This is a genomic window from Terrabacter aerolatus, from assembly GCF_007991735.1.
In the GTDB taxonomy this organism is placed as follows: domain Bacteria; phylum Actinomycetota; class Actinomycetes; order Actinomycetales; family Dermatophilaceae; genus Terrabacter; species Terrabacter aerolatus.
On record NZ_BJYX01000008.1, the window covers coordinates 57,500 to 113,291 of the forward strand.

At 73.2% G+C, this 55,792-nt stretch carries 54 protein-coding genes and 2 riboswitches (1 of these 56 only partly in view); of the genes, 31 read left to right on the forward strand and 23 right to left on the reverse strand.

Annotation, left to right across the window (positions count from 1 at the left end; all coding sequences use genetic code 11):
• The 5 genes from TAE01_RS09405 to TAE01_RS09425 all read left to right on the forward strand — a co-directional run.
• Positions 1-270, forward strand: the end of a protein-coding gene (locus tag TAE01_RS09405) for a toxin-antitoxin system HicB family antitoxin (protein ID WP_147065761.1). The gene continues 291 nt to the left of window position 1, outside the view; only the last 270 of its 561 coding nucleotides appear in the window; its start codon lies beyond the left edge, outside the window; its stop codon occupies positions 268-270.
• A gap of 79 nt (positions 271-349) precedes the next feature.
• Positions 350-1,219: a DUF4097 family beta strand repeat-containing protein gene (locus tag TAE01_RS09410; RefSeq protein ID WP_186815129.1), complete on the forward strand. Its 870-nt coding sequence runs from the start codon at positions 350-352 to the stop codon at positions 1,217-1,219.
• Entirely contained in the window at positions 1,216-1,500 is a 285-nt protein-coding gene (locus TAE01_RS09415; RefSeq protein WP_147065765.1) for a hypothetical protein, read from the forward strand. The genes TAE01_RS09410 and TAE01_RS09415 overlap by 4 nt, the downstream gene beginning before the upstream one ends.
• Positions 1,501-1,618: 118 nt before the next feature.
• Entirely contained in the window at positions 1,619-2,242 is a 624-nt protein-coding gene (locus tag TAE01_RS09420; RefSeq protein ID WP_147065767.1) for an FMN-binding negative transcriptional regulator, read from the forward strand.
• 124 nt (positions 2,243-2,366) lie between these two features.
• Positions 2,367-2,660 (forward strand): hypothetical protein, encoded by a 294-nt coding sequence (locus TAE01_RS09425; RefSeq protein WP_147065770.1) that lies wholly within the window; start codon positions 2,367-2,369, stop codon positions 2,658-2,660.
• A 56-nt stretch (positions 2,661-2,716) separates the two neighbouring features.
• Here the strand turns inward: TAE01_RS09425 and TAE01_RS09430 are convergent, their stop codons facing one another.
• The 4 genes from TAE01_RS09430 to TAE01_RS09445 form a co-directional block, all read right to left on the reverse strand.
• Complete coding sequence (locus TAE01_RS09430) at positions 2,717-4,414, reverse strand: NAD(P)/FAD-dependent oxidoreductase (protein WP_147065772.1); 1,698 nt, start codon at positions 4,412-4,414, stop codon at positions 2,717-2,719.
• Between the two features lie 10 nt (positions 4,415-4,424).
• Positions 4,425-5,291: a phosphatase PAP2 family protein gene (locus TAE01_RS09435; protein ID WP_147065774.1), complete on the reverse strand. Its 867-nt coding sequence runs from the start codon at positions 5,289-5,291 to the stop codon at positions 4,425-4,427.
• A 331-nt stretch (positions 5,292-5,622) separates the two neighbouring features.
• Positions 5,623-6,783 carry a fatty acid desaturase family protein gene (locus TAE01_RS09440; RefSeq protein WP_147065776.1) on the reverse strand — a complete coding sequence of 387 codons (1,161 nt, stop codon included), beginning with the start codon at positions 6,781-6,783 and terminating at the stop codon, positions 5,623-5,625.
• Positions 6,784-6,825: 42 nt separating this feature from the next.
• Entirely contained in the window at positions 6,826-7,974 is a 1,149-nt protein-coding gene (locus TAE01_RS09445) for a ferredoxin reductase (RefSeq protein WP_147065778.1), read from the reverse strand.
• 86 nt (positions 7,975-8,060) lie between these two features.
• Between TAE01_RS09445 and TAE01_RS09450 the strand changes: the two genes are divergently transcribed.
• Complete coding sequence (locus TAE01_RS09450; RefSeq protein WP_147065779.1) at positions 8,061-9,296, forward strand: PucR family transcriptional regulator; 1,236 nt, start codon at positions 8,061-8,063, stop codon at positions 9,294-9,296.
• On the opposite strand, the gene TAE01_RS09455 is transcribed toward TAE01_RS09450, so the two are convergent.
• A complete protein-coding gene (locus tag TAE01_RS09455) occupies positions 9,215-9,793 on the reverse strand; it encodes a DUF4385 domain-containing protein (protein WP_246111240.1) in 579 nt (192 codons plus the stop codon). The genes TAE01_RS09450 and TAE01_RS09455 overlap by 82 nt on opposite strands.
• A 50-nt stretch (positions 9,794-9,843) precedes the next feature.
• Between TAE01_RS09455 and TAE01_RS09460 the strand changes: the two genes are divergently transcribed.
• The 4 genes from TAE01_RS09460 to TAE01_RS21235 all read left to right on the forward strand — a co-directional run bounded on the left by TAE01_RS09460 (position 9,844) and on the right by TAE01_RS21235 (position 13,037).
• Positions 9,844-10,431 carry a DNA-3-methyladenine glycosylase I gene (locus tag TAE01_RS09460; RefSeq protein WP_147065781.1) on the forward strand — a complete coding sequence of 196 codons (588 nt, stop codon included), beginning with the start codon at positions 9,844-9,846 and terminating at the stop codon, positions 10,429-10,431.
• A gap of 128 nt (positions 10,432-10,559) precedes the next feature.
• A complete protein-coding gene (locus TAE01_RS09465) occupies positions 10,560-12,062 on the forward strand; it encodes an arylsulfatase (protein ID WP_147065783.1) in 1,503 nt (500 codons plus the stop codon).
• Positions 12,046-12,942, forward strand: coding sequence for a formylglycine-generating enzyme family protein (locus TAE01_RS21065; RefSeq protein ID WP_503827259.1), 897 nt, complete (start codon positions 12,046-12,048; stop codon positions 12,940-12,942). Before TAE01_RS09465 ends, TAE01_RS21065 begins: the two co-directional genes overlap by 17 nt.
• Positions 12,891-13,037: a hypothetical protein gene (locus TAE01_RS21235; protein WP_503827260.1), complete on the forward strand. Its 147-nt coding sequence runs from the start codon at positions 12,891-12,893 to the stop codon at positions 13,035-13,037. The genes TAE01_RS21065 and TAE01_RS21235 overlap by 52 nt, the downstream gene beginning before the upstream one ends.
• A 69-nt stretch (positions 13,038-13,106) precedes the next feature.
• Here TAE01_RS21235 and TAE01_RS09475 read toward each other — a convergent pair whose 3' ends face one another.
• Both TAE01_RS09475 and TAE01_RS09480 read right to left on the reverse strand, forming a co-directional pair.
• Positions 13,107-14,663, reverse strand: coding sequence for a phytoene desaturase family protein (locus TAE01_RS09475; RefSeq protein WP_147065786.1), 1,557 nt, complete (start codon positions 14,661-14,663; stop codon positions 13,107-13,109).
• 65 nt (positions 14,664-14,728) lie between these two features.
• Positions 14,729-15,802: an SGNH/GDSL hydrolase family protein gene (locus TAE01_RS09480; RefSeq protein ID WP_147065788.1), complete on the reverse strand. Its 1,074-nt coding sequence runs from the start codon at positions 15,800-15,802 to the stop codon at positions 14,729-14,731.
• Positions 15,803-16,137: 335 nt separating this feature from the next.
• Here TAE01_RS09480 and TAE01_RS09485 point away from each other — a divergent pair, with 335 nt between their 5' ends.
• The 5 genes from TAE01_RS09485 (at position 16,138) to TAE01_RS09505 (ending at position 21,333) form a co-directional block, all read left to right on the forward strand.
• A complete protein-coding gene (locus TAE01_RS09485; RefSeq protein WP_147065791.1) occupies positions 16,138-16,596 on the forward strand; it encodes a DUF6325 family protein in 459 nt (152 codons plus the stop codon).
• Entirely contained in the window at positions 16,593-16,973 is a 381-nt protein-coding gene (locus tag TAE01_RS09490) for an SHOCT domain-containing protein (protein ID WP_246111241.1), read from the forward strand. The genes TAE01_RS09485 and TAE01_RS09490 overlap by 4 nt, the downstream gene beginning before the upstream one ends.
• A 70-nt stretch (positions 16,974-17,043) precedes the next feature.
• Positions 17,044-18,795 (forward strand): SulP family inorganic anion transporter, encoded by a 1,752-nt coding sequence (locus tag TAE01_RS09495; RefSeq protein WP_147065793.1) that lies wholly within the window; start codon positions 17,044-17,046, stop codon positions 18,793-18,795.
• A gap of 58 nt (positions 18,796-18,853) precedes the next feature.
• Complete coding sequence (locus tag TAE01_RS09500; protein WP_147065795.1) at positions 18,854-19,513, forward strand: PH domain-containing protein; 660 nt, start codon at positions 18,854-18,856, stop codon at positions 19,511-19,513.
• Between the two features lie 56 nt (positions 19,514-19,569).
• Entirely contained in the window at positions 19,570-21,333 is a 1,764-nt protein-coding gene (locus TAE01_RS09505; RefSeq protein ID WP_147065797.1) for an AMP-binding protein, read from the forward strand.
• Here TAE01_RS09505 and TAE01_RS09510 read toward each other — a convergent pair.
• A complete protein-coding gene (locus tag TAE01_RS09510) occupies positions 21,323-22,987 on the reverse strand; it encodes a metallophosphoesterase family protein (protein WP_246111242.1) in 1,665 nt (554 codons plus the stop codon). The two genes, TAE01_RS09505 and TAE01_RS09510, sit on opposite strands and share 11 nt — an antisense overlap.
• 109 nt (positions 22,988-23,096) lie before the next feature.
• Here TAE01_RS09510 and TAE01_RS09515 point away from each other — a divergent pair, with 109 nt between their 5' ends.
• Both TAE01_RS09515 and TAE01_RS09520 read left to right on the forward strand, forming a co-directional pair.
• The gene (locus TAE01_RS09515; protein ID WP_147065799.1) at positions 23,097-23,312 is read left to right on the forward strand and encodes a hypothetical protein; all 216 of its coding nucleotides are present in this window, start codon (positions 23,097-23,099) and stop codon (positions 23,310-23,312) included.
• Between the two features lie 9 nt (positions 23,313-23,321).
• Positions 23,322-24,005 (forward strand): histidine phosphatase family protein, encoded by a 684-nt coding sequence (locus TAE01_RS09520; RefSeq protein ID WP_147065801.1) that lies wholly within the window; start codon positions 23,322-23,324, stop codon positions 24,003-24,005.
• A gap of 37 nt (positions 24,006-24,042) precedes the next feature.
• On the opposite strand, the gene TAE01_RS09525 is transcribed toward TAE01_RS09520, so the two are convergent.
• The 7 genes from TAE01_RS09525 to TAE01_RS09555 all read right to left on the reverse strand — a co-directional run bounded on the left by TAE01_RS09525 (position 24,043) and on the right by TAE01_RS09555 (position 31,664).
• Entirely contained in the window at positions 24,043-24,687 is a 645-nt protein-coding gene (locus tag TAE01_RS09525; protein WP_147065803.1) for a proteasome activator, read from the reverse strand.
• A 91-nt stretch (positions 24,688-24,778) separates the two neighbouring features.
• Positions 24,779-27,640, reverse strand: coding sequence for an ABC transporter permease (locus TAE01_RS09530; protein ID WP_147065805.1), 2,862 nt, complete (start codon positions 27,638-27,640; stop codon positions 24,779-24,781).
• A 16-nt stretch (positions 27,641-27,656) separates the two neighbouring features.
• Complete coding sequence (locus TAE01_RS09535; protein WP_147065807.1) at positions 27,657-28,388, reverse strand: ABC transporter ATP-binding protein; 732 nt, start codon at positions 28,386-28,388, stop codon at positions 27,657-27,659.
• Positions 28,385-29,008, reverse strand: a complete 624-nt coding sequence (locus TAE01_RS09540) for a PadR family transcriptional regulator (protein ID WP_147065809.1) — start codon at positions 29,006-29,008, stop codon at positions 28,385-28,387. The genes TAE01_RS09535 and TAE01_RS09540 overlap by 4 nt, the downstream gene beginning before the upstream one ends.
• Positions 29,009-29,093: 85 nt before the next feature.
• Positions 29,094-29,705 carry a hypothetical protein gene (locus TAE01_RS09545; RefSeq protein WP_147065811.1) on the reverse strand — a complete coding sequence of 204 codons (612 nt, stop codon included), beginning with the start codon at positions 29,703-29,705 and terminating at the stop codon, positions 29,094-29,096.
• Between the two features lie 147 nt (positions 29,706-29,852).
• Positions 29,853-30,830, reverse strand: a complete 978-nt coding sequence (locus TAE01_RS09550) for an NAD(P)H-quinone oxidoreductase (protein ID WP_147065813.1) — start codon at positions 30,828-30,830, stop codon at positions 29,853-29,855.
• 60 nt (positions 30,831-30,890) lie between these two features.
• A complete protein-coding gene (locus TAE01_RS09555) occupies positions 30,891-31,664 on the reverse strand; it encodes an IclR family transcriptional regulator (RefSeq protein WP_147065816.1) in 774 nt (257 codons plus the stop codon).
• 101 nt (positions 31,665-31,765) lie between these two features.
• On the opposite strand from TAE01_RS09555, the gene hutH reads away from it, so the two are divergent.
• On the forward strand, positions 31,766-33,418 hold the full coding sequence (hutH, locus tag TAE01_RS09560; protein ID WP_246111243.1) for a histidine ammonia-lyase: 1,653 nt from the start codon (positions 31,766-31,768) through the stop codon (positions 33,416-33,418).
• 44 nt (positions 33,419-33,462) lie between these two features.
• Entirely contained in the window at positions 33,463-35,118 is a 1,656-nt protein-coding gene (gene hutU, locus TAE01_RS09565) for a urocanate hydratase (RefSeq protein WP_147065818.1), read from the forward strand.
• A 37-nt stretch (positions 35,119-35,155) separates the two neighbouring features.
• Here the strand turns inward: hutU and TAE01_RS09570 are convergent, their stop codons facing one another.
• A complete protein-coding gene (locus TAE01_RS09570; protein WP_147065820.1) occupies positions 35,156-35,536 on the reverse strand; it encodes a DUF2256 and DUF3253 domain-containing protein in 381 nt (126 codons plus the stop codon).
• Between the two features lie 34 nt (positions 35,537-35,570).
• Positions 35,571-36,113 carry an aminoacyl-tRNA deacylase gene (locus TAE01_RS09575; RefSeq protein WP_147065821.1) on the reverse strand — a complete coding sequence of 181 codons (543 nt, stop codon included), beginning with the start codon at positions 36,111-36,113 and terminating at the stop codon, positions 35,571-35,573.
• A 50-nt stretch (positions 36,114-36,163) separates the two neighbouring features.
• On the opposite strand from TAE01_RS09575, the gene TAE01_RS09580 reads away from it, so the two are divergent.
• The 3 genes from TAE01_RS09580 to hutI are packed head-to-tail and all read left to right on the forward strand — an operon-like array spanning position 36,164 to position 39,959.
• A complete protein-coding gene (locus TAE01_RS09580; RefSeq protein ID WP_147065823.1) occupies positions 36,164-37,435 on the forward strand; it encodes an allantoate amidohydrolase in 1,272 nt (423 codons plus the stop codon).
• Positions 37,432-38,766, forward strand: coding sequence for a formimidoylglutamate deiminase (locus TAE01_RS09585; RefSeq protein WP_147065825.1), 1,335 nt, complete (start codon positions 37,432-37,434; stop codon positions 38,764-38,766). The genes TAE01_RS09580 and TAE01_RS09585 overlap by 4 nt, the downstream gene beginning before the upstream one ends.
• Positions 38,763-39,959, forward strand: coding sequence for an imidazolonepropionase (gene hutI, locus TAE01_RS09590; protein ID WP_147065827.1), 1,197 nt, complete (start codon positions 38,763-38,765; stop codon positions 39,957-39,959). The genes TAE01_RS09585 and hutI overlap by 4 nt, the downstream gene beginning before the upstream one ends.
• Here hutI and TAE01_RS09595 read toward each other — a convergent pair.
• From TAE01_RS09595 to TAE01_RS09605, 3 genes are all read right to left on the reverse strand, one after another.
• Entirely contained in the window at positions 39,956-40,162 is a 207-nt protein-coding gene (locus TAE01_RS09595; RefSeq protein ID WP_147065829.1) for a DUF1918 domain-containing protein, read from the reverse strand. The two genes, hutI and TAE01_RS09595, sit on opposite strands and share 4 nt — an antisense overlap.
• A gap of 92 nt (positions 40,163-40,254) precedes the next feature.
• A complete protein-coding gene (locus tag TAE01_RS09600) occupies positions 40,255-41,652 on the reverse strand; it encodes an MBL fold metallo-hydrolase RNA specificity domain-containing protein (RefSeq protein ID WP_246111244.1) in 1,398 nt (465 codons plus the stop codon).
• 154 nt (positions 41,653-41,806) lie between these two features.
• On the reverse strand, positions 41,807-42,325 hold the full coding sequence (locus TAE01_RS09605) for a DUF1918 domain-containing protein (RefSeq protein ID WP_147065833.1): 519 nt from the start codon (positions 42,323-42,325) through the stop codon (positions 41,807-41,809).
• A 178-nt stretch (positions 42,326-42,503) separates the two neighbouring features.
• Here TAE01_RS09605 and TAE01_RS09610 point away from each other — a divergent pair, with 178 nt between their 5' ends.
• Positions 42,504-43,514 carry a zinc-dependent alcohol dehydrogenase family protein gene (locus tag TAE01_RS09610; protein WP_147065835.1) on the forward strand — a complete coding sequence of 337 codons (1,011 nt, stop codon included), beginning with the start codon at positions 42,504-42,506 and terminating at the stop codon, positions 43,512-43,514.
• A gap of 17 nt (positions 43,515-43,531) precedes the next feature.
• Here the strand turns inward: TAE01_RS09610 and ppdK are convergent, their stop codons facing one another.
• Both ppdK and TAE01_RS09620 read right to left on the reverse strand, forming a co-directional pair.
• A complete protein-coding gene (gene ppdK, locus TAE01_RS09615) occupies positions 43,532-46,255 on the reverse strand; it encodes a pyruvate, phosphate dikinase (RefSeq protein ID WP_147065837.1) in 2,724 nt (907 codons plus the stop codon).
• A 228-nt stretch (positions 46,256-46,483) separates the two neighbouring features.
• Entirely contained in the window at positions 46,484-46,948 is a 465-nt protein-coding gene (locus TAE01_RS09620; RefSeq protein WP_147065839.1) for a DUF4235 domain-containing protein, read from the reverse strand.
• Between the two features lie 74 nt (positions 46,949-47,022).
• A riboswitch (TPP riboswitch) is annotated at positions 47,023-47,139 on the forward strand.
• Between the two features lie 97 nt (positions 47,140-47,236).
• Between TAE01_RS09620 and TAE01_RS09625 the strand changes: the two genes are divergently transcribed.
• The 7 genes from TAE01_RS09625 (at position 47,237) to TAE01_RS09655 (ending at position 54,879) form a co-directional block, all read left to right on the forward strand.
• Positions 47,237-47,851 carry an ECF transporter S component gene (locus tag TAE01_RS09625; protein ID WP_147065841.1) on the forward strand — a complete coding sequence of 205 codons (615 nt, stop codon included), beginning with the start codon at positions 47,237-47,239 and terminating at the stop codon, positions 47,849-47,851.
• A 19-nt stretch (positions 47,852-47,870) separates the two neighbouring features.
• Positions 47,871-50,207, forward strand: coding sequence for an ATP-binding cassette domain-containing protein (locus TAE01_RS09630; RefSeq protein WP_147065843.1), 2,337 nt, complete (start codon positions 47,871-47,873; stop codon positions 50,205-50,207).
• A 55-nt stretch (positions 50,208-50,262) separates the two neighbouring features.
• Positions 50,263-50,796, forward strand: coding sequence for a hypothetical protein (locus tag TAE01_RS09635; RefSeq protein ID WP_147065845.1), 534 nt, complete (start codon positions 50,263-50,265; stop codon positions 50,794-50,796).
• A gap of 2 nt (positions 50,797-50,798) precedes the next feature.
• A complete protein-coding gene (locus tag TAE01_RS09640) occupies positions 50,799-51,395 on the forward strand; it encodes a histidine phosphatase family protein (RefSeq protein WP_147065847.1) in 597 nt (198 codons plus the stop codon).
• Positions 51,388-53,022, forward strand: a complete 1,635-nt coding sequence (gene mptB / locus TAE01_RS09645; protein ID WP_186815131.1) for a polyprenol phosphomannose-dependent alpha 1,6 mannosyltransferase MptB — start codon at positions 51,388-51,390, stop codon at positions 53,020-53,022. The genes TAE01_RS09640 and mptB overlap by 8 nt, the downstream gene beginning before the upstream one ends.
• A 45-nt stretch (positions 53,023-53,067) precedes the next feature.
• Positions 53,068-53,580 (forward strand): hypothetical protein, encoded by a 513-nt coding sequence (locus TAE01_RS09650; RefSeq protein ID WP_147065849.1) that lies wholly within the window; start codon positions 53,068-53,070, stop codon positions 53,578-53,580.
• 84 nt (positions 53,581-53,664) lie between these two features.
• Entirely contained in the window at positions 53,665-54,879 is a 1,215-nt protein-coding gene (locus TAE01_RS09655) for a pyridoxal phosphate-dependent aminotransferase (RefSeq protein WP_147065851.1), read from the forward strand.
• A gap of 15 nt (positions 54,880-54,894) precedes the next feature.
• Here TAE01_RS09655 and TAE01_RS09660 read toward each other — a convergent pair whose 3' ends face one another.
• Positions 54,895-55,179: a hypothetical protein gene (locus TAE01_RS09660; RefSeq protein ID WP_147065853.1), complete on the reverse strand. Its 285-nt coding sequence runs from the start codon at positions 55,177-55,179 to the stop codon at positions 54,895-54,897.
• Between the two features lie 15 nt (positions 55,180-55,194).
• Between TAE01_RS09660 and TAE01_RS09665 the strand changes: the two genes are divergently transcribed.
• The gene (locus tag TAE01_RS09665; protein ID WP_147065855.1) at positions 55,195-55,632 is read left to right on the forward strand and encodes a DUF732 domain-containing protein; all 438 of its coding nucleotides are present in this window, start codon (positions 55,195-55,197) and stop codon (positions 55,630-55,632) included.
• A 71-nt stretch (positions 55,633-55,703) separates the two neighbouring features.
• Positions 55,704-55,780, forward strand: a riboswitch (Fluoride riboswitch).
• The last annotated feature ends 12 nt before the right edge of the window (positions 55,781-55,792 follow it).

Consider the following 55,792-nt stretch of genomic DNA (forward strand, 5'->3'; position numbering starts at 1 on the left):
AGCGTGGTGTCACCGGACGACGAGGGGGCCGAGACCTCGCGCATCACGCTCCGGCTGCCCGAGGCCCTCAAGGTCCGCGCCGAGGAGCTCGCGACGGGCCGCGGCCAGTCGCTCAACACGTGGATCGTCAACGCGGTCCGCGCCGCCACCGGCTCGGGCGTCCCGCCGGTGCCCGGCTTCCCGCCGGCGCCTCCCGGACCGCAGTTCGGGCCCGGTGCCCCCGGCCGCAACCGCTCCTCCAACAAGCGGGTCCAGGGCTGGGTCCGCTGACCTTCCCGGCACACCTCCCAGCATGCGCACGAAGCACGACACACGGCATACGACCACCACCGAGCAAAGGGGACATCCCATGGGCACCACCCTCGAGACCCGCTTCGACACGACGGGTCCCATCAACCTCAAGGCCGAGCTCCTCGTCGGCGACCTGACCCTCACGGTCGGCGCCGGCACCACGACGACCGTCCGGCTGCACCCGCACGGCAAGTCCGGCGCCGAGATGGCCGAGAAGTTCACCGTCGAGGCGCGCGGCAACGACGTCGTCGTCATCGCCCCCAAGCTGCGCGACAGCTTCTTCTCCCTCGGCAGCAAGGGCTCGGTCGACGTCGAGGTCGAGCTCCCCGCAGCCAGCGCGGTCGACGCCAAGACGGGCGCCGGCGACGTCACCGCGGCCGGCCTGCTCGGCGACGTCCGGGCCGTCACCGGCGCCGGCGACCTCACCTTCCACGAGGTGGGCGCCGCGCAGCTGAAGTCCGGCTCCGGTGACCTCACGCTCCAGGCCGCGAGGGGCGACGTCGACGCCAAGACCGGCTCGGGAGACATCACCGTCGGCGCGGGGGGCGGCCGGCTCGACCTCGTCTCGGGCAGTGGCGACATCGAGCTGCGCCGCTCCGACGCGGCGGTCAAGGCCCGCACCGGTTCGGGTGACCTGCGCATCGGTGCCTCGACGGGCGACCTCGAGCTGACCACCGGCACGGGTGACGTCGACCTCGGCGCGGTCCATGGTGGCGACGTGCGCGCCCGCACCGGCACCGGCGACGTCACCATCGCGGTCGCCCACGGCGTCGCGGCCTACCTCGACCTCAACACCGTGACCGGCGACGTCGACATCGACCTCGACGGCACCTCCGGTCCCGGCGACGCCGAGGCCCAGGCCCGCCTGACGGTCCACTCGGGCAGCGGTGACATCCGGGTCAAGCGGGCGCAGGTGAGCCTCGCATGAGCGCCGAGAGCCTCAGCCTCACGCCTCAGGAGGCGATCGCCCGCGACCGCATCGTCGAGCGCGTGGCCGCAGCCCACCGCTCGGAGCGCGCCCCGCGGCACAGCACCCGCACCCGCCGGCACGTCCGCGCCGCGCTCCTGCTGCGCAGTCTCGCGCAGCGGCTCGACCCGGTGGCCGACCGTCCCGAGAAGGCCGCTCTGCACGCCGTGCCGGCGCCGCACGCGGGCAGCCCCCGCCCCTGGACGGCCGCACCCCGCCGGGCCCCGCACCGGCACAGCTGAACCCCGCCCCACCCTCCCCGCAACACACCGAGAACCCGTCAGCTCCTGCGGTTGCAACCGTCAGGTCCGGCCGGTGCTCGGTGTGTTGCGGTGTGAGGGGCCGTGGCACGATCGGGGGATGTACGTGCCGAGGGCCAACGCCATGGCCGATCCGGAGGTCGCGGTCTTCCTCGAGGCCCACGCCGCGGCGCACCTCGTGACGGTCGGGCCGGATGGGCGGCCGGACTCGACCCTGCTGCCGGTCATCGTCGACGGCGACCGGGTCGTCGGGCACCTCGCCCGGGCCAACGAGCACTGGACCCGCATCGAGCCGGGGTCGCCGGGACTCGTCGTCGTCAGCGGTCCCGACGCCTACGTCTCGCCGGGGTGGTACGCGTCCAAGGCGGAGCACGGACGGGTCGTGCCCACGTGGAACTACAGCGAGGTTCAGCTGCGTGGCTCGGTGACCGTCCACGACGACCCCGACTGGGTCCTCGACGTCGTCACCCGGCTCACCGTCCGGCACGAGGCCGACCGCGAACGACCTTGGGCCGTCAGCGATGCACCGCCGAAGTACGTCCGCGGCAGGCTCCGCGCCATCGTCGGCATCGAGGTCCTCGTCGAGTCGGTCGAGGGCAAGGCCAAGCTGAGCCAGAACCGGTCCGATGCCGACCGGGAGGGTGCGATCACGGGTCTGCGCTCGAGCGGCGACCCCGCCTCGGCCCTCGTCGCCGACGAGATGGACCGCGCGCTGCGGGCCTGAGCCCCGCTGCCGTGCAAGGCAGCTCGAGCAGGCACCACCAGGTCCTCGAACCCGCGACCCCACCCATGCCCCACGCATCCCTCAGGCACAGACGCTCCACAGGCGCCGGCCCGACGGTGGAGCCATGGACACGACACCTCGCCCCGGAACCGCTCCCTCGACCTTCCGCTCCACGTTGCGTCGTGGCCTCGGTGCCGCCGGTGCCGCCGTCGCCGTCGCGTTCGTCGGCACTGCCGCGCTGGGTGCCGGGCAGGCCCACGCTGCAGGCGTCGCCGGCGGTCTGACCCCCGTGCGCACGACACCCGAGCCGGCGCCGCACCCGCACCGCAACCACGCCGCGCACCCGGCCAACCTGCCGGCGGTCACGACGACGGCCTACCGCTACTCGTTCCGTGACGGCCAGCTCATCCGCCTCTGACCCCGTCGAGAGGCCACGTCCGGCCCTCCCACCCGACCCGTGACGGCCAGGGCGAGTCAGCGCGTGGGGTCGAGCCAGGCGTGCACGAGCGGGACGACCGAGGCGCCCTCACCGCTGGCCGCGGCGACGCGCTTCATCGATCCGGCGCGGATGTCGCCGGCCGCGAAGATGCCCGGCACCGTCGTCTCGAGGCTCTCGGGCGGCAGGCCCCCGTGCCACCGGTCGAGCGGCACGTCGCGACCGGTGAGGACGAAGCCCCGCGCGTCGCGGGCCACCTCGTCGGGCAGCCACTCGCAGTGCGGCTCCGCGCCGATGAGCAGGAAGAGCCCCCGGCACTCGCGCCGCTCCTCGGAGCCGTCGGTGGTGTCGCGCACCCTGACCCAGCCGAGGCGTCCGTCGTCGCCGGCGCCGCCCCCGACGACCTCCGAGCAGCCCTGCACCGTGATCCGCGGGTTGTACTCGATCTCGCCGACGAGGTAGCTCGACATCGTCTCGGCCAGCGTCTCGCGCCGCACGAGGATGGTCACCGAGCCGGCGAAGCGGGCGAGGTGGATCGCGGCCTGCCCCGCCGAGTTGCCGCCGCCGACGACCATGACGTCGGCGCCCTCCATCTCGCGGGCCGCGGTCATGGCGCTGCCGTAGTGGACGCCGAGTCCGACGAGCCGCTCGATGCCCGGCGCGTCGAGGCGGCGGTACTTCACGCCGGGCGACACGACGACCGCGCGGGCGAGCAGGTCACCGCCCTCGGTGCAGAGCCGGTGCGGCGCGGGCCGTCCGTCGGCACCGACCTCGCCCGGCACGAGGGACGTCACGGGCCAGCCCGAGAAGAACTGGGTGCCGAAGCGGACCGCCTGGTTGCGCGCCCGCTGGGCCAGACGCATACCGCTGATGCCGCGGGGGAAGCCGAGGTAGTTGCGGATCATCGACGACGTGCCGGCCTGCCCTCCGACGGCCTCCGCCTCGAGGACCACCGTCGAGAGCCCCTCGGACGACGCGTAGACCGCCGCCGCGAGCCCTGCCGGTCCGGCGCCCACGATGGCGACGTCGACGACGCGGTCGACGGCGATGTCGGCGGGCCTGCCGTAGATGGCGGAGGCGACGTCACGCACGCTCCGGGCGCTGCCGACGCGCTGGTTGAGGTCCATGAAGAGGGGGAACTCGGGCTCGCCGCCCTCGTCGCCGCCCTCGTCGGCGACCCGCTGCAGGACGTGGCGACCCTTCTCGCTGTCCGGCGGGTAGACGCGGTTGGGCAGGCCCATCCGGTCGAGGTAGTCGCGGATGCTCAGGGTCAGGGCGTCCTCGACGGGTGAGACGATGGCCACCGCGACCACCTCGGGCTCGGCCACCGTGGAGCCCCAGTCGGACAGCAGCTCGCAGATGGCGGTGTGGAACTCCTCGTCGCGGGCACCGCGCGGGGCGAGGAGGTAGGCGTCGTACTTGCCCTTGGCCATCCCACCGCGCAGCCGCTCGGCGTCCTCGCGGAAGCTCGAGACGTGCGCGGCGATGACCCGTCGGGCGGTGGGCACCGTCGCACGCCACCAGTGGAAGGCCTGGAGCACCTCGGCGTCGGGCAGTCGCGACTCGGTGACGAACATCGCGACCTGGCCACCCTCGGCGACGACGCGCTTCGCCGCCAGCTTGGCGTCGTGCGCCGACGTCGCCGTGGGCAGCTCGTAGTCTCGCGAGTAGCGCCCGAACTCGTCGAGCAGCTCCTCGCAGCGGGTCTCGGACACGAGGATGATCGCCGGCTTCACCCGGTCGATCCTAGGAGGCCGGGCCCTGCTGGGGTATGCCGTCGGGCGAGTCCGCGGACCCCGGCCGTTCGCGCAGGGTGAGCCACAGGCGGTGCGCGGTGATGACGGCCAGGGCCCAGGCGAGCCCGATGAGCCAGCCGGCGAGCACGTCGGTGAGCCAGTGGTGCCCGAGGAAGACCCGGGAGAGTCCCATGGTGACGACGAAGACCGTGCCGAGGGTGATCGCGAGGGTGCGCTGCCAGGCTGCCGTCGACTCGATGAGGACGAGGTAGACGACGATCGTCGTGAGGACCGTCGCGTTGAGCGTGTGGCCGCTGGGGAACGACGGCGACACCTCGAGGGGCGGCACGGCGAGGGACGCCGGCGGTCGGGCCCGGTCGACGACGTTCTTGCCGACGACCGTCATGGCGAGCGACCCGGCAGCGGCGATGAGGGTCAGCACGATCGGGGTCCACCGGCGCCGGCGCCACGTGATGACCGCGACGGCCACGAGCGCGAGGATCGGCATGCCGACCGGTCCACCGACGTCGGTGAAGGCCGTGACCGCGGAGTCGAGTCCGGGGGAGCGCAGCGAGATCGCGGCGTCGAGGACGGGCTGGTCGACGGCGGTCGGGCCGTTCCGTCCGACGACGCCCTCGTAGACGGTCTCGATGCCCTCGACGAGGGCGATCAGGACGACGAGGGCGACGACGGCGAAGACGACGAACGCCAGGTGGGCCGAGGACCACGACGCGACCCGGCGCGCGGCCGGTCGCGAGGCTCGGGCCAGTCCGGCGAAGACGCCGACGAGCCACCGCCCGAAGCGCGAGCGCCAGGCCGTGAGGTCCCGGTCGCCGATCGTGTCGTCCGGGGCCTGCGGGCGGGTGAGGTCTGGCATGACCCATCCTTACCCGCCGGGGACGTGCCCGGGGCCGCTCGGGTCGTGCGGGTCCGACCCCGCAACCGCGCACCCGCCCCCACGCCCGGCACACGGCATACGGGATCGGGTCGCCGCGGGGCAGCACAGAGCCCCCGCTCAGGTGGGCGAGCGGGGGCTCTGTTCGGTGCTGCCCGTCCCCGACGGGCCAGCCCGGGGCGCCCCTCCACGAACACCCGGGGCTGTTGCCAGGACGCCCGGAGGCGTCCCTTCACCTGTAAGACGGACGGCTCCTCGTTTCATGACACGGTTTTCGGCCGTGTCGGCGCGAGGTCCCGGGAGGGTGGTCGGCTCAGGCCGCGGCGTGCTCGCGCGCGGGCGCGGTCGGCAGGTCGGTGACCGTGGCACCGCGACCGCGCCGCAGGGCGCCGTTGGGCAGCGACAGGCGGAAGACCTTCTTCCACGCCGAGGCGACCTGCCGGGGCAGCGAGCCGGTCGTGTAGGTCAGGCCGTAGCGGCGGAAGAGGTCCTGCACCTGCGGGGCGATCTCCTGGTAGCGGTTGCTCGGCAGGTCGGGGAAGAGGTGGTGCTCGATCTGGAAGCTGAGGTTGCCGGTCATGAAGTGCATGGCCTTGCTGCCGCTGATGTTGGCCGAGCCGAGCATCTGGCGCAGGTACCACTCGCCGCGGGTCTCGCCGACGATCGAGCGGCGCTCGAAGGTCTCGACGCCCTCGGGGAAGTGGCCGCACATGATGACCGAGTGGGTCCAGAGGTTGCGGATGAGGTTGGCCGTGGCGTTGGCGCCGAGGGTGCTGAGGAACGACGGGCCCGACAGCAGCGGGTGGATGACGTAGTCCTTCGTCATCTGGTTGCGGATCTTCTTGAGCGTCACCGTGGCCCGCGCCCGGAAGTCGGGGTCCTGGCGGCGCTCCTTGGTGGCGAGGTTCTTGCCGAGCTCGAGGTCGTAGGCGGCGATGCCGTACTCGAAGAAGCAGGCGTTGACGAAGTTCCACAGCGGCTGCGCGGCGTAGAGCGGCACCCAGCGCTGGTCTTCGTCGACGCGCATGATGCCGTAGCCGAGGTCGTTGTCCTTGCCGATGACGTTGGTGTACGTGTGGTGCAGCTCGTTGTGCGAGTGCTTCCACTGCTCCGACGGGCTGGCGTTGTCCCACTCCCACGTCGTCGAGTGGATCTTCGGGTCGCGCATCCAGTCCCACTGGCCGTGCATGACGTTGTGGCCGATCTCCATGTTCTCGATGATCTTGGCGACGGCGAGGCCGGCCGTCCCGACGACCCACGCGGGCGGGAACATCGACACGAGCAGGACGGCGCGGCTGCCGAGCTCGAGCTTGCGCTGGGTCGCGATGACCTTGCGGATGTAGGCGGCGTCGGCGGCACCGCGGGTGTCGATGACGGACTGGCGGATCGCGTCGAGCTCGACGCCGATCTGCTCGATGTCCTCGGGCGTGAGGTGGCCGATGGGGTTGTGGGTCTTCTTCTGCAGGACGGTCATGGTGACTCCTCTGGTCAGGGGGTCGGGGGTCTGTGGGTCAGGTCAGTGGTCGATGACGCAGGCGCCGGCGGCTGCGGAGATGCAGGTCTGGACGGGCACGCCGCGGCCCTCGGTCTCGCCGGGGGTCGCCGTGGTCACCTCGCCCGTGCGCAGGTCGCGGACGGCGCCCTCGCGCAGCGGCAGCACGCAGCCGAAGCAGATGCCCATGCGGCACCCGGAGGGCATGAGGACGCCGGCCGCCTCCGCGGCGTCGAGGATGGGGGTCGCGCCGTCGGCGTCGACGGTCGTGCCCGAGCCGGTGAAGGCGACCGTGCCGCCCTCGCCGACGACGAGGGTGCTGGCGCGGAACTGCTCGGTGAGCAGCGCGAGCCCGCGGGAGTCGTGGTGGGCCTGGAGCGCGTCGAGCAGCCCGCCGGGACCGCAGGCGAGGGTGGCGCGCTCGTCGAGGTCGGGCACGAGCGTCTCGAGGTCGTCGACGTCGAGCACGCCGTGCTCGTCGTCGTAGCGGGCGACGAGCCGGATGAGTCCCGCGGCGTCGAGCGCGCGGAGGTTGTCGATGAAGATCGAGTGGGGCTCGCTGGGTGCCACGTGCACGACCACGATGTCGTATGCCGTCGCGCGGGGCAGGCGTACGACCCCTGAGTCCGCGACGGGGAAGAGGTTGCGCAGCATCCCGATCACGGGCGTGACGCCGGACCCGGCGGTGACGAAGAGGAACTTCCCGCCGCCGGTCGGCAGCACGAACTCACCCTGGGCCTGCTCGAGGTGCACGAGGGTGCCGGGCCGCGACCCGCGCACGAGGTGGGTGCTGACGAGGCCGTCCGGGACGGCCTTGACGGTGATCGAGATGTTGCCGTCGGCGCGCGGTCCGTGGGTGAGGGAGTAGGCCCGCCACTGGCGCACGCCGTCGACGTCGACGCCGATGCGGACGTACTGCCCGGGCACGTGCCCGGCCCAGTCGGCGCCGGGGCGGATGACGACGGTGGCGGCATCGGCGGTCTCGGGGTGCACCTCGACGATGCGACCGCGCAGGTCGGCGCCGGGCCGCAGCGGGTCGAAGAGGTCGAGGTAGTCGGCGGGCAGCAGCGGGGAGGTCGCGCGCTCGGCGAGCTGGAGCAGGCGTCCGCGCAGGGTGGGGCGGGGTGCTCGGGGAGAGGGGCTCGAGATCTTCGAGAGTCCGGTCAGGCTCATGTCTTCAGCATGACTGAGGACCGAGGGTAAGATCCTGACCGTACGGCGTGAAGTTCGGGGGAACTCTTGTTCGAAGGGAACAGTCGATGGCCAACGACACCGCGAGCGCCGCGGCCCTCGGCGCGGCCGACCTGCAGCTCGACGACGCGGTGCTCAGGGCCCTGCGCGAGCGGCTGCCGGCCATCGCCACGACGACGGTGGCCGCGGTCGTCGACGAGGTCCCCGACTACCGCGGTGCTCTCGGAGGTGCGGCAGGCGCCACGATCCAGCGCGCCGTCCAGATGGCCATCGCCGGCTTCCTCAAGCTCGCGGGCGGGGGCCGCGACGTCGACCCGAGCACCCCGCTCGGCCCGACCCGCGAGGGCGCGTACGCCCTGGGCCGCGGCGAGGCGCGAGGAGGCCGGTCCATGGACAGCCTGCTCGCGGCATACCGCGTCGGTGCCCGGGTGTCCTGGCGCCAGCTGGCCCTGGCCGCGGCGGACGCCGGCCTGCCCGCGACGACGATGGCCAGGTTCGCCGAGCTGCTCTTCGCCTACATCGACGAGCTGTCGGCGGCCAGCGTGGCGGGGCACACCGACGAGCTGACGACGAGTGGGCGGGTGCGCGAGCGCTACCGCGAACGGCTGGGCCAGCACCTGCTCGCCGGCGCGGGCAGCGACGTGCTGACGGCGGCCGCCGCCCGGGCCGAGTGGTCGCCGCCGGACTCGCTCACCGCCGTGCTGCTGCCCGCGGCCGAGGCGCGTCGTGCGCTCGCGGCGGTGGGCGCCGACACGCTCCGGGTCGGCGAGGACCTCGAGGGCATCGCCGACGCGGACCCCGACCACCCGCTGACGCTCCTGCTCGTCCCCGACGCCGACGGCCCCGGACGGGTGCACCTGCTGCGCGCGCTCACCGGCCGGCACGCGATCGTGGGGCCCGCCCGGCCATGGGCCCTGGCCCGCTCGTCGTACGACCGCGCTGCGCGCACCGCGACCCTGGCCCGGCCACCGCGCAGCGGAGCCGCCCTCGACACCGAGCGACACCTGGCCGACCTCGTGCTCACGGCCGACCCCGAGGCGCTCGCCGACCTCCGCGACCGGGTGCTCGCACCCCTGGCCGACCTGCCACCGGCCACGCGGGACCGGCTCGCCGAGACCCTCCTGTCCTGGCTGCTGCACCAGGGTCGACGCGACGCGGTCGCCGCCGAGCTGCACGTGCACGCCCAGACGGTGCGCTACCGGATGGGCCAGGTGCGCGAGCTCTACGGCGACCGGCTCACCGACCCGGCCGTCGTGCGCGAGCTCGTCATCGCCCTGTCGGCCACGCCCCCACGGAGCCCGTGAGTCAGCCGTGCGCGGACCGGTGGCGGGAGCGCCAGTCGGTGTAGGCCGCGACCTGCTCGACCGCGTCCCACGCCTCCTTGAAGATGCGCGCCGACTCGGCTTTGTCGGGGTCCCTCCGGTCCGCGGGGCAGCTCGCGCCGCCCGTGGGAGCCGCTGCGCCCGCGCTGGTCGTCGGGGACCGGGCCGTCGTACTTCCGGCCTCCGGCGTGGTTGGCGTAGCGGCGCGAGCGCGTGTAGCCCATCTGGAGGAACTTGCGCGCCATGTCGGCGCCGACGAGGTCCCCGGCGGCGACGTAGGCGTCGAACCTCTCCCGGAGGGCCGAGGCGCTCTCGCGCGCGACGTCGGGCGTCCGGAACCGCCAGAGCGGGAGCAGCTCGTCCTTGTAGGGCTGCACCCGCAGCACGCCCTGCTCGCCGCGTCCGACCCGGTAGAGCTCGGGCTGCGCGCGCAGGTCGAGCGACTCGAGGTCGAGGCCGGCGTAGGGGTCGGGCGTCACGTCCCCATCCTGTCGCGGACGGTGTCGTCCGGGTGTCCTAGGGTCGCGGCATGACGGTCGTCGGCACTGATGGGCTCGCCCGCCCCGCCTGGGCGTCGGTGGACCCGCTCCTCATGGACTACTACGACACCGAGTGGGGCATGCCGATCCGCGACGAGCGCGGGCTCTACGAGCGGATCTGCCTCGAGGGCTTCCAGGCCGGCCTGTCGTGGGCGACCATCCTGCGCAAGCGCCCCAACTTCCGGGCCGCCTTCGCCGGCTTCGACCCCGACGTCGTCGCGACCTTCACCGACGACGACGTCGAGCGGCTGCTCGGGGACGCCGGCATCATCCGGCACCGCGGCAAGATCCGGGCCACGATCACCAACGCCCGCGCCACGATCGCGCTCCGGGACGACGGCGGCCTCGTCGACCTCGTCTGGTCGTTCCAGCCGGCCGACACGCCGCGCCCGCACGACCACTCCCAGGTGCCGACGGTGTCCGACGAGAGCAAGGCCCTGTCCAAGGCGCTGCGCAAGAGAGGCTTCGCCTTCGTCGGCCCCACGACGATGTATGCGCTGATGGAGGCCGTCGGCATCGTCGACACGCACCTGCTGGGCAGCCACCGCCGGGGCAGCTCCGGCGTCTGGCCGACCTGACCGACCCGACCGTCCCGACCGACCCGACCGACCGGGTGGGACAACCACCCTCTCTGGGTGATCTGCGATCACGCAGGCGGCCGTAGGTTCGAGGCTCGGTCACATCGTCGAGCTCACGTGGAGGCACCATGGCCGACCGTCCGAACATCCTCGTCATCTGGGGTGACGACATCGGGATCAGCAACCTCAGCTGCTACTCCGACGGCCTCATGGGCTACCGCACCCCGAACATCGACCGGATCGCCGACGAGGGCGTCCGGTTCACCGACTACTACGGCGAGCAGTCCTGCACCGCGGGACGGGCGGCCTTCATCACCGGCCAGAACCCGTACCGAACCGGGTTGACGAAGGTGGGCTTCCCCGGCGCCGACATCGGCCTGCGTGCCGAGGACCCGACGATCGCCACGGCCCTGAAGAACCTCGGCTACGCCACCGGTCAGTTCGGCAAGAACCACCTCGGCGACCGCGACGAGTTCCTGCCGACGATGCACGGCTTCGACGAGTTCTTCGGCAACCTCTACCACCTCAACGCCGAGGAGGAGCCGGAGCTGCCCGACTACCCGACGGAGGAGGAGTTCCCGAACTTCCGCAAGAACTTCGGGCCCCGGGGCGTCCTGCACTGCTGGGCCGACGGCGACGGTACCCAGCGCGTCGAGGACACCGGGCCGCTCACGAAGGAGCGGATGAAGACGGTCGACGAGGAGATCCTGCCCGAGGCGCTGCGCTTCATGCGCGACGCGCAGGCAGCCGACACCCCGTTCTTCGTGTGGCTCAACACGACGCACATGCACTTCCGGACGCACGTCAAGGACGGCAGCCGGGGTCGCGCGGGCCGCTGGCAGTCGGAGTACCACGACGTCATGTGCGACCACGACGACCTCGTCGGCGAGGTCCTCGACTTCCTCGACGAGACGGGGTTGGCCGACAGCACGCTCGTCATGTACTCCACGGACAACGGCCCGCACATGAACAGCTGGCCCGACGCGGGGATGACGCCGTTCCGCAGCGAGAAGAACTCCAACTGGGAGGGCGCGTTCCGCGTCCCGGCGATGGTCCGGTGGCCCGGGCGCATCGAGCCCGGCACGGTGCTCAACGGGATCGTCAGCCACAACGACTGGTTCGTCACGTTGCTCGCCGCCGCGGGTGACACCGACGTGGCCGAGCGGCTCCGCGGAGGCGCCGACCTCGCCGGCTCGTCCTACCGGGTCCACCTCGACGGCCACGACCAGCTCGCGTACATCACCGGCGAGACGGACCAGAGCCCCCGCAAGCACTTCTTCTACGTGTCCGACGACGGCGACCTGACCGCGTTGCGGTTCGACAACTGGAAGGTCGTCTTCCTCGAGCAGCGCACGCCGGGGACGCTGGCGATCTGGCAGGACCAGTTCACCGAGCTGCGGTTCCCCAAGCTGTTCAACCTCAAGACCGACCCCTACGAGCGCGCCGACATCACGTCGAACACGTACTGGGACTGGATCCTCGACCACATCTGGCTGTTCGTGCCCGCCCAGCAGTACGTCGGGCAGATGCTGCAGACGCTGGTCGAGTTCCCGCCGCGGCAGGAGCCGGCGAGCTTCACCATCGACCAGGTCCTCGAGAAGCTGCAGGCTGCCGGTGCCGGCAACTCCTGAGACGGTCGCGCTGCCCGGAGGCACCTTCGCCATGGGCTCGGAAGCCCACTACCCGGAGGAGGCGCCGGTGCACCCGGTCCGGGTGGGCGCGTTCGAGATCTGGGCGACCCCGGTGACGAATGCCGCGTTCGCGACCTTCGTCGGGCTCACCGGCTACGTCACCGTGGCCGAACGTCCCCTGGACCCCGAGCAGTTCCCCGACGCCCCTGCGGAGAACCTCGTCCCCGGTTCGATGGTGTTCACGCCGACGCCGGGCCCGGTGGACCTGCGCCACCTGAGCCAGTGGTGGACGTGGACGCCGGGTGCGTCCTGGCGGGCGCCGTACGGTCCCGGGAGCTCCGTCAAGCGCATCCCGGACCACCCGGTCGTGCACGTGTGCCACGAGGACGCCCGGGCGTACGCCGACTGGGCCGGAGCCGACCTGCCGACCGAGGCCGAGTGGGAGTACGCCGCCCGGGGAGGTCTCGAGGGTGCGACGTTCACCTGGGGCGACGAGGCCCGTCCCGGGGGTCGCATCATGGCGAACACGTGGGACGGCCCGGACTTCCCGTGGAGGCACACGCGCGAGAGCGGCTTCCTGCGCACCTCGCCCGTCGGCAGCTTCCCCGCCAACGGCTTCGGCCTGCACGACATGGCCGGAAACGTCTGGGAGTGGACCGACGACTGGTGGACGAGTGCGCACCCGGAGGCGGCCGAGTCGCACTGCTGCGCACCGTCGACCCACGCGGCGGCTCGGTCGAGGGCAGCTACGACCCGAGGCAGCCGCAGTTCCGGATCGGGCGCAAGGTCATCAAGGGCGGGTCGCACCTGTGCGCCGACAGCTACTGCCTGCGCTACCGACCGGCTGCCCGACGTCCCCAGATGGTCGACACCGGCATGAGCCACGTCGGCTTCCGCTGCGTCCGGCGCCCGGACCGCGGCGACGGGCCCACCGGGGCGGTCGGACTCACCGTGCTGGCGACGCCGGGCCGGTGACGACGGGAGGGCCCGAACCGGTCGAGGGGCGTTCGGGGTTGCTGCCGTCGTGCCGGCCCGAGCCCGTCCTCAGCCGAGGATCGCCCGCGCGGCGTTGTGGCCGGGGATCGCGCTGACGCCGCCGCCGCGCCTCGCGCCGGCGCCGCCGAGCAGCACGTTGTCGTATGCCGTCTCGACGCCCCAGGTGCCCACCTCGGCGTCGCGCTCGGCCCACGGCCACTGCAGCGAGCGGTGGAAGATGTTGCCGCCCGGCAGGCCGACCGCCCGCTCGAGGTCGACCGGGCTCTTGACCTCGATGCACGGGTTGCCGTCGGCGTCGCGGGCGAGCACCGAGGCGATGGGCTCGCCGAGCACCGAGTCGAGCGAGCGCAGGGTCGCCGCGAGGGCCTCCTGCGTCGCCGCCTCGTTGTCGGCGCGGAAGAGCCTGGCCGGCAGGTGCAGGCCGAAGAGCGTCAGGGTCTGCGCGTCCGTGGCGGCGAGCTCGGCCCCGAGGATGGAGCGGTCCGACAGGGTGTGGCAGTAGATCTCGCACGGCGGGAGCTCGGGGATGCGCCCGCTGCGCGCGGCGGCATACGTCTGCTCGAGCTGGCCGTAGCCCTCGTTGATGTGGAAGGTGCCGGCGAAGGCGGCCGTGGGGTCGACGGCCGCATCGCGCAGGCGGGGGAGCCGGGTCAGCAGCATGTTGACCTTGAGCTGAGCGCCCTCGACCTCCTGCTCGGTGTCGGCGGGCTCGGCGCCAGCAGCGGCGAGGAGCCGGTTGAGCACGGCGGGCGCGCAGCCGGCGACGAGGGAGCCCCCCGCGGCACTGCCGCTGCCGGCGCTCCCGCCGGACCACGCGACCTCGCCCGTCGACGGGTCGACGGAGGTGACCTCGGCTCCGGTGAGGCAGGTTGCCCCGGCCGAGACCGCTGCTGCCGCAAGGGAGTCCGTGAGGGCGCCCATGCCGCCGACGGGCACGTCCCAGTCGCCGGTGCCGCCGCCGATGAGGTGGTAGAGGAAGCAGACGTTCTGGCGCAGGTCGCTCTCGCCGAGCGAGGCGAAGGTGCCGATGAGCGCGTCGGTCGCGATGATCCCGCGCAGCGTGTCGTCGCTCGTGACCGACTCGATGAGCTCTCCGACGGGGCGCGTGGTCAGCGCGTCGAAGAGGGCGGCATCCCCCGAGAGCGACCGCACGTCGTCGCGCGAGAGCAGCGGCTCGAGGACCGTCGGGAACACCCGCTCGGCCACCCCGGCCATGCGGGCGTAGAAGTCGGACCACCCGGCATACGCCTCGTCGCCACCGGTCAACGCGCGGAAGGCTGCTCGCGTCGCGGCCTCGTCCCCGTGGTCGACGAGCAGGCCACGGTCCGGGTCGGACGGTACGGGTGTGTAGGAGGAGAACCGGCGCCGGATGAGCCGCAGGTCGAGGTCGAGGTCGGTGAGAACCTGCCGGGGCAGCAGCGACACGAGGTAGGAGTAGCGCGACAGCCGTGCGTCGACGCCCTCGAACGCCCGGGCCGACACGGCGGCCCCGCCCACGTGGTCGGCGCGCTCGAGCACGAGGACCCGGCGCCCCGCGCGGGCGAGGTAGGCAGCGGCGGTCAGGCCGTTGTGGCCGGCCCCGATGATGATGTCGTCGTAGCGCACGGGGTCACCCTAGCGACGTGTGGCGAAGTGCCCACTCGACCGTCGAGTGGGCACTTCGCCACGTGTCAGCGGCGCGCGGCGTCCTGCCGGGCGTTGTAGAGCCGGTCGGCGGCGTCGATGCTCGCGCGGCTGCTCAGGTCGACCCCGGCGCGGGCCGCGGCGGCGCGGGCGGCCGGTGTCGTGAGGTCGGGAGCCACGAACCGCTCAGGGGTGATCATGCGGTCGAGCGCGGCATACCGTCTCGCGTCACGGGCCAGGCTGTCGGCGGACGCGACCGACCTCGCCTCGGCCTGCGCGGTGGAGAGCTTGAACGCGAGCCCGAACGCCGGCTTGGTCAGGACCGCGTAGCCGTCGCGGTGGCCGGCGACGTTGGGGTGGTAGCTCTCGCTGACCGGGTTCGACAGGCCGTTGAGCCACTCCACGCTGTCGCAGACGGCGTGCCCGACGAACTTCGACGTCGGGTTGACGAAGGTGAAGCCGGCATTGGACGCAGCCGTGGCGGTCTTGGAGTTGAGCAGGTCCGCGGTCGCGTTGAGCCGTGACTCCTCGGTGGGCGAGAACCACGTGAAGGCGTTGCAGTCCTGGCCGTTGAAGATGCGCGGGTAGCCGACGACGATGACCCGGGCGGTGGGGGCCTTGGCCCGGATCGAGGAGTAGAGCGTCGCGAGACGACCCGGGATGGTGTTGGTGATGGTGCTCTGCGCCGTGTCGATGGCGCCGTTGCAGTTGCTGAGCCAGCTCGGCTGGGCGCACGTGGTCAGGACGCTCGCGAAGCCGGCGTCGTTGCCGCCCACCGAGATCGTGACGTATGCCGTCGCGCTCGACAGCGCCGACAGCTGGGTGTTCGTCACGTCGGCCACCGTCGCCCCGGAGCACGCACGGAAGCTCAGCGTCAGGCCGAGCGCGGCGGCGTCGAGGGAGGGGTAGGCGTAGACGGAGCGCTGGCACGACGTGCCGTCGTTGAGGTAGGTCCGGGTGCCCGTGCCGGAGGAGTAGGAGTCACCGAGGGCGACGTAGGTGGTGCCCGCCGCGACGGCGGGAGCGCCGAGCGCGGACGCGGCACCGAGGCCGATGAGCGCGGACAGGCCGGCACCGATGGCGCGGCGGCGGGTGGATGGCACGAGGGACCTGCTCTTCACGACACACTCCTTTGTGGGTGGAAGGCTTGCTGACGCCGAGCACTGCAACCTGCAGGGGCGTCGGCCGCCGGCCACGGTGTGCCCCGCGTCACACGTCCCAGTACCGGACAGTAGGGGCAGCCCGGCCCACCCGCGAGCCGAACCGTGAGGAGCCGGTGCGGACCGCTTCCGGCGATCAGTTCGCGCACCGCGTGGCGGGTTGGCGAGGGGGCGCCGAGAGCAGCGCGACGAACGGCGACCTCACCCCGCCGGGGTGATGCCCGCCCCCGGCACGCGACGGAGCATGAGGTGAGCGGCGACGGTCACGACGTCGCCACGAACCCGGAGGGAGTCCCATGTCGACTGCGACGCCAGCGCCGATCGGGCCCGTGGACCTGGCCGTCATCGGCTTCCGAGGCGAGCTGCGGCAGGGTGGCATACGCGATGCCGTGGCCCGGGCCGTCGACCGAGGCGCCGTCCGGGTGCTCGACGTGCTGCTCGTCTGCAAGGACGACGACGGGAGCGTGCGGATGTACGACGCCGAGTCTCCCGAGGGCGCCGAGGAGCTGCTCGGCTTCCCGACCGTCCTGCCGGACCTCGTCGGCGAGGAGGACGCGCAGGCGATCGCCGAGGAGATGGACCCCGGCACGACGGTGCTCGTCATCGCCTGGGAGAACGCGTGGGCCTCCGAGATCGCGGCCGAGGTGCGTGAGCTCGACGGGCAGCTGCTCGTCATGGAGCGGCTGCCCCACGAGGACATCGAGACGGCCCTGGCCGCCATCACGTCGCAGGCTTCGAACGAGGAGGGGTCATGAGGGGACGCATGGGACGGCCCGGTCTGCTGGGGCTTGCCGCCCGCACGGCCGTCGTCGCCGGCACGGCCAACGCCGTGAGCGGCAGGATGCAGCAGGGCCAGCAGGCCAAGGCGCAGCAGGCCGCCGATGCAGAGGCCTACCGGCAGCAGCAGGAGGCCGCGGCCCAGGCCGCCGCCACGCAGGCAGCCGTCGCCCAGGCGATGGCCGCGCAGGCGCAGCAGGCGCCCCCACCTGCACCCGCAGCGCCCGCAGCGCCCGCTGCCCTCGGGGCGGACGAGATGATCGCCGCCCTCGAGCGGCTGGCGGCACTGCACGCCCAGGGGATCCTCACCGACGAGGAGCTCGCCCAGCAGAAGGCCCGGATCCTCGGCAGCTGAACCCTCGTGGGCGCCGCCATCGGAGGCATCCTCGGCAACGCGGTCGGCTGCACGGCCGGGAGGGGGAGACATGACCGACGACGTCCCGGACCCGCCGCAGGACCGCTCGGTCGGACACCCTCCCGGTGACCTGGTGCTGCCGTCGTGGCTGCGGGGCTACCGACGATCCTGGTGGCGTCCGGACGCCGTCGCCGGCCTCACGGTGTGGGCGGTCCTCATCCCCGAGGCGCTCGCCTACGCGACGATCGCCGGTGTCCCTCCCGTCGTCGGTCTCTACGCAGCGGTGCCGGCGCTCGTGCTCTACGCGCTCCTCGGCAGCTCGCGGCACCTCGTCGTCGGCCCGATGTCCGCGACCTCCGCGCTCTCCGGGGCGATCGCCATCGCCTACGGTGGCGGCACCCCCGAGGGCGCGCTCCGTGTCACCGCGACGCTCGCGATCGTCGTGGGAGCGGTCGGGCTCGTCGCCGGGCTGCTGCGCCTGGGCTTCCTCACGTCGTTCATCTCCGAGCCGGTGCTCAAGGGCTTCATCATCGGTCTGGCCCTGACGATCATCATCGGACAGGTGCCGAAGCTGCTCGAGGTCGACAAGCCCGAGGCGGGCTTCTTCCGCTCCGTGGCCGTGCTCGTCTCCGAGCTCGGTGACGCCCACTGGCTGAGCGCCGCGGTCGGGATCGTGGCGCTCGCCGTCGTCCTCGTGCTGCGGCGGGTGTCCCCTCGGGTGCCGGGGTCGCTCGTCGTCGTGCTCCTCGGGATCGTCGCCGTGCGACTGTTCTCCCTGGACGAGCGCGGTGTCGCCATCGTCGGCCCGATTCAGTCGGGTTTGCCCGCCGTCGGGCTGCCGGGGTCGAGCCCCGCGCAGTACGCCGAGCTCGTCGCACCGGCCCTCGGCGTGCTGCTCGTGGGCTTCGTCGAGGGGCTCGCTGCCGCCAAGGCGTACGCCACGACGTTCGGCTACGACATCGACACGAACCGCGAGCTCACCGCCGCCGGGGTGGCGAACCTCGGCTCCGGCCTCTTCGGCGGGCTCGTCGTCAACGGCAGCCTGAGCAAGACCGCGGTCAACGGGTCGGCGGGCGCCCAGAGCCAGGCCTCGAACGTCCTCGTCTCCGCCCTGACCGTCCTGACCCTCCTCTTCCTCACCGGCCTCTTCGAGTCGCTCCCCGAGCCCGTGCTCGCGGCCGTGGTCATCGCGGCCGTCATCGACCTGGTCGACATGTCGTCGCTGCGCCGGTTGTATGCCGTGTGGACCGCGCCGCTCGGCAGCATCTACCGCAGTGCGGCCCGAGCCGACTTCATCGCCGCCGTCGGCGCCCTGCTCGGCGTTCTCGTCCTCGACACCCTGCCCGGCCTCTTCGTCGGGGTGCTCCTCTCGCTCCTGCTGCTGCTCTACCGGACATCGCGACCGCACGTCGCTCGCCTCACGCGCCAGCCCGGCGCGACCGGCGAGTGGCTCGACGCCTCGCGCCACCCCGACCTCCAGCCTCCTGCCGACGTCGCCGTGGTGCGGGTCGAGTCCGGGCTGTTCTTCGTCAACGCCGACCACGTCCGCGACGAGATCCGGGCCGCCCTGACGCCGGGGACCCGGGCGGTCGTCATCGACGCGAGCTCGGTCCCGGCCATCGACGTCAGCGCCGCGGACATGCTCGCGCAGCTGCACGACGAGCTCGCGCGGCAGGGGAGGTCGCTCCACCTCGCCGCCGGGATCGGCCAGTTCCGCGACGTCGTCGGTGCGGCCGAGGGCGACCAGCTGCTCGGGAACGTCCACCCCTCCGTGGACGAGGCCGTGACGGCAGCGCGGCGCCCTGCATCGGGTGGCTCCTGACGCCTAGGCTGGGCGCGTACTCGTGGTCCGGCCGGACCGTGACGACAGGAGGACGACCGTGGGCTTCCCCGAGAACGTGCTGGCCAAGGGCGAGAAGGTCGAGCGCGACCTGCATCCGCACTGGCTCACCGTCGTGGTCCCGACCATCTTCGGGCTGCTGCTCACGGCCGCGTGCATCGCGGTCGCCGTCGTCACCCCCGACGACGAGACCGGCAACCGCATCCAGTGGATCGCCGTGGCGGTCCTCGTCCTCGTGGCCGTCCCGGCCGTCGTCGTGCCCTACCTGCGCTGGCGCACGACGCACTACGTCATCACCTCGCACCGCGTCATGGTGCGGCGCGGCGTCCTGACGAAGAACGGCAAGGACATCACGCTGTCGAAGATCACCGACGTGAGCTTCCAGCAGACCGTCCTCGACCGGATCATCCGCTCCGGCTCGCTGCACATCGAGTCGGCCGGCGACAGCCCCGACGAGAACCTCTCGAGCATCCCCCGCAGCAACGAGGTCCAGCAGCTCATCAACCGCCTCATCGACGAGGACGACCTGCGGCGACGCTCCCACGGCCGCGACGTCGCCGACGCGCCCGACCCCGGCCTGGGCTCGAGCGAGGACGGCTACGCCGACGACACGACGGCGATCCCGCGCCAGCGGCCCGAGCTGGCCGAGGAGCGGCGCCGCCCGCGCGACCTCGGCGACGGCAACGACCAGACGCTCTGACCCGCGACCTGCTCGGTCCCGCGTCCGGCCACGGTCCGGTGTGGCATCGTCGGATCATGACCTCACCTGTCGACGAAGCCGGTGTGACCGCACGGTACCGGGCTGCCCGTGACCAGCTCCTCGCCCTGCGTGGTGACCACGCCCGCGCGGTCCGCGAGTTCAGCTTCCCGGACGTCGGCGACCGCTGGAACTGGGGCGTCGACTGGTTCGATGCCGTCGCCCGCGGCAACGACCGCGCCTGCCTGACGATCGTCGAGCAGGACGAGTCGTCACGCTCCTGGTCCTGGGACGAGATGGCCCGGCGGTCCGACCAGATCGCGGCGCGCCTGTCGGCCCTCGGGGTGGGGCGGGGCGACTCGGTCGTCCTCATGCTCGGCAACCAGGTCGAGCTCTGGGAGTCGATGCTCGCGGTCATCAAGCTGGGCGCCGTCGTCATGCCGACGACGACCGCCGTCGGTCCCGGCGACCTCGTCGACCGGATGGCGCGCGGCGGTGCCCGCGCCGTCATCACCAACGCCTCCGAGGTGCACAAGTTCGACGACGTGCCCGGCGACTACGTGCGGGTCGCCGTCGGTGGAGCCGACCCGGCCGGGACGGCCACGGACGGCTGGGAGGACCACGCGGCGGCATACGACCTCGACGTCCCGCCGATTGACCACCCCGGCACCGGCCCCGACGACCGGATGCTCCTCTACTTCACGTCCGGTACGACGAGCCGGCCCAAGCTCGTCGAGCACACGCAGCGTTCCTACCCCGTGGGGCACCTCTCGACGATGTACTGGATCGGCCTCCAGCCCGGCGACGTGCACCTCAACGTCAGCAGCCCGGGGTGGGCCAAGCACGCGTGGTCCTCCTTCTTCGCCCCGTGGGCGGCCGAGGCGACGGTGTTCGTCTACAACTACAGCCGTTTCGACCCGCCGGCGCTGCTGCGGGTGCTGCGCACGCACGAGGTCACCTCGATCTGCGCGCCGCCCACCGTGTGGCGCATGCTCATCAACGCCGACCTCTCGGCCGGTCCCGGGTCGCTGCGCGAGGTCATCGGCGCCGGCGAGCCGCTCAACCCCGAGGTCATCGCCCAGGTCGAGCGGGCGTGGGGGCTGACCATCCGCGACGGCTACGGCCAGACCGAGATGACGGCCGCCGTCGGCAACACTCCGGGGTCCACCGTGAAGCCCGGGTCGATGGGTCGTCCGCTCCCGGGCTGTCCGGTCGTCGTCGTCGACCCGATCACGAACGCCCTTGTCACACAGGCGGACCCGGGGGGCAATCGTGAGGGGGAGATCTGCCTCGACCTGTCGCAGCACCCCGTGCCCCTCATGACGGGCTACCAGGGTGACGAGCAGCGCAACGCCGATGCCATGGCCGGCGGTTTCTACCACACGGGCGATGTCGCCACGGTGGACGCCGACGGCTACATCTCGTTCGTCGGGCGCACCGACGACGTCTTCAAGGCGAGCGACTACAAGATCAGCCCGTTCGAGGTCGAGTCGGTCCTCATCGAGCACCCGGCCGTCGCCGAGGCCGCCGTCGTTCCGGCCCCGGACGCGGTGCGCCTCGCCGTGCCCAAGGCGTACATCGCGCTCGCTCCCGGCCACGAGCCCGGCGAGGAGGTCGCGCGCTCGATCCTCGCCCACGCCCGCGAGAAGCTCGCCCCGTGGCAACGCGTCCGTCGCATCGAGTTCTACGAGCTGCCCAAGACGATCTCGGGCAAGATCCGCCGCGTCGAGCTGCGCAGCCGCGAGGACGACCTCGACGCGACCGGCGCGCCCCAGCCCGCCGACGAGTGGCGCGACGACCAGTTCCCGGACCTCAGGGGGTGACGCTCGGGGGCGCCGGTGTCGTCGTCTCCGACGATGCCGGGTCGGTCACCGGCAGCGGCAACGAGCGCACCGTCGTCTCGTCGATGCGGCTGCACAGGCGCTTGGCCGGGTCGGTCTGGGTCTGACCCGGCTGCTGCACGGGCGAGGTCACCGGTCGGTAGGGGTCGATGCGGGCGCCGCTGATGACCTGGACGCTGTCGTAGGCCGGGCGACCCTCGAGCAGGTTGCGGAACGAGTAGCGGCTCAGCGAGGTCAGCTCGCACGACGTGCCGAACTGCGCGATGTCGAAGGCGTAGGGCTGCCCGTCGAGCTCCTGTCCCGGGCCCTCGGAGTAGTGCGACACGACACCCCCGCCGGTGAACGTCCCGACCTGGATGCGGTTGCCCTCGATCGCCGGGGTGTGCATGTGCCCGTTGATGAGCAGGCGCGCGCGCTCTACCTGCTCGGCGGCATACGGCTCGTGCGTGACGACGATGTCCGGCTCGGGCTGGTCGGCGGTGGCGGCGTTGTAGCGGTCGGCGGCGGGCTTCGCCTTGGCCGTCGGGTCGGCGTTGTCGTCGCCGAAGTAGCGCGGGTCGTTGAAGCCGGTAATCCGCAGGCCGTGGAAGGTCAGCTCACGCAGCGAGCCGGCGGCGTCCTCGAGCAGGACGACGTTGGGGATGCGTCCGAGGCGCGCGAGCAGGGCCCGGTCGCTCGCCGAGGACTGGTCGTGGTTGCCGCTCGTGAAGATGTAGGGCACCCCGAGGGACTGGATCGAGCGGTAGAGGTCGGCGGCGTCGCCCTCCTGGACGCGACCGAAGTTGACGAGGTCACCGCTGTCGATGACGGCGTCGATGTCCTCCTCCGCGATGATGGTGCGCATCAGGGCGTACTGGTTGGCGCCGTGGATGTCGGAGACGAGCAGGAAGCGCGCCGACACCGGCTCGTTGACGTTGCCGGCGACGTACTTCTGCTGGAGTGCCTGCGTCACCGCGAGCAGGTTGCGGAAGTACGGCGTCACCTGCGTGGCGCGGGCCTCGACGTCGGCGAGCAGGCCGGCGTTGCGCTGGACGACGCCGAGCACGCCGGTCGTGCGGTACTCGGCGAAGCGACCCGGCTGGTAGGTGAAGGCGATCCCGCCGAAGGTGCCCACGGTCGCGACGACCATCGCCGACGCGACGAAGAGCACGTGGTGGCGGCGGGTGGTGCGTTGCCGCATGTAGTGCGAGGCCATCGCCAGCAGCACCGCGATGGCCGTCGCGCCGAGCACGAAGCGGACGCCGACACCGACCGCAGCCTGCGAGATCGCCGCGGAGATCTCGTCGGGTGAGGGCTGCAGGGCCTTGATGTCGACGTTGGGCCGGGTGAAGAGGTTGGTGATCTCCTCGCGCACCGCGACCTGCACGTCGAGGCCGGGAGCGACCAGGGGAGAGGCGAACTGGACGTCGACGTCGCCGACGATCGTGGGGGCGTGCAGCACCGGGGAGTGGCGCGGCACCGGATCGAGCCGCAGGACGGCGCGGTACTGCGACGTCTCGGCGACGGTCGGCGCGAGGTTGGTGGCCGCCACGCCGCCGAGGTAGCAGGCGGCCAGGACGGCCAGCCACTTGAGCACGTGCGAGGCACGGCGCAGCCAGGGGCTGTCGCCGGGAAGCAGGGTCCCCACCTGTCGCATCGCTTCACCCTAACCGGACCGTGAGGCGTCACCGGGACGGCACCGCCCGTTCATGTCGGCGTGCTGCGATGGTTCGCGTCAGCGCGCCGGAGCGAGGAAGCGAGGAGTCATGGGGTCCGCTCGTCGCAGGAACGTCGTCGTCACGGCGCTCCTGGCGTATGCCGTCCTGCTCCTGCTCGGCCCCCACCTGCTCGGCGCGTGGGCCGGAGGGATCATCCTCGTCGCGAGCTTCGCGGTCGGCTTCACCTGGCTCGTGCTGCTCGTCGCGCCGTGGGCGGCGCGAGGCCGCCCGCGGGCGACGCCGGTGCGAGGCCCGCGACCGTAGTCTGACCGGGTGAGCCTCGAGCACCGACCGAACCGGATCATCCTCGTGCGGCACGGCGAGTCCGAGGGCAACGTCGACGACACCGTCTACGAGCGGGTCCCGGATCACCGGATCGGCTTGACGACCAAGGGTTTCGAGCAGGCGCGTCAGACCGGGGCCGCCATCCGTGAGGTGCTCGACGGTGAGAGCGTCGAGGTCTACGTCTCTCCCTACCTCCGCACCCGGCAGACCCTCGAGACGCTGGGGCTGCCGGTCGCGGAGCGCGACGTCCGCGTCGAGCCCCGACTGCGCGAGCAGGACTGGGCCAACTTCCAGGATCCGGCCGACATCGCCGAGCAGCGACAGCTGCGCGACCGGTACGGCCACTTCTTCTACCGCTTCGCCGAGGGTGAGTCCGGGTCCGACGTCTACGACCGGGTCTCGACCTTCCTCGAGTCGATGCACCGCAACTTCGAGACGCCGGCCGCACCGCGCAACGTCGTCGTCGTGACGCACGGGCTGACGATGCGGCTCTTCTGCATGCGGTGGTTCCACTGGAGCGTCGACTACTTCGAGTCGCTCGACAACCCCGAGAACGCCCAGCCGGTGGTCCTGCTGCGGCAGAAGGACTTCCGCTACAAGCTGGAGGCGCCCTTCACGCAGTGGAACCCGGACGTCGTGCCCACCGAGCGCGAACGCTCCAGCTGGCTCTGAGCGTCACCACACGGCATACGCGGTCGTCGGTCCGGCCTCAGAGGTACTGACCCGTGGGTCCGGGCTCGCCGGGGTGGCGCTCGCCGGGCTCCATGCCGGGGGGCGTGCCGTAGGAGGCGCCCGGGCCGGGCGGGAGGGCGCGCATCTGCTGCAGCTGCTGCTGGGCCGCCATCTGCTGGGCGACGAGCGCGGTCTGGATGCCGTGGAAGAGCCCCTCGAGCCAGCCGACGAGCTGGGCCTGCGCGATGCGCAGCTCCGCGTCGGTGGGGGAGTCGTCGCGGAAGGGCAGCGCGATGCGGTCGAGCTCGGCGACGAGCTCGGGCGCGAGGCCGTCCTTGAGCTCCTCGATGGACCGGTGGTGCACGTCGGCGAGGCGACGGCGGCCGGCCTCGTCGAGGGGCGCGTTGCGCACCTCCTCGAGCAGCTGCTTGATCATCGAGCCGATGCGCATGACCTTGGCCGGTTCCTCGACGAGGTCGGCCGGGTTGGTGCGCTCGCGCTCGCGGGGCTGGTCGTGGCGCGGCTCGGCGCGGCCGTCCTCGTGGTCGGCGCGCTGCTCGTCGCCCGCCTGGTGGGCGACGCCCATGCCGTCGGGGGTCACGACGACGATGCGCTGCTCGTCGCCCGCGGTCTCGAGGTCGGTGTCCGGGCGCTGTCCCTGTCGGCTCGCGTCGTCGCTCATGCGTTCCATCCTGCCCCAAGAGGCCGGGGCCCGTGCGTCCCCCTGTCGGGCGCACGGACCCCTGGTCCCTGCCGTATGCCGGGTGGCGGGCTCAGGTGGCCCGGCGCACGACCACGGGGGCGCGTCGGATCGAGACCCACGCGAGCGCCCCGGCCACGAGCGGCACGAGCAGCACGGGCGCCAGGATCTGCAGCCACGGCACGGGGATGGACGCCGGCGGCACGCGGACCCCGTCCTGCGTCGTCGTGGTGAGCACGACGCGTGCGAGACCGAGGCCCGGGGCCAGGCCGACGAGGACGCCGAGCACGGCCCCGAGCAGGGCGAGGTAGAGCGCCTGCGAGCCCGCCAGCGCCCGTCGTGTCCGCCTCGTCGCGCCGACGGCCGCGAGCGTGCCGAGGAGAGGGGCGTTCTCCGTCTGGCTCAGGGCCGTCGCGATGAGGGTCGCCACGAGGATGATGAGCGCGATGACGCCGAAGACGACGACCAGGGCGACCGTGTCGTCGCGCTGGTAGCCCCGCTCGACGGTGAAGGTGGCGTCGCGTTGGCTCGCCACGACGGCATCGTTCAGGCGGGACTCGAGCTCGGTCGAGATGCCCTGGTCACCCCGCACGACGAGGCTCGACGGAGTGGTCGGGAGTCCGAGGCGGGCGGCGGTCGCGGTCGTCACGATGCCGGCAGGACTGCCGGAGGTGAGCTGCACGAGGCGGTTCCACTGCTCCCGCGGCACGTGGACCACGGGCAGGCGGACCGTCTCGACGTCCGACGTCCTCGGGGGCACCTGGGCGCCCGAGGCGGCCGTCTGCTGCCTCCACCGGGCGAAGCTCGCCGTCCCGTCCGTCTCGTCGAGCAGGACGGGACGCAGCTGTTCGAGGTCGCGAACCATGCGGCCGTTCGGTCCGGGCAGCGGGAGGTGGGCCACGTCGGCGGGGTCGACCACGGCGACGGCTCCGCGGGCCATCGCGGTCCTCTGCTCGGCCGTGAGCCCGACGAACGCCGCGAACTCGCCGAGGTCGGCCGCCTGGAGGTTGGCTCCGGAGAAGTCCCGACCGAACGACGACGCCGTCGCGCACCGGGCGTCCGGGACGGTCGTGACGTCGCCGCCCACGGGTTGCGGGAGGATCTCCGGCAGGCTGCAGCCCGGCCGCTGGGCGGCGACCATGACCGGGTGGGCCTGCTGGGAGTAGTCGAAGAGGTCGTCGACGACGACGGTGTGCAGGCCCGGCGCGTTCTGCACGACGACCCGCGCGAGGTCGGGGAGCCGTTCCGGCGTGACGCTGCCCCGGACCGTCGCCTCGCCCTCACGGACGGTCGCGACGTGGTCCCGGGCCGCGCGAGTCGTGTCGGCCTCGATCGAGATGCAGACCACTGCGAGGGCCGAGGCCCCCGCCATGATCGCGGCAACGGTGGGGGTGGCGCGGCCACGCTGGCGTCCGGCCTCTCGCGCGGCCATGCGCACGGGCAACGGCAGACGATGCGCCACCTTCGCGACGAGGGCGAGCACGAGGGGCACCATGAGGAGCGACCCCCCGACGATGGCCACGGAGCCGGCGAGGAACAGGACGAGCTCGAGGGCAGGGCGCGTCGAGGCCACCCAGGTGACGACGACCGCGCCGGCGGCGGCGAGTGCGGCACCCACGACGGGGACGCGACGGCGAAGCCGTGGAGAGACGCTCTGTCCTCGCAGGACCGAGACGACGTCGAGCCGACCGAGCCCACGGCTGGGCACGACCGCGGCGACGACCGAGCTGATGATCGCCGTGACGGCCACGAGGGCGACGGCCGGCCACGGGACCTGCAGCGGGCCGAAGAAGAGTTCGGGGCGAGCCAGCCGCGTCGCCGCCACGGCCGCGATGCCCCCCGTCACGCCGAGGACCGCCCCGACGACCGCCGACAGGACGCCGAGGACGAGGGCCTGGGCCAGCACGGTGCGGCGCAGCTGGCTGGTCGTGGCGCCGTTCGAGGCAGCCAGTGCCAGCGTCCGGCGCTGGCGGGCCGCGCTCACCGCGAAGGCGGGTCCCGCGAGGAGGGTGGTCAGCAGCACGAGACCCAGCGACGCGACGGAGACCACGAGCAGCGTCGTGCTCGGGCCGCTCACCCCGTCGGGCTGTCGGGTGACCGTCTCGGGGTGCTCGACGACGTGACGGCTCAGGACGCCGATGCCGTACGTGTTGAGGCGCTCGACCTCGCTCCACGTGATGGGGGTGGCTCGGTCGACGAGCCACAGGCGCTGGACGTCGTCGGACGTCAACGGGGTGGTGACGAGGTCGGTGGGTTGGAGGTACTCGCTGCCCTGGGAGTCATAGCTCCGGCCGACGCCGACGATCGTGGCGGTCCTCTCGCGGGACTCTCCCGTCGAGCCCAGGGTGGCCAGGCCGAGGGTTCCCGTCGACGGCAGGCCGTGCTCCATGCCCTGGACGGTGACGAGCACCTCGTCGGGTCCGGCGGGCCAGCGGCCGGACTCCAGGGTGACCTTGGGCGCCAGCGACGCGGGGTGCGCGAGCTCGACGCCGCTGACCGTCCCCGACTGGTAGTGGGAACCGACCCGGATCGTGGCGGGCACGGTCGTCACCTCGGTCAGACGCGCCCCGAGCAGTCGGGCGAGCGACGCTTCCTCGGTGCCCGTCGTGAGTCCCGGGACGGGGATCGAGGCGGGCGGCTCCCCGTTCCAGCTGGTCTGGGACATCGGGTCGAGGAGCTGGCGCAGCTGGGTGGGCTGGGGCTGCAGGACGAAGCCCTGGCTCGTCCCGACCTGGAACGGCAGTCGCTCCGCGGCGTCGAGGTCGTCGGTGGACCAGAGCGTCGCAGCCGCGGTGAGGAGCAGGACGGGCAGCCCGACCATGACGACGACGAGGAGGCTCCGGCCGCGGTGGCGGCGGACGTCGCGCCGGGCTATCCGCAGCGAGACCCGCCAGCCGGCGCGCCATCCGTCGAGTCGCGAGGTCGTGACGGGCACGTGCCGGTGCTCCACGTCAGCGTGCCTCGGTGAGCAGCGAGTCGGCCGTCGGGGCGGTGCCCGTCTCGTCGACGACGACGCCGTCCCGGAGGAAGACGACCCGGTCGGCCCACGCGGCGTGCCGCGCCTCGTGGGTGACGAGCAGGCCGGCGGCCCCGGCGTCGCAGCGCTGGCGCAGGATCTTGAGCACGCCCTCGCCGGTGTGCGAGTCGAGGGCGCCGGTGGGCTCGTCGGCGAGCACGAGCGTGCGCTCGCCGACGAGGGCCCGCGCGATGGCCACCCGCTGCTGCTGGCCGCCGGACATCTGGTCGGGGTACCGGTCGGCGAGCTCGCGCAGCCTCAGCCGGTCGAGCGCGTCGAGGGCTTGGCTCCGCGCCCGGCGGACCGACCAGCCGTCGAGCTCGAGCGGCAGACCGATGTTCTCGGCCGCCGTGAGGCTGGGAATGAGGTTGAGGTCCTGGAAGACGAAGCCGATCGACCGCCGGCGCAGCGCCGCCAGGCCTCTCGCGTCGAGCGAGGCGACGTCCACGCCCTCGACGACGACCCGGCCGCTCGTGGCGCGGTCGAGGCCCCCGGCGAGGTTGAGCAGGCTCGACTTGCCGGACCCGGACGGTCCCATCACGGCCACGAGCTCACCCCGGGCGACGGTGAGCGAGGCGTGGCTCAGGGCCACGACCTCCGTCTCGCCCTCGCCGTGCACCCGGGAGACGTCGTCGAGCACGAGGACGGGAGCCGTGTCGGCGCTCACGCCCGAGCCCCCTTCGGCAGCGCGGCGGCCGTGCGGGGTGTGTCGGACGGGCCCGCCACGGCGTCGACCGCGGACGCACGGCGCACCGCGGCTGCCGGCATACGGCTGAGCGTGGACTCCACGTGGTCGAGCCAGCGCACCTCGGCCTCGGCGGCGAAGAGGAGGTTCTCGAGGACGAGCAGCCAGGCGACGTCGTTGGCCGAGGGCTCGTCGCTCGCGCGGCTCTTGAGCCGGGTCAGGTCGCGCAGGTGCCTCAGGGTCGCCGTGCGCTGGGCCTGCACGACGCGCTGGACGTCGACGCCGGGCGCGGTGACCGCGAGGGCGAGCTTGATGACGAGCTCGTCGCGCGGCGTCGAGTCACGGTCGACCGGCGTGAGCCACCACGACTCGATCTCGCTCAGCCCGGCCGCGGTGAGGCGGTAGGCGATCCGCCCCTCGTCGTCGCTGCCTCCGACGGGCTCGACGAGCCCGTCGCGCTCGAGCCGCGCGAGCGTCGTGTAGACCTGCCCGACGTTGAGCGGCCACGTGCCACCGGTGCGCGCCTCGAACTCGCTCCGCAGCCGGGCGCCGTACATCGGCTCCTCGGCGAGCAGTGCGAGCAACCCCTGTTTGACGGACATCTGCCGACCCCTTGCATACTCGGTATTCCCTCAGGTGGGGACATGTATACCGAGTATGCGTAGGGCTGGCAAGGGGGTCGGGTCCTCAGTGCGCGCCCGCCGTCGAGAACCACGGGTGGTGGAGGTCGTGGTAGCTGACGTCGCTCATCAGGGCCGCCATCTCGTCCATCTCCGCCTGCGCCTCGGGAGGTGGGGTCCGGTGCTCGCCCTCGCGGGCCTGGGCCTCCGTCCGGAACGCCATGGTCTGGGTGAAGAAGCCGTCGGCGTCGATGGCGACCGTGCCGCCGATGATGTCGGGCCGCGCCTCGTGGAGCATGTCCATCGGGCCCTCCATCAGGTGACGGAAGCGCTCGGGGTCGCTGAGTCGGCCCTGGATGACCTGGACGAAGCCGGCGTCGTCGCTGCCGCCGTCGAGCATCATCGTCACGTCGTCGCAGTCGTGGAAGCTGGCCTCGCCGTCGAAGAGCCTCGACGCCTCGGCCCACCACGCGCCCTGCTCGGGTCGTGCGGAGTTGGCATCGGCCGAGGCTCGCGAGTCGAAGCGCACGACCGCGACGAACTCGCCGTCGTCGGTGAGGCCGTACGTACCGCCGAGCCAGCCCGTCGCGCCGGGCTCGAGCTCCGTGGTCCACCGGTCCATCTGCCGGTGGAGCGCGTCGGCGTCAGTGCACCGACCCTGGATGACCTGGATGAACACCGTGAACCTCCCGTGGGATCGGGGGCCGCTTCGGGGCGAAGAGGTCCATCGACCGACGGTACGCCGACCCCGGTGGGTGCGTCACCGGACGAGTCCGACACGGCCGGATCGTCCCGTGGCGCAAAGGTGTTCGGGGCCGGAGGTCGATCAGGTGGTGAGCAGGATCTTCCCGATGTGTCCCGACGCCTCCATCTCGCGGTGGGCCTCGGCGGCCTGGGCCAGCGGGTGGCGCGAGTGGATCACGGGGTGCACGGCGCCGGACTCGATGAGCGGCCACACGTGCTCGCGCACGGCGGCGACGATGGCGGCCTTCTCCGGCGCCGGGCGGGCGCGCAGCGACGTCGCGATGACGGCAGCGCGCTTGGCCAGGAGCATGCCCATGTCGAGCTCGCCCTTGCGGCCGCCCATGAGCCCGATCGTGACGAGCCGGCCGCTGATGGCGAGGGCCTCGACGTTGCGGGCGAGGTACTTGGCGCCCATGTTGTCGAGGATGACGTCGGCGCCGTGGCCCTTCGTCAGCTCACGCACGCGCTCGACGAAGTCCTCCTCGCGGTAGTTGACGAGGAACTCGGCGCCGAGGTCGCGGCACACGTCGAGCTTGGCCTGGCTGCCCGCGGTGACCGCGACGTGGGCACCGACCGCCTTGGCGAGCTGGATGGCCATGGTGCCGATGCCGGAGCTGCCGCCGTGGACGAGGAGCACCTGGCCGGGCTGGATGTTGGCGACGAGGAAGACGTTGGACCAGACGGTGCACGTCACCTCGGGAAGACCGGCGGCGTCGACGAGGGAGACGCCGCGCGGCACGGGGAGCAGCTGGTCGGCCGGCGCCACGACGCGCTCGGCGTAGCCGCCGCCGTCGATGAGGGCGCACACCTCGTCGCCGACCTGCCAGTCCTCGACGCCCTCGCCGAGCGCCGCGATGCGCCCGCTGACCTCGAGCCCGGGGTACTCCGACGCGCCGGGAGGCGGCGGGTAGTGGCCGAGCCGCTGCATGACGTCGGCGCGGTTGACCCCCGCGGCGACGACGTCGATGAGCACCTGGCCGGGACCGGCCTCGGGGTCGGGTACCTCGTCGAGGACGAGGCTGTCGGCGTCTCCGGGCTCTGGGATCGTGATGGCGCGCATGGGCCGAGCCTATTGACCGTGACCCCCGGAGCGCACGAGCGCCCCGCCCGGGTCTCCGGCTCAGCGCCGTCCGCCCGCGTTGGGGCTGAGGCGGCGCGCGATGTCGTCGGCGGCGAGGCGGGCCCGGGCCACGAGCTCGGTCACGTGCTCGGGGGTGGCGTCCGCGGTGCGCATCGTCAGCGCGACGGCGGCCAGCGGCCGGCCCGCGCGGTCGAGGACGGGCACGGCCACCGACGACAGGTCGGCCGTGACGGTGCCCTCCTCGCGGGCATGACCCTCGGTGCGGGTGCGCGCGAGGATGCTGCGCAGCTCGGCCAGCGAGCGAGGCCCCCCGCCGCTGCGCTCCACGAACGACGCGCGGTCGGGGTAGAGGGCGCGCACCTGGGTCGCGGGAAGGGCGGAGAGCATCGCGAGCCCGCTCGCGGTCAGGTGTGCGGGCAGGCGCACGCCGACGTCGGTGACGAGCATCGGCTGGCCGGGTGCTCGCTCCTCGAGGAGGTAGATGACGTCGCGCCCGTCGAGCGTGGCGAAGTGGGCGTTGCGGCCGCACTGGTCGACGAGGCGCCGCATCGCCGCCCGCGCGACCCGTGCCAGGGGCGCCTGCCGCTGGTAGGCCGAGCCGAGCTCGTAGGCCGCCTGGCCGAGGCCGAAGCGACGCTCCTCGACGTAGTGGGTGACGTAGCCACGCTCGTGCAGCACCTTGAGCAGGTGGTAGACCGAGCTGCGGGGAAGTCCCAGGTCCCGGGCGATCGACGCTGCCGGCACCGGCTCGGCGTGGCGCGAGAGGTGCTCGAGGACGTCGAGCGCGTTGGCGGCGGCCGGGGCGTTGGACACGTGGCCCACCTCCTGTCAGCGATCGACGACGTCTCGCATCCGAGACAATTGTCCTCCTCGGCGGGCCGTTGCGCCACTGGTTCGGCGGTTCGATGGGAACCATGAACGCAGCACCCTCGGCCGGCTCCCCAGCCGGCGCCGTCGCCAGCCCCCACGCCGGCCCTGCCGCCGGTTCTCTCGCCGGTCGTGGCTCCGGTCGTGGCTCCGGTCCGGTCCCGACCGTCACGGTCGGCACCGGCCCGCTGTCCCTCGACGACGTCGTCGCGGTCGCCCGCCACGGTGCGCCGGTCGAGCTGTCCGCCGAGGCCGAGGCCGAGATCTCGCGCAGCCGCGCCGTCATCGAGGACCTCGCCCACGACACGGTGCCGCACTACGGCGTGTCGACCGGCTTCGGCGCGCTCGCGACCCGCCATATCCCGACGGAGCTGCGTGCCCAGCTGCAGCGCTCGCTCGTGCGATCGCACGCGGCCGGAGCAGGCCCGGAGGTCGAGCGTGAGGTCGTGCGCGCCCTCATGCTGCTGCGCCTGTCGACCCTCGCCACCGGCCGCACGGGCGTGCGTCTCGAGACCGCGAGGACGTATGCCGCCCTGCTGAGTGCCGGGATCACCCCGGTCGTGCACGAGTACGGCTCGCTCGGCTGCTCCGGCGACCTCGCCCCGCTCTCCCACTGCGCCCTGGCTGCCATGGGGGAGGGGCCGGTCCGCCTCGCCGACGGCACCCTGTCCGATGCGGCGACCGCCCTGCGCGAGCACGGGATCGAGCCGGTGGTCCTCGCCGAGAAGGAGGGCCTCGCCCTCATCAACGGCACCGACGGCATGCTCGGCATGCTCGTCCTCGCCATCCACGACCTACGTCACCTGCTCAAAATCGCCGACGTCTCGGCCGCGATGAGCGTCGAGGGCCTGCTCGGGTCCGACAGCGTCTTCGCGGCCGACCTGCACGCGCTGCGTCCGCAGGTGGGGCAGGGCGCCTCGGCCGCGAACATCCTTGCGGTCATGGCCGGTTCGCCGATCCGCGAGTCGCACCGCACCGAGGAGTGCACGAGGGTGCAGGACGCCTACTCCCTCCGGTGCGCACCGCAGGTGCACGGCGGCGCCCGCGACACCGTCGAGCACGCCGCCCGGGTCGCGGCCGCCGAGCTCGCCTCCGCCGTCGACAACCCCGTCGTCACCCCGGACGGCCGGGTCGAGTCCAACGGCAACTTCCACGGGGCCCCGGTCGCCTACGTGCTCGACTTCCTCGCCATCGTCGCCGCGGACGTCGCGTCGATGTCCGAGCGTCGCTCCGACCGCTTCCTCGACCAGGCGCGCAGCCACGGCCTGCCGCCGTTCCTCGCCGACGACCCCGGCGTCGACTCGGGCCTCATGATCGCGCAGTACACCCAGGCAGCCATGGTCTCGGAGATGAAGCGCCTCGCCGTCCCGGCGTCGGTCGACTCGATCCCGAGCTCGGCCATGCAGGAGGACCACGTGTCGATGGGCTGGTCGGGCGCCCGCAAGCTGCGCCGGTCCGTCGACGCCCTGGGCCGCGTCCTGTCGATCGAGGTGCTGACGGCGGCCCGGGGCATCCAGCTGCGGGCACCGCTCGAGCCGGCCCCGGCCACCGGCGCGGTCATCGCCGCGCTGTCGGCCCGCACCAACGCGGCCCCGGGCCCGGACCGCTTCCTCGCCCCCGACATCGAGGGCGCCCACCGGGCGGTGACCGACGGCGACGTCCTCGCCGCCGCCGAGTCCGTCACCGGCGCGCTCCGCTGAGCGACCCGGCATACCAACGATTTTCCCGCTCGAAGGAGAGTGACATGGAAGGTGCACGACCCGTCCGCGCGGCGCGCGGCACGCAGCTGACCGCGCAGTCGTGGGCCACCGAGGCCCCCCTGCGGATGCTCATGAACAACCTCGACCCCGAGGTGGCCGAGCGCCCCGACGACCTCGTCGTCTACGGCGGCACGGGCCGGGCGGCGCGCGACTGGAAGTCGTTCGACGCGATGGTGCGCACGCTGACGACGCTCAAGCAGGACGAGACGATGCTCGTCCAGAGCGGGCGCCCCGTCGGCGTCATGCAGACGCACGAGTGGGCCCCGCGCGTGCTCATCGCCAACTCCAACCTCGTCGGCGACTGGGCCACGTGGCCCGAGTTCCGCCGCCTCGAGCACCTCGGCCTGACGATGTACGGCCAGATGACGGCCGGGTCGTGGATCTACATCGGCACCCAGGGCATCGTCCAGGGCACGTACGAGACCTTCGCCGCCGTCGCGGAGAAGCGGTTCGGCGGGACGCTCGCGGGCACCCTGACGCTCACCGGTGGCTGCGGCGGCATGGGCGGCGCACAGCCGCTCGCCGTCACGATGAACGACGGTGCGTGCCTCATCGTCGACGTCGACCCCGCCCGCCTGCACCGGCGGGTCGAGCACCGCTACCTCGACGAGGTAGCGAAGGACCTCGACGACGCCATCGACAAGGCGCTGGCCGCCAAGCGCGAGCGGCGCGGCTGGTCCGTCGGCGTCGTCGGGAACGCGGCCGAGATCTTCCCCGAGCTGCTGCGACGCGGCGTGGAGATCGACATCGTCACCGACCAGACGTCGGCGCACGACCCGCTCAGCTACCTCCCCGAGGGCGTGGACCTCGCCGACTGGGCGGAGTACGCCGAGAAGAAGCCCGAGGACTTCACCGACCGCGCCCGCGCCTCGATGGCCAAGCACGTCAAGGCGATGGTCGAGTTCCAGGACGCCGGAGCCGAGGTCTTCGACTACGGCAACTCGATCCGCGACGAGGCCCGCCAGGGCGGCTACGACCGCGCCTTCGAGTTCCCCGGCTTCGTGCCGGCCTACATCCGGCCGCTCTTCTGCGAGGGCAAGGGGCCGTTCCGCTGGGCCGCGCTCTCGGGCGACCCGAAGGACATCGCCGCGACCGACAAGGCCGTGCTTGAGCTCTTCCCCGACAACGACCGGCTGCACAAGTGGATCCGCGGCGCCCAGGACCGGATCGCCTTCCAGGGCCTGCCGGCCCGCATCTGCTGGCTCGGCTACGGCGAGCGCGACAAGGCCGGCCTGAAGTTCAACGAGATGGTGCGCACGGGCGAGATCTCCGCGCCGATCGTCATCGGCCGCGACCACCTCGACTCGGGCTCGGTGGCCTCTCCCTACCGCGAGACCGAGTCGATGGCCGACGGCTCCGACGCCATCGCCGACTGGCCGCTGCTCAACGCGCTCGTCAACACGAGCTCGGGCGCCAGCTGGGTCTCGATCCACCACGGCGGCGGCGTCGGCATCGGACGCAGCCTGCACGCCGGCCAGGTGAGCCTCGCCGACGGCACCGACCTCGCCGCGCAGAAGCTCGCGCGCGTCCTGACCAACGACCCCGGCATGGGCGTCATCCGGCACGTCGACGCCGGCTACGACATCGCCGACCGCGTCGCGCACGAGCGTGGCGTCCGCGTCCCGATGCAGGAGGGCTGAGAGGGCGTATGCCGTCCAGCGGGTTCGGGCGGAGGGCTCAGCGGCGGGGGCGACGCACCGTGATCGGGCCCTTGGCGTGGTCGGGGTCGATGACCCGACCGCCCTGGATGATCTGGGCGCGCCCGGCGGCGACGAGCCGTCGGGCCGCGTTCCGGGCCGGCTCGACGAGCGTCTCCCAGTCGGCGCCGCCGACGCTCCGGGCCGCGTCGGAGGGGTCGACCGTCGCCGAGGCGGCATGTGCCCGGACGAGCTTGGTCAAGGCGTCCTCGAGCTCGATGTCGACGGGAGTCAGACCGTGCTTGCGGCAGTTGTCGGAGCACCAGCGCACGCTCGCCCAGTCGCGCTCCCAGGCCTTGCGCCACGTGATCGTGCGACCGCATCGAGCGCACGGTTTGGTGGGTAGCGGGGTGCGTGACATGTGCACAGTCTGCGCCCTCGACGGGGTGAGGGCGTCAACGGTCCTTGCGGACCTCCTCGTCGGAGATGTCCGCGACCGTCGCGTCGAAGAGGCGGATGACGTCGTCGCCGTTGACGGTGAGCCCGATCCCGTGGCCGCCACCTCCGAGCGAGATGCGCCTCCCGACGAGGTGGGTGTCGGCGATGACCGGCAGGCGCGTGGCCGAGCCGAAGGGCGTGATGGTGCCGCGCTCATAGCCCGTGACGGCCTTGGCGGCCTCGGCGTCGGGCATCGAGATGCGGTTCGTGCCCAGCAGGGCACGCACCTTGGCCCACGAGAAGGTGCGGTCGCCGGGCACGAGGACGAAGACGTGGTCGTCCTCCGCCCGTCGCACGACGAGGGTCTTGATGAGGTCGCGCGGCTCGATGCCCCGCGCGGCGGCCGCCTCCTCGAGGCTCGAGACGCGACCGTGCCGGGTCACCGTGTGCTCGATGCCGGCCGCGACCACGGCATCGACCGCGGGCGTGCGCGGCGCCCCCTCCGCGCTCAGGTCAGTACGCTCGGCGGTGTCATCACGGTCAGCGGCCTCGGGGGACATGTGCGACAGCCTAGTTTCGAGCCCGGTCCGGCAGGTCGGCGATGCCGGCGATGCAAGGAGATGACGACGTGACGACGAGCTTCGACCGCCTGTGGGCCGACCTCGAGCCGGTCGGCCGGCACGCGGCGACGGGCGGCTACCGCCGCTTCGCCTGGACGCGGACCGACCACGACCTGCGGGAGTGGTTCGCGGCCGAGTGCGCGGCCCGCGGCCTCGACCTCGTCGAGGACCGCGCCGGCAACCAGTGGGGCTGGTGGGGCGATCCCGACCGCACACCCGGGGTCGTCATCGGCTCGCACCTCGACTCCGTCCCGGACGGCGGCGCCTTCGACGGCCCGCTCGGGGTCGTCAGCGCCCTCGCCACCGTCGATGCGCTGCGCGAGGCGGGCCTCGAGCCCGACGTGCCCATCGGGGTCGTCAACTTCGTCGACGAGGAGGGTGCCCGCTTCGGCATCGCCTGCGCCGGCTCCCGCATCATCACCGGAGCGCTCGACGCCGACCGGGCCCGCGCCCTCACCGACGCGGACGGCGTCTCGATGGCCGAGGCCTGGCGCAGCGCGGGCCGCGACCCCGACACGCTCGGCCGGGACGACGAGACTGTGCGCCGCATCGGCCGTTTCGTCGAGCTGCACGTCGAGCAGGGCAAGGCGCTCGCGCTCGCCCCCGACGGCGGCGACGACCTCACCGACCCCGCCCGTGCGGTCGCCATCGGCACCGACATCTGGCCGCACGGCCGCTGGCGCATCGACATCCCCGGCGAGGCCAACCACGCCGGAACGACGCGCCTCGAGGACCGCAAGGACGCCATGCTCGGACTCGCCGAGGTCGTCCAGGCGGCCAGGTCGTATGCCGTGCGGCTCGGCTGCGTGGCCACCGTGGGCAAGGTCGACGTCGTCCCGGGTGGCGTCAACGCCATCCCGAGCCACGTCACGGCCTGGCTCGACGCGCGGGGCCGGAGCGAGCACGTCGTCCACGCCGTCGTCGACGCCGTCTCGGCCGAGGCGCAGCGCCTCGGGGCGAGCACGACCGAGGAGTCGTGGACCCCGACGACGACCTTCGACACGCGACTCGTGGAGCGGCTGCACGGCATACTCCCCGACGCGCCGCTGCTCGGCACGGGAGCGGGGCACGACGCCGGCATCCTCGCCACGCACGGCGTGGCGACGGCCATGCTCTTCGTGCGCAACCCCACAGGTGTTTCACATTCGCCCAGCGAGTCCGCGACCACCGAGGACTGCCACCATGGGGTCACGGCCCTCACCGCCGTGGTGACCGAGCTGTGCACAGGGAAGGACCCCGAGTCGATGAGCGTGGCCCGATGACTGCTTTCTGGTGCGAGAGTGCTTGGCTGACAGGCGGACTGGCCCACCGGGTGCGTCTCGTGACGCAGGACGGCCTGCTCAAGGACGTCCTCGTCGACGCCGACCCGCAGCCCGACGACGTCCGGCTCGCGGGGGTCACGCTGCCCGGCATGGCCAACGCACACAGCCACGCCTTCCACCGGGCGCTCCGTGGGCGCGTCAACGGCGGGGGCGGCAACTTCTGGAGCTGGCGCGAGCAGATGTACGCCGCCGCGGAGCAGCTCAACCCCGACACGTACTTCATGCTCGCGCGGGCCGTCTTCGCCGAGATGGTGCAGGCCGGCATCACGGTCGTCGGGGAGTTCCACTACGTCCACCACCGGCCGGGAGGGCACCCCTACCGCGACCCCAACGCCATGGGTCTCGCCGTGCGCCAGGCGGCCGACGAGGCCGGCATCCGGCTCACGCTGCTCGACACGTGCTACCTCGAGGGCGGCCTCAACGGTGGCGGGCACGTCGAGCTGCACCCCGGGCAGCTCCGGTTCAGCGACGGCACCGTCGAGGCGTGGGCGGAGCGCATGTCGGCCCGACGCCCCGAGACCGACCGCGTGCGGCTGGGAGCGGCGATCCACTCGGTGCGCGCGGTCCGGCGCGAGGACCTGCCCCGGGTCGTCGAGGCGGCGGGCGACCTGCCGCTCCACGTGCACCTGTCGGAGCAGCACGGCGAGAACCTCGCGTGCCAGATGTTCTACGGCGCCAGCCCGACCCAACTGCTCGACGAGGCCGGTGCCCTGGGAGCCCACGCGACCGCGGTGCACGCCACGCACCTCGAGGACCACGACATCGAGCTGCTCGGCGGCACCGGCACCGGCGCGTGCTTCTGCCCGACGACCGAGCGCGACCTCGCCGACGGCATCGGGCCGGCCCGGGCGCTGCACGACGCCGGCAGCCCGCTCTCGCTCGGCTCCGACCAGCACGTCGTCATCGACCCGTTCGAGGAGCTGCGCGGGCTCGAGATGCACGAGCGGCTCGTCACCAACGAGCGCGACCGCTTCTCGGCCAACGACCTGCTCCTCGCGGCCTCGTTCAACGGCTACCGGTCCCTCGGCTGGTCCGACGGCGGCCACCTGAGCAAGGGTGCGCTCGCCGACTTCGTCACCGTGCGCACCGACACGGTCAACACCGCCGGCGCCGCACACGACCAGATCATCTACGCGTGCGTCGCCTCCGACGTCTCGACGGTCGTCGTCGGCGGTGACGTCGTCGTCAGCGACGGCCACCACCGGATGGGTGACGTCGGCCGGATGCTCGTCGGCGCCATCGACCGGGTGGCCGGGGGCGTCCCGGCGTGAGCCTGCTCCTCACGGGCATCGCCGAGCTGACGACGAACGACCCGTCTCGCGGCGACGGCCTCGGCGACCCCGGCGACGCACTCCTCGGCATCGTCCGCGACGCGGCCCTCGTCGTCTCCGCGGACGGCGTCGTCGAGTGGGTCGGGCCGGCCCGCGAGGCCCCCGACGCCGACAGCCGCCGCGACCTCGGCGGCCGGGCCGTCATCCCCGGGTTCGTCGACTCGCACAGCCACCTCGTCTTCGCGGGCGACCGCTCGGCCGAGTTCGCCGCGCGCATGACCGGCACGCCCTACGACGGCGGTGGCATCGCGGTGTCGGTCGCCGCGACCCGCGCCGCGAGCGACGACGAGCTGCGCGCCCTCGTGGCCGCCCGCGTCGCCGAGATGCGGTCGCAGGGCACGACGACCGTGGAGATCAAGAGCGGCTACGGCCTCACCCTCGAGGACGAGCTGCGCAGCCTCCGCATCGCCCGGGACTTCACGCCGCACACGACGTTCCTCGGCGCCCACGTCGTGCCGCGCGAGTACGCGTCGGACCGCGCGGCCTACGTCGACCTCGTGACCGGTCCCATGCTCGACGCGGTCGTCGCCGACGGCCCGACCTCGCTGGCCGAGAGCATCGACGTCTTCTGCGAGCCGCACTCGGCCCACGCGTTCGACGGGGACGAGGCGCGCGCCGTCCTCGAGGCCGGCCGGGCCGCGGGCCTGGCGATCCGCGTCCACGGCAACCAGCTCGGCCACGGGCCGGGCGTCCGACTGGCCTGCGAGCTCGGCGCCCGCAGCGTCGACCACTGCACCTTCCTCGCCGACGCCGACGTCGAGGCGCTCGTCGCCGCGCGCGGGACCACCGTGGCGACGCTCCTGCCCGGCGTCGAGTTCTCGACGCGGTCGCCCTACCCGGACGCGCGGGCGCTCATCGATGCCGGCGTCGACGTGGCGCTCGCGAGCGACTGCAACCCGGGCACGTGCTACTCGTCGTCGATCCCGTTCGCGATCGCGCTCGCCGTGCGCGAGATGGGGATGACACCCGCCGAGGCGCTGCACGCCGCGACCGCGGTCTCGGCCCGCTCGCTCGGCCTCGACCGGCGGATCGCGCCGGGGCAGGCGGCCGAGCTGGCCGTCCTCGACGCGCCGAGCCACCTGCACCTCGCCTACCGGGCCGGGGTGCCGATCGTCCGCGCGCTCGACCTCTAGCCGGCCGGCGACTCGTCGGGGTGCACGCAGCGCAGCACCGAGCCGGGTCCCGGATGGATGATCCCGGTGTGCCCGTCGGACCACTCCACGACGTAGGGCGGGGCGCCGCCCTCGCCCTTCACCTCCCGGATGGTCCCTTCGCGCGTGCCCTGACCGACGTGCTCCGCGGCCATCGTGATGCGGTCACCGACCCGTGCCTCCATGGCACACCTCCTCGCGCTGGGGATCCCCTCCTAGCAGACCACCTCCGGGGCCGCGCCGGAAGGCCTTGACCGGCTGAGTGACCCGCGATACCTCAGTCGAGCAGGACCCTCTCGCCGTAGCGCGGCACCGAGACGGCACAGTCGAACCGATCGCGTATGCCGTGTGCCAGCGCCTGCGCGGCCGCGGGCTCTCCGTGGACGACGTGCACGGTCTCCGGGGGCTGCGGCAGCTCGCCGATCCAGGTGAGCAGCTCGTCGGCGTCGGCGTGCACCGAGAAGTCGTCGAGCGTGACGACCTCGGCGCGCACCGGGACGTAGCGGCCGGCCATCTTCAGCTCGCGGGCGCCCTCCTGCAGGTCCCGGCCCCGCGTGCCGATCGCCTGGTAGCCGGTGAGCAGCACGGTGTTGCGTGCCTGGGGCAGCAGGTGCCGCAGGTGGTGCACGACCCGACCGCCGGTGGCCATCCCCGACGCCGACACGATGATGCAGGGGGTGCCGGGGTTGTTGAGGCGCATCGACTCCTCGGCGCTGTGCGCCGTCCGCAGCCCCGAGAGCCGCTGCAACCGGGCCAGTGCCTCGGGCCGGACCTCGGCCGCGTGCGCCGGGTCGCGGTAGATCTCGAGCGCCGCGAGGGCCATCGGGCTGTCGACCCAGACCGGGACGTCGGGGATCGCGCCGGACTCGGCGAGGTCGGCGATGGCGAGCAGGACGATCTCCGTGCGGTCGACGGCGAAGGCCGGCACGACGACGCTGCCACCGCGGCGGATCGTGCGCCGGATGGCCTCGGCCATGACGCGGTGCTCGGGGTCGACCTCGGGGTGGGCCCGGTCGCCGTACGTCGCCTCGACGACGACGGTGCGGGCGGCCGGAGGTCGGGCCCGGGGGAGCAGGACCGGGTGGTCGGGGCGCCCGAGGTCGCCGGAGAAGAGCACGCTCGACCCGCCGAGCTCCACGAGCACGCTCGAGGAGCCGAGGATGTGGCCGGCCGGCACGAACGTCAGCGTCGCTCCCTCGCCGTAGGACTCGGAGTCGCCGACCTGCACGACTCGGCCGGCGCCGGCGGCAGCCACCGGACGCAGAGCGGCCACGGCCGCGTCCGCGTCGGCCACGGTGTAGAGCGGCAGCGGCGGGTCGTGCTTGGACCAGCCACCCCGACGGGCTCCTTCGGCCTCCTCCTCCTGCAGGTGCGCGCTGTCGCGCAGGATGACCGCCGCGAGGGCGGCGGTCCCGGCCGTCGTGTGGACCGGCCCGGCGAAGCCGCCCCTGACGAGGGCGGGCAGGTAGCCGCAGTGGTCGAGGTGGGCGTGGGTCAGGGCGACGGCGTCGATCGACGACGGGTCGACCGGTGGGGCCTCCCAGTTCAGTGCCCTCCACCGGCGCTCGCCCTGGTAGAGGCCGCAGTCGACCATGAGCCTCGTGCCGGTGCCCTCCAGCAGGAACTTGCTGCCGGTGACGGTCCCGGCCGCCCCGAGGAACGTCAGCGCCGGCATCGGTCCGGCTCTCCCAGCTCTTGCGTGACTGCCCATGGCGCACTCCTCGGATCCACCTCCATCGTCCTCCCACGCGGCCGGCGGCGGACCGGTGTCGACGGGTGATCCTCGAGACAGAGCGGGGCCCTGGGACTGCGCCGCGGGCCACCTCGGCTCACGTCGCCCGGACTCGAGCCTGCTCACCGGTGCGCTGCTCGATGTCGCGCTCCGCCTCCTCGATCAGCCGGTCGGCCAGGTGGCGCAGGGCACGGGCGACGGCGATCTCGTCGCCGATCTGCCGGGAGGCGGGGTCGTCGGTCGACCGGTGGCTCGCGCCCCTGGCGCTGAGGCGGTCGGGCGGGTCGGCGACGAGGACGACGGTCGCCCTGGTGTCGTCGCCGGACTCGAGCAGCGAGACGCGGACCTGCCACTCGCGCAGGTGCTGCGTCGTCTCGTGCCCGGCGCGCGTCGTCGCCGCCGGTGCCGAGCTCGTCGCGGGCTCGGCGTCCGGCGTGCCGACGCGGAGCACGGCCCCCGGGCCGGGGTAGATGAGGCCCGTGTGGCCGTCGGCCCACCGCACGACGAAGGGCGGCCCACCGTCGGTCCCGCGGACCTCGAGCACCTCCCCGTCCCGGGTGGGCTCGTCGACGTGCTCGGCCGCCAGCACGATGCGGTCTCCGACGTGTGCTCTCACGATGGCCTCCTCGATCGGTCTCCGATCAGGACAGCACCGGGACAGCGGGCGTGCTCAGGGGCGAAGGGCTCCCGGCCGAGGGACCTTGGGCCCTAGCCTGGTGTCGCGGTGCGGAGTGGGATCGGAGACAGGTCGCGCCCCGCGTGACCGACGACGCGAGGGAGGCGCCATCAGCACCATGGAGGCGTGGGTCGTCGAGGAGCCCGGCCCGCTCCGGCGGCACCCGCTCGTCCGGGTCGAGCTGCCCATCCCGCAGCCCGGGCCCGGCGAGGTGCTGGTCCGGGTGCGCGCCTGTGGGGTGTGCCGCACCGACCTGCACGTCGTGACGGGCGACCTGCCGCAGCACCGGCACCGGGTCGTGCCGGGGCACGAGGTGGTGGGCGAGGTCGCGCTCGTCGGGCCGGACGCCCACCGTTTCGTGCCGGGCGACCGGGTGGGGGTCGCGTGGCTGCGCACCACGTGCGGCGCGTGCCGGTGGTGTCGCGCCGGGCGCGAGAACCTCTGCGCGGCCTCGCGCTACACCGGCTGGGACGCCGACGGTGGCTACGCCGGGTGGACCGTCGTTCCCGAGGCCTACGCCTACCGGGTGCCTCGGTCGTTCTCTGACGTCGAGGCGGCGCCCTTGCTGTGCGCGGGCATCATCGGCTACCGCTCGCTGCGCCGCGCGGAGCTGCCGCCCGGGGGACGGCTCGGCATCTACGGGTTCGGTGCGAGCGCCCACCTCACGGCGCAGGTCGCCGTCGCCCAGGGCGCCGAGGTCCACGTGCTGACCCGGGGCGCCGGCGCGCAGCAGCTCGCCCTGGAGCTCGGGGCGGCCTCGGTGGGAGGCGCCGACGACGCGCCACCGGTGCCGCTCGACGCCGCGATCCTCTTCGCGCCGGTGGGCGAGCTGGTCCCGGTCGCGCTGGAGGCCCTCGGGCCGGGCGGCACCCTGGCGCTGGCCGGCATCCACCTGAGCGACATCCCCGTGCTCGACTACCAGCGGCACCTCTTCCGCGAACGCTCGGTGCGCAGCGTCACGAGCAACACGCGGCAGGACGGTGAGGAGTTCCTCCTGCTGGCCGAGCGGCTCGGGCTCCGGGTCGCCACGACGCCGGTGCCGCTGGGCGAGGCCGACGTCGCGCTCGCCGACCTCGAGGCCGGGCGCCTCCACGGCGCCGCCGTCCTCGTGCCGGACCACTCGGGCTGAGTCGGTGTCAGCGCGTGTCAGCGCGTGTCAGCGCGTGTCCGCGGTCCGCCGGCGAGCAGCACGGCCTGGCGCCCGGCCTCGAGCCGCACGACCGGGATGCGCGGGGGCGAGCAGGAGAGGTAGTCGAGCCCGGTGCGGGCGAAGAACCCGATCGAGGCGGGGTCGCCCGCGTGCTCGCCGCACGCCCCGAGTCCCAGTCCCGGGCGGGCCCGGCGCCCGTCGCGCGCCGCCATCGCGACGAGGGCACCGACCCCCGCCTCGTCGAGCGTCCGGAACGGGTCGGTGGCCACGATGCCGGCCTCGCGGTACACCGCGAGGAAGTTGGCCTCGGCGTCGTCGCGGGACATGCCCCAGCTCGTCTGGGTGAGGTCGTTCGTGCCGAACGAGAAGAAGTCCGCGTGCTCTGCCAGGGCGGAGGCGGTCAGGGCGGCTCGGGGCAGCTCGACCATGACACCGATGGGCAGACGCAGCGAGGTGTGGTGGGCCTCCGCGACGTCGGCGACGATGGCCTCCATCCGCCCGCGGGCCGCCGTCAGCTCGGCGACGTCGGCAACGAGGGGCACCATGAGCTCGGGTCGCACGTCGTGGCCCGCAACCCGCAGCGCGACGGTGGCCTCGGCGAGCGCCCGCACCTGCGCGTCGACGATCTGCGGCAGCACGGTGAGCAGGCGCACGCCACGCAGGCCGAGCATCGGGTTCGACTCGTGCCAGCGCCGGGTCGCGGAGAGGCGGCGTTCGAGCGTCGCGTCGAGCGTGCCGCGCTCGGCCGCGACGGCGGCGGCGACCGACAGCTCGACGAGGTCGGGCAGGAACTCGTGCAGGGGCGGGTCGAGCAGCCGCACCACGACCGGCAGCCCCTCCATCACCTCGAGCAGGCTCGTGAACTCCGTCAGGGCGAGGGCCTCGATCTCGGCCAGGGCCCCGGCCCTGTCGTCGTCGGTGACGATTCGCTCGACGAGGACCCGCCGCTCGCCGAGGAGCATGTGCTCCGTGCGGCACAGCCCGATCCCCTCGGCGCCGAAACGCCGTGCGGCCCGAGCTTCCTCGGGAGTCTCAGCGTTGGCCATGACTCCGAGGTGACGTCGCAGGTCCGCGTGAGCCAGCAGGGTCAGCACCGCTCGGACGGTCCGGTCGGCAACGGCGCCCGGCGACGCTCCCTCACTCACGGCGGCCGACACGGCACTCGGCTCGACCTCGCGCTGACCGGCATACAGCTCGCCCGTCGTGCCGTCGACCGAGACGACGGTGCCCTCGGGCAGCGTCACCCCGCCCGGGAGGGTCGCGACCCGGGCGGCGGGGTCGACGACGAGCCCCTCCACGCCGGTGACGCACGTGAGCCCGAGGCCGCGGGCCACGACGGCCGCGTGCGACGTGAGGCCGCCCCGGGAGGTGATGACCGCTCGGGCGGCGAGCAGGCCGCCGAAGTCGTCGGGACTCGTCTCCGGGCGCGCCAACACGACCTCCCGCCCGAGCGCCGTCCACGCCATCGCCGTCGCCGCGTCGAAGACGAGCCGGCCGTGGGCCGCTCCCGGGCTCGCCGCGAGGCCGTGGGCCAGCGGGACGAGACCGTCCGACGTGGCGAAGGTCGGGTGGAGCAACGTCTGCAGCTGCGTCCCGTCGACGCGGGTCAGGGCCTCGTCGAGGTCGATGACGCCCTCGTCGACGAGCTCGACGGCGATCCGGAAGGCCGCGGCCGGGCTGCGCTTGCCGAGCCGGGTCTGCAGGATCCACAGCCGTCCCCGCTCGACGGTGAACTCGACGTCGCAGAGGTCGCGGTAGTGCTCCTCCAGGGTGCGCAGGTGCGTGCTCAGCTCGGCGTGCAGCGCGGGCTCGCGGCGCGCGAGCTCGGACAGGTCCATCGGGCTGCGGCTGCCGCTGACGACGTCCTCGCCCTGGGCGTCGGGCAGGTAGTCCCCGAACACGCCGGGCGCGCCGCTCACGGGGTCGCGGGTGAAGCAGACACCGCTACCCGAGCGCTCGCCGCGGTTGCCGAACACCATCTGCACGACGTTGACGGCAGTCCCCAGGTCGTCGGCGATGCCCTCGTGCGCGCGGTAGAGCCGGGCCCGCTCGCCGTTCCACGACGCGAAGACCGCGATGACAGCGCGGTGCAGCTGCTCACCCGGGTCCTGAGGCAGGTCCTCGCCGGTGCGCTCCACGACGAGCCGACGGAACCCGGCCGTCAGCCGTTCGAGGGTCGCGGCGTCGAGGTCGGCGTCGGTGGCCGCACCCGTCTCGTGGCGCAGGAGCGTCAGCTGGTCGTCGAAGAGGGCACCCGCGACGCCCAGGACCGTACGGCCGTACATCTGCACGAGCCGGCGGTAGCTGTCCCAGGCGAACCGGGCCTCCCCGCGCTCGACGAGGGCGGCCGCGACGGCGTCGTTCATCCCGACGTCGAGGACGGTCTCCATCATCCCCGGCATCGAGAAGCGGGCGCCCGAGCGCACCGAGACGAGCAGGGGCGCCGCCGGGTCGCCGAAGCGCAGCCCCGAGCGCCGCTCGAGGTCGACCATCGCGGCCTCGATCTGCCCCCACAACCCGTCGGGCTCGCCGTCGCCCGAGAGCCACGCCCGGCAGGCCTCCGTCGTCACGACGAAACCCGGCGGGACGGGCAGGCCGAGCCGTGACATCTCCGCGAGCCCGGCTCCCTTGCCCCCCAGCAGGCCTGCCATCGTGCGGTCGCCCTCGTGGAGCTCCAGCACGAACGGTGCTCGTGCCGTGCGCTCCGGTGTCGTCGTCATGGCCCCTCCCGTGGTCGAGTGCCCAGCTGCTCAAGCTGTCGAGGGCACGGGGGTCGTGCTCACGGCGCCTGCCCCCTCACTGGCATCGTCCGTCCGGTGACCGGGCAGCCGGCAGGGGCTTTGGTCCCTCCGGGGACGCACACACCCGCGACGAAGCCCCGAGGGCCTCGACGCGGGTGCGAGGACTGCGTGCGGTGCCGCCCGACGGGCGGACGTCAGCGGCCGGGGCTACCGGCGGCCGGTGGCCTTGTCGATGGCCTTCTGGGTCGCGCGCTCGGCCTTGGCCTTGCCCTTGGCCAGCTTGCGCGAGGCCTTCTTGTCGGTCGGCGAGACCTTCTCGTCCTCAAGGGCCTTGGGCAGGTGCCCGGTCGAGCGGCGGTAGTACGACGCCGCACCCCGCTCGGCGGCGACGCGAGCTGCTGCCACGGCCATCGAGGACAGGGCGGTGAAGAGGACGACGTCGCGGGTGCGCTCACGCTCGAAGTCGCCCTTGACCGGCACGTTGCGGCCGGTCGCGAGCTTCCAGCCCTTCTGCGCCGCGTCGGTCGCGATCTTCGTCGCGACGATCGTCGACCCGATGCTGAGGATCTTCCAGACCGGGCCGCTGACGGGGGTGTGCTGCGGCGTCTGCGCCTTGGCCTTCGCCTTCTCGGCGGCTCGCGAGGCGGCCTTCTTCGTGTCCTTGGAACCCATGACGTGACTGTACCCACGAGGCCCGGACGCCGGACGAGTAGAGTCACCCCCGACAACTGAAGAGCACCACCCACCCATCACGACAGGGGAGCGCGTCACGCGCTGAGAGTGCGGCAGCCCGAAGGGCCGGGCCGCAGACCCTCGAACCTGCTCCGGTTAGCACCGGCGAAGGAAGTCGGTATTTCTCAGGCCACTGCACGGCATACGTCATCGACGTGTCCGTTCGGCTGGCTTCCCCCGGAATCCATTTGTAGACAGACGTATCCACTGGAATTCGGGAGACACACCATGTCCAAGACCATCACCGCCAGCGGGCCACTGACCCGCTGGCGCACCATCGACCTGCTCACCTGCGCCTTCCTCGGGGTCGCCTTCGGCGTCGCCTACTGGGCCTGGGGGCTCGTCTACTCCGTGCCGTCGAACGCCGTCTCGGCGGTCTTCCCGCCCCTCGGCGCCCTCTTCAACTGGCCCTGGCTCGTCGCCGGCGTCGTCGGCATGCTCATCATCCGTCGGCCCGGGGCAGCGGTCTTCACCGAGCTGCTCGCAGCCGTCGTGTCCGCGCTCATCGGCACCCAGTGGGGCCTGACCACGCTCGTCTCCGGACTCGTCCAGGGGCTCGGGGTCGAGATCGGCTTCGCCGTGTTCGGGTATGCCGTGTACCGCTGGGCTCCGCTGCTGCTCGGAGGTTTCCTCGGCGGCGCCTTCGAGGCGGTCTACGAGTGGTACTCGTACTGGACCGACTGGGGCTGGGACTACAAGATCGCCTACCTCTTCCTCCTCGGTGCCTCGGTGGCCGTCTTCGGCTCGCTCGTCGCCGTCGGCCTGACCCGCCTGCTCGCCGCCGCGGGGGCGCTCAACCCGTTCCCGCCCGGCCAGGAGGTCCGCGAGCAGCGGGCCGTCTGACCTGCGTGCCGGACGAGCCGTGACAGCACGAGCAGGGGACGTGGCCCTCGGGGCCGCTCGCTCGACGGGCGGCGTCGAGGTGCGTGTCCGGGACCTGACGTGGCGCCCGTTCGGTCGCTCGCGTCCGGTCCTCGACGGGCTGGACCTGACCCTCGGTCCCGGTGAGCGCGTGCTGCTCGCCGGGCCGAGCGGGTCGGGCAAGTCGACCCTGCTGCGTGCGGTCGCCGGCCTGCTGCTGACGGCCGACTCCGGTGACCTGTCAGGCGCGGTGACGGTGGGCGGCCATGCACCGCAAGACGTTCCGGGCTCGGTGGGACTCGTCCTGCAGGACCCCGGTGCCGGCGTCGTCGCATCGAGCATCGGCCGGGACGTGGCGTTCGGGCTCGAGAACGTCTCGATGCCGCCCGGTGAGATGCCGCCGCGCGTCGAGGCCGCGCTGCGCGAGGTGGGGCTGACCATGTCGGCCGACAGCTCGCCGGCGACCCTGAGCGGAGGGGAGTCCCAGCGCCTCGCGCTGGCCGGCGCCCTCGCGATGGAGCCGTCGGTGCTGCTCCTCGACGAGCCGACGGCGATGCTCGACGCCGCCACGGCCGGTGACGTGCGGGCCGTCGTCTCGGACGTCGTCGCCCGGCGGGGACTCACCCTCGTCGTCGTCGAGCACCGTCTCGAGGGTTGGCTCGACCACGTCGACCGGCTCGTCGTGCTCGACGCGGCGGGCTCGGTCGTCGCCGACGGAGAGCCGCGGCGGGTCCTCCGGGAGCACGGTCGGTCCCTGGCGGACCAGGGCATCTGGGTGCCCGGCGTCCCCGACCCGGACCCCCTCCCGCTCGTCCTCGACCGCGCCCCGGAGGGTGCGGCCGGCCGGGTGCCGGCGGGAGGGGTCGTCGCGGCGGCATCCGGCGTGCGGGTCGAGCACGTCAGCCGGCGGCTCGGCGGGAGCTCGCGCACCACCGTGGCCGTCGACGGCGCGGACCTCGAGGCACGGGCCGGCCGGACCGTCGCCCTCGTCGGACCCAGCGGCGCCGGCAAGTCCTCGCTCATGGGCGCGCTCGGCGGACTCGTCCAGCCGTCGCGCGGCACCGTCGACGTCGCGCCCCCGCTCACGCCGGCCGAGTCCGGAGCCACCTCCGATGCCGCTGCTCGCACACGCCTGGCGCCGCCCCACGCGTGGTCCTCGAGCGACCTCGCCCGCGTCGTCGCCTGGGTGCCCCAGCGCGCCGCGACCGCCCTCCTCGGTCGCACCGTGCGCGAGGACGTCCTGACGACGCCCCTCGCGCTGGGCCAGGACCCCGAGGTGTCAGGAGTGCGGGCCGACGCGCTCCTCGGCTCGCTCGGGCTCGCCCACCTCGCCGACGCCGACCCACGTCAGCTTTCGGGCGGGGAGCAACGGCGGCTCGCGATGGCCTCTGCCGTCGCCCACGGTCCGGCCCTCGTGCTCGCCGACGAACCCACCGTCGGGCAGGACCGGCTCACGTGGGCGGCCGTCTCCGGTGTGCTCGCGGCCGCTCGGGCGGAAGGGGCCGCCGTCGTCGTCACGACCCACGACCCCGGTGTCGTCGACGACGCCGACCACGTCGTGCGGCTCGACGCGCCACCCCAGCCCGCACCCGACCCGGAGCCGGAGCGCCGACCCCTGGTCGCCCGTGCCGGCCCGCTCTCACTGCTCGCGGCAGCCTTGTGCGTGCTGCCCCTCCCGGCCCTGCTCGACACGTGGCGCCAGGGCCTCGCCGTGCTCATCGTCGAGGTCCTGCTCGGCCTCGTGGGTCTCCTCGCGCCGGGGCCGGGTCGGGCTCCGCACGCTCGCCTGCGGGGCGTCCTCGCACGACTCGCCCCGGCCGCCGTCGCCGTCGTCGGTGTCGCGTGGTCCGCCTGGCTGCTCGGCGGCCGTGACGTCGAGGTCGCCGCGGGGGCGGCACTGCGCGTGCTCTGCCTGCTCGTGCCGTCGGCCGTCGTCGTGGGCTTCATCGACCCCGAGGGACTCGGCGACCACCTCGCCCAGCGGCTCCGGCTGCCGGCTCGACCGGTCGTCGCCGCGACGGCCGCCCTCCAGCGGCTCCAGTCGTTCGACGCCCTCTGGGGCGAGCTCATGACGACCCGCCGCGTCCGTGGCGTCCGCGCCGACCGTGGGCCGGTCGCCCGCGGGCGCGAGGCCGTCGTCGTGACGGGCGGCCTGCTCGTCGGGGCCCTCGGACAGGCGTCGGCGCTCGCGCTGGCGATGGACGCCCGCGGGTTCGCAGAGGCCCGGCGTCGCACGTGGGCAGGTCCCGCGCCGTGGCGACGGCCCGACACCCTGGCACTCGGCGCGGGGATTCTCGTCATCGCGGCCGCCGCCACGGCCCGGCTGCTGCTGCCCTGACCGCCCCTCGGGGCACAATGGGCGGCGCACACCTCCTGACAGGAAGGGGCCGCACGTGCCCATGCCCCGCCGACCCCGCCCGGCCACCAGCGGACGCCGCGGTGCACCACGGGCGTATGCCGTGCCGGCCGTCGCGCTCGGCCTGTCCGCCTCGCTCGTGCTCGCCCTCGCGGCCTGCGGGCAACCCGCCCCGTCCCCGGACTCGGTGCCCCCCACGGTCAGCGTGGCGGTGCAGCCGACGATCACGCCCGACACCCCGAGCGACGACGTGCCCGACGCGGGCAGCACGACGGCGGCGAGCGGCGCGGGCCTCTTCGACGCGGCGTCGAGCCTGACGAGTGCCAACTGTGCGGCGAGCGGGAACTCGTGGAGCTTCACCGGGACGCTGACCAACTCCGACTCCCAGGAGCACACGTTCACCGTGGCCGTCTTCATCGTCAAGTCCTCCGACGGCTCCAACGTGGCCGGCAAGGAGGTCGACGTGACGCTCGCCGCCGGCGCGGCGACGCCCGTGTCGATCAAGAACTTCCACAGCGGACCCACCGCAGGTGTCGAGTGCCTGAGTGGCGTCACGGTCAAGGACTCCTGACGGTGCGGCTCTTCCTCGTACGGCACGGGCAGACCCACGCCAACGTCGCCCGTCAGCTCGACACCGCCGTCCCCGGGCTCGACCTCACGGACGAGGGCCGGGCGCAGGCCCGCGCGCTCGCCGACCGGCTCGGCGACGAGGACCTCGGCGCGATCTACACCTCCGACCTCGTGCGCACCCAGCAGACGGCGGCGCCGCTCGCGCAGCTGCTGGGCCTCGAGATGGTCGTGCTGCCGGGCCTGCGCGAGATCCAGGCCGGCGACTACGAGATGTCGACCGACTGGCAGCCCTACATCGACGCGGTGGTCCGCTGGCGCGAGGACCCCGCGCACACCATCCCGGGCGGTGACAGCGGCGCCGCCTTCATGGCGCGCTACGACGAGGCCATCGCCCGCATCGCGTCCGACGGTCACGCATCGGCGGTGGCCGTGAGCCACGGGGCCGCGATGCGGGTGTGGTGCTCCGCGTCCCTCGGCCTGGACGCCGACTTCTTCGACGGCCGCCGCCTCGACAACGCCCACGTCGTCACGATGGAGGGCGACCCCGAGTCCGGGTGGCGCCTGGTCGCATGGGGTGACGAACCGGTCACGCATGGCTGACGCCCCACCCGTTCCCGCGCCGTCCCCGCGGCCCTCGGTGCCCCGGGTGGCGCGGGTGGCCCGGGCGCGCTGGGCGGGGTGCGCCGCGGGGGTGCTCCTCGCCGCTGCCTCCTGGGGCTCGGGGGCCCTGCCCCGGCTCAACGTCGGGGTGCTCTGGCCGGGCATCGCGCCCTGGTCGGCCAAGGGCGGCTCGCCCCTGCTCGCGACGGTGTCGGTGCTCGCGATGGCACTGCTCGTCACAGCGTGGTGGCGGCTGCGCGACGCGGACGTCTCGGTCCGGTGGTGGTGGGGCACCGTCGCCCTGTGGTTCGCGCCGCTCGTCGTGGCCATGCCGCTCTACAGCCGTGACCTCTACTCGTACGCCGCCCAGGGGCTGCTCTGGGACCAGGGGCTGAGCCCCTACGACCACGTCGTCCGCGAGCTGGTCTCGCCGTGGCGCGGGTCGACGGCTCCCACCTGGCTCGACAGCACGACTCCCTACGGTCCGGTCTGGCTGCTGCTCGCCCGTGCCGTCGCCTCGGTCTCCGGTGAGCTGTGGGTGGCCCTGCTCCTGCTCCGGCTGCTCGCCGTCGCCGGTGTCGTCGTCATGGCCTGGGCGGTGCCCGACGTAGCCCGCCGGCTCGGGTGGTCGCCGGTCCGCGCGACGTGGCTCGGCGTCGCCGTGCCACTCGTCGGAGCACACTTCGTCGGCGGAGCCCACAACGACGCCCTCATGGTCGGCGCGGTCCTCGCCGGCCTCTCGCTCGCTCTGCGCCGACGGTTCGTCCTCGCGTGCGTCCTCATCGCGCTCGGTGCGATGGTCAAGGTCACCGCCGTCATCGCGCTGCCCTTCGTCGCGATCCTCTGGGCCCGCCACGTCGCCACCGCGCGGACGTCGGGGACGGACGACACGGCATACGCCCGCTGGGGTGACGTCCTGCGTGCGGGGGCGCTCACGGTGGGCAGTGCCGGCGTCCCCATGGCCCTCGGTGGACTCGTCACGGGGCTCGGTTTCTCGTGGCTCAACCCCACCGGGACGCCGGGCAAGAACGAGCAGTGGACGTCGCTGCCCACCGCGATCGGCATCGCCGTCGGCGCGGTCGGGCACGTGCTCGGCCACGACGAGTGGCGCGAGACCGGCATCGCGACCGCGCGAGCCGTCGCGCTCGTCGTCCTCGCCCTGCTCCTCGTGCTCGTGTGGCTCGCGGCCCTCAAGCCCGCCGACCCGGGGCCCGACATGGGGTCCGACCCGGGGGGAGCGGCGGCCGAGGCGCGGCTGAGGCCCGTGCGCGGCATCGCGTGGGCCATGCTCGCGGTCGTCGTGCTCGCCCCGGTCTTCCTCGGTTGGTACTACCTCTGGCTGCTGCCGTTCTTCGCGGTGTCGCTCGGCGCGCGGTGGCAGGCGCGGCTCGAGCAGCCCCTCGCCGTCGTCGCGACCGTCGTCTGCTTCGCGACGTTGCCCGAGGGCTACAGCCTCGGTCTGACGACGACCGTCGTCGGGGTGCCGTTCGCCCTCGTCGTGCTCGTCCTGCTGCTGCGTCGTGGGCTGCGCACCGCCCGCCTCGTCGACTGGCGGCACCTGCTCGACCTCGACCGGCCGCTGGTGCGGCGGAGCGACCACCCTCGGTCACGGATCAGCGACAGTTGACCGAGCCGTCCGGCCGGGCGCGGGCCGGTGTCCCACACTGTCCCGGTGAGTGACTCCGGCTTCGTCGACGAGGCCTCGTCCGAGGGCGATCGACCCTCGCGTCCGCGTCGGGCCCTGCGGCGACCCGCGCCCACGGTCGTCGGCTTCACGGCCGTCGTCGTCGGGCTGCTCGCCTTCGGTGGCTGGGCCTGGTCGAGCCGGGTCCACGCGGCCGACGTCGGAGCGTACGAGGCGCTGGCGCGCGAGATCGAGGAGCTCGACCACACGATGACCCCGCTCGGGCACAGCGAGGTCCCGCCCTGCCGTGAGGCCACCGACGGCAGCCTCACCCGCAGCTACCCGCCGTCGACGGGCCCGCAGGCAGCCGAGCTCGTCGGCCTCCTCGAGAGGTCGGGGTGGGTGCGGCAGGACTCCGACCTGCCCGTCTACGCCCACCTGACGCGCACCACCGACGGCCACGAGCTGGTCATCGACGTGCTCGCGCCGAGCGACACCTCGCTCGTCGGGTCGCTGGCGGCCCGCAGCCCCGCCAGCGGCTTCGGCTGCCTCCTGCACTGACCACGCCGTCACGTGAGCCACGACATGGGCCACATCGTGGGAATGGCGCGGCTCCCGGCAGAACCGGGTGGGACGCTGGACCACATGCGCGCGGTGACCCAGAGCAAGAAGCTGCAGAACGTCTGTTACGAGATCCGTGGTCCCGTGCTGGCCGAGGCCAAGCGGCTCGAGGACGAGGGGCACCGCATCCTCAAGCTCAACATCGGCAACCCGGCGCCGTTCGGCTTCGAGGCGCCCGAGGACATCCTCGTCGACGTCATCCAGGAGCTGCCGACGGCTCAGGGCTACAGCGACAGCAAGGGCATCCTGTCGGCGCGGCGCGCCGTCAAGCAGCACTACGAGGTGCGCGACTTCCCGCCCGTCGGCGTCGAGGACATCTACCTCGGCAACGGCGTCAGCGAGCTCATCGTCATGGCCATGCAGGGCCTGCTCGACAACGGCGACGAGGTGCTCATCCCGGCCCCCGACTACCCGCTGTGGACCGCGGCCGCGAGCCTCGCGGGTGGCAGCGCCGTGCACTACGTCTGCGACGAGCAGGCCGGCTGGGCGCCGGACCTCGACGACATCCGCAGCAAGATCACCGACCGCACGCGCGCCATCGTCGTCATCAACCCCAACAACCCCACCGGCGCCGTCTACCCGCGCGAGGTGCTCGAGGCCATCGCCCAGGTCGCCCGCGAGCACGAGCTGATCATCATGGCCGACGAGATCTACGACAAGATCCTCTACGACGGCGCCACGCACACCTCGATCGCCTCGCTCGCCCCCGACCTGCTGTGCCTCACCTTCAACGGGCTGTCCAAGGCCTACCGGGTGGCCGGCTTCCGGTCCGGCTGGCTCGTCATCACCGGGCCCAAGGAGCACGCGCGCAACTACCTCGAGGGCCTCGACATCCTCGCCAACATGCGGCTGTGCGCCAACGTGCCCGCGCAGCACGCGATCCAGGTGGCGCTCGGCGGCTACCAGTCCATCAACGAGCTGATCCTCCCCGGTGGCCGTCTGCTCGAGCAGCGCAACGTCGCCTGGGAGATGCTGAACCAGATCCCCGGGGTCTCGGTGACCAAGCCCGAGGGGGCGCTCTACCTCTTCCCGCGGCTCGACCCCAAGGTCCACGACATCCGTGACGACGAGCGGTTCGCCCTCGACCTGCTGCGCGACCAGAAGATGCTCATCGTGCACGGCACCGGTTTCAACTGGGCGACGCCCGACCACTTCCGGCTCGTCTTCCTGCCGCGGGTCGAGGACCTCGAGGACGCCGTCGGCCGGCTCGAGAAGTTCCTCTCGACGTACTCCCAGTAGTCGCCGCGCGTGCGCTCAGCGCGAGGTGGCCCACCACTTGAGCAGCAGGCCGAGCACGATCCCCCAGACGACCGTGAGCAGCAGGCTGATGCCGACGGCGAGCAGCGCCGGCCGGCGTCCGCCCGGCTCGCGGCGCGCGAGGCTGAGCCCCGCGAGGGCGAGGCCGAGCAGCTGGGGCAGGAAGAGGACGAAACCGAAGACGACCGCCGACAGCGACGCGACCACGGCACCCCGCGCGAGTGGAGCCTCGGCGGCCAGCCGGGCGGACGCGGCGTCGCGGGGACGATCGGGAACGCTCACGCGTTCAGGGTAACGATGAACGAGAGCACGTATGCCGTCCGCCGGGCAGCCCGTCGTCCGCTCGCCGTCGGCGTGGGCATGGCCGGACTTGCCGCCCTGCTGTCGCTGGGCGCGTGCAGCTCGTCCGACCCGACCCTCTCCGACCTGCCGGCCGACGTGGCCAGCGCCCGACCGACCATCTCGGCCGAGGAGGCGAGCTTCGTCCTCGCCGCCGAGAAGCTCGGCGCCAGCATCACCGGCAACACCGTCGACGACGACATCCAGACCGGCACGACGACGTGCTGGGCGCTGAAGAACGGCGGCGTCGACCTCGCGCAGATCGCCGTCGACGACAGCGGCAAGCCGCTGCCCGACACCGGCGACGCCCTCCGGACCAAGCAGCTCATGGCCGCCGGGGTGCAGACGTTCTGCCCGGACTACGACAACCAGGTCTCCCAGCTCGGGCTGCACTGACGCCGGCTCGACGTGCACGACGCGGCTCGCCCGCATCGTCGCGTCGTCGCGCAGGGTGGCAGTCGGTAGTCTGGGCCGCGGGCGATGGATCCCGCCCGGACGTCCCCGACGTCCGAACCGCCGGCCGGCTGATGGTTCCTGGTCATCGGCGGTCCCCGCG

What these genes read in the sequence shown, in the direction of transcription:
- TAE01_RS09410 (WP_186815129.1), top strand. Translation starts at nt 350, where the DNA reads ATGGGCACCACCCTCGAGACCCGCTTCGACACGACGGGTCCCATCAAC.
- TAE01_RS09440 (WP_147065776.1), bottom strand. Translation starts at nt 6,783, where the DNA reads ATGACCGTCCTGCAGAAGAAGACCCACAACCCCATCGGCCACCTCACG.
- TAE01_RS09435 (WP_147065774.1), bottom strand. Translation starts at nt 5,291, where the DNA reads ATGCCAGACCTCACCCGCCCGCAGGCCCCGGACGACACGATCGGCGAC.
- hutU (WP_147065818.1), top strand. Translation starts at nt 33,463, where the DNA reads ATGGAAGGTGCACGACCCGTCCGCGCGGCGCGCGGCACGCAGCTGACC.
- TAE01_RS09420 (WP_147065767.1), top strand. Translation starts at nt 1,619, where the DNA reads ATGTACGTGCCGAGGGCCAACGCCATGGCCGATCCGGAGGTCGCGGTC.
- TAE01_RS09510 (WP_246111242.1), bottom strand. Translation starts at nt 22,987, where the DNA reads ATGCGACAGGTGGGGACCCTGCTTCCCGGCGACAGCCCCTGGCTGCGC.
- TAE01_RS09600 (WP_246111244.1), bottom strand. Translation starts at nt 41,652, where the DNA reads ATGCCGGCGCTGACGTTCCTCGGGGCGGCCGGGACCGTCACCGGCAGC.
- TAE01_RS09525 (WP_147065803.1), bottom strand. Translation starts at nt 24,687, where the DNA reads ATGAGCGACGACGCGAGCCGACAGGGACAGCGCCCGGACACCGACCTC.
- TAE01_RS09585 (WP_147065825.1), top strand. Translation starts at nt 37,432, where the DNA reads ATGACTGCTTTCTGGTGCGAGAGTGCTTGGCTGACAGGCGGACTGGCC.
- TAE01_RS09540 (WP_147065809.1), bottom strand. Translation starts at nt 29,008, where the DNA reads ATGTCCGTCAAACAGGGGTTGCTCGCACTGCTCGCCGAGGAGCCGATG.
- TAE01_RS09515 (WP_147065799.1), top strand. Translation starts at nt 23,097, where the DNA reads ATGGGGTCCGCTCGTCGCAGGAACGTCGTCGTCACGGCGCTCCTGGCG.
- TAE01_RS09505 (WP_147065797.1), top strand. Translation starts at nt 19,570, where the DNA reads ATGACCTCACCTGTCGACGAAGCCGGTGTGACCGCACGGTACCGGGCT.
- TAE01_RS09415 (WP_147065765.1), top strand. Translation starts at nt 1,216, where the DNA reads ATGAGCGCCGAGAGCCTCAGCCTCACGCCTCAGGAGGCGATCGCCCGC.
- mptB (WP_186815131.1), top strand. Translation starts at nt 51,388, where the DNA reads ATGGCTGACGCCCCACCCGTTCCCGCGCCGTCCCCGCGGCCCTCGGTG.
- TAE01_RS09655 (WP_147065851.1), top strand. Translation starts at nt 53,665, where the DNA reads ATGCGCGCGGTGACCCAGAGCAAGAAGCTGCAGAACGTCTGTTACGAG.
- TAE01_RS09550 (WP_147065813.1), bottom strand. Translation starts at nt 30,830, where the DNA reads ATGCGCGCCATCACGATCCCAGAGCCCGGAGACGCCGACAGCCTCGTC.
- TAE01_RS09425 (WP_147065770.1), top strand. Translation starts at nt 2,367, where the DNA reads ATGGACACGACACCTCGCCCCGGAACCGCTCCCTCGACCTTCCGCTCC.
- TAE01_RS09465 (WP_147065783.1), top strand. Translation starts at nt 10,560, where the DNA reads ATGGCCGACCGTCCGAACATCCTCGTCATCTGGGGTGACGACATCGGG.
- TAE01_RS09450 (WP_147065779.1), top strand. Translation starts at nt 8,061, where the DNA reads ATGGCCAACGACACCGCGAGCGCCGCGGCCCTCGGCGCGGCCGACCTG.
- TAE01_RS09445 (WP_147065778.1), bottom strand. Translation starts at nt 7,974, where the DNA reads ATGAGCCTGACCGGACTCTCGAAGATCTCGAGCCCCTCTCCCCGAGCA.
- TAE01_RS09495 (WP_147065793.1), top strand. Translation starts at nt 17,044, where the DNA reads ATGACCGACGACGTCCCGGACCCGCCGCAGGACCGCTCGGTCGGACAC.
- hutH (WP_246111243.1), top strand. Translation starts at nt 31,766, where the DNA reads ATGAACGCAGCACCCTCGGCCGGCTCCCCAGCCGGCGCCGTCGCCAGC.
- TAE01_RS09485 (WP_147065791.1), top strand. Translation starts at nt 16,138, where the DNA reads ATGTCGACTGCGACGCCAGCGCCGATCGGGCCCGTGGACCTGGCCGTC.
- TAE01_RS09625 (WP_147065841.1), top strand. Translation starts at nt 47,237, where the DNA reads ATGTCCAAGACCATCACCGCCAGCGGGCCACTGACCCGCTGGCGCACC.
- ppdK (WP_147065837.1), bottom strand. Translation starts at nt 46,255, where the DNA reads ATGACGACGACACCGGAGCGCACGGCACGAGCACCGTTCGTGCTGGAG.
- TAE01_RS09580 (WP_147065823.1), top strand. Translation starts at nt 36,164, where the DNA reads ATGCAAGGAGATGACGACGTGACGACGAGCTTCGACCGCCTGTGGGCC.
- TAE01_RS09595 (WP_147065829.1), bottom strand. Translation starts at nt 40,162, where the DNA reads ATGGAGGCACGGGTCGGTGACCGCATCACGATGGCCGCGGAGCACGTC.
- TAE01_RS09490 (WP_246111241.1), top strand. Translation starts at nt 16,593, where the DNA reads ATGAGGGGACGCATGGGACGGCCCGGTCTGCTGGGGCTTGCCGCCCGC.
- TAE01_RS09460 (WP_147065781.1), top strand. Translation starts at nt 9,844, where the DNA reads ATGACGGTCGTCGGCACTGATGGGCTCGCCCGCCCCGCCTGGGCGTCG.
- TAE01_RS09570 (WP_147065820.1), bottom strand. Translation starts at nt 35,536, where the DNA reads ATGTCACGCACCCCGCTACCCACCAAACCGTGCGCTCGATGCGGTCGC.
- TAE01_RS09575 (WP_147065821.1), bottom strand. Translation starts at nt 36,113, where the DNA reads ATGTCCCCCGAGGCCGCTGACCGTGATGACACCGCCGAGCGTACTGAC.
- TAE01_RS09620 (WP_147065839.1), bottom strand. Translation starts at nt 46,948, where the DNA reads ATGGGTTCCAAGGACACGAAGAAGGCCGCCTCGCGAGCCGCCGAGAAG.
- TAE01_RS09610 (WP_147065835.1), top strand. Translation starts at nt 42,504, where the DNA reads ATGGAGGCGTGGGTCGTCGAGGAGCCCGGCCCGCTCCGGCGGCACCCG.
- TAE01_RS09665 (WP_147065855.1), top strand. Translation starts at nt 55,195, where the DNA reads ATGAACGAGAGCACGTATGCCGTCCGCCGGGCAGCCCGTCGTCCGCTC.